Origin of the sequence: Flavobacterium sp. (assembly GCF_013823965.1) — a bacterium.
GTDB lineage: Bacteria > Bacteroidota > Bacteroidia > Flavobacteriales > Flavobacteriaceae > Flavobacterium.
Genome location: NZ_PNNA01000057.1, coordinates 1 through 40,373 on the forward strand (window position 1 = coordinate 1; position 40,373 = coordinate 40,373).

Consider the following 40,373-nt stretch of genomic DNA (forward strand, 5'->3'; position numbering starts at 1 on the left):
CCCCTTTGCCACTTGGAATAAAATCAATAAATTAGCCTCTTCAAATTTTATCTAAATCTACAAATGAAAAATACTGCGCTAACGCACATACACGAGAGTTTGGGAGCCAAAATGCTCCCGTTTGCCGGATACAATATGCCTATTTTATACGAAGGCGTGAATGCTGAACACGATGTGGTTCGCAACAGCGTGGGTGTTTTTGACGTCTCCCACATGGGCGAATTCTTGTTGACGGGACCAAATGCCTTGGCCTTGATTCAAAAAGTGACTTCAAACGATGCTTCAACATTAACCATCGGAAGAGCACAATATTCCTGTTTACCCAACAATGAAGGCGGAATTGTGGATGATTTGATTGTTTACAAAATGAAAGACGAACAGTATTTATTGGTTGTAAATGCTTCGAACATAGACAAAGACTGGGATTGGATTTCAAACCACAACGATTTGGGCGTGGAAATGAAAAACCTGTCGGATGATTATTCTCTATTGGCCATTCAAGGTCCAAAAGCCGTTGAAGCTATGCAAGCCTTGTCTTCATTGGATTTGGCCGCCATTCCATACTATCATTTTGAAGTGGGAGATTTCGCCGGAATCGAGAACGTGATTATCTCGGCAACGGGTTATACCGGATCGGGAGGTTTCGAAATTTATTGCAAAAATGACGAAGTGGAACATGTCTGGAACAAAGTTTTTGAAGCTGGAGCAGCCTTCGGAATCAAGCCAATTGGACTTGCCGCTCGTGATACCTTGCGTCTAGAAATGGGATTCTGTTTGTACGGAAACGACATCAACGACACCACTTCTCCTCTGGAAGCCGGTTTGGGTTGGATTACAAAATTCACCAAGGAATTCACCAATTCCGAGAACTTGAAAAAACAAAAAGAAGCTGGAGTTACCAAGAAATTGGTTGGTTTCGAAATGCAAGAACGCGCCGTGCCAAGACACGATTACGAAATTGTGGATGCTTCAGGCAACGTTATTGGAATAGTGACTTCGGGAACGATGTCGCCATCGATGAATGTTGGAATCGGATTGGGTTATGTAACTACCGAAAACAGTGCAATTGGCAGCGAAATTTTCATCCGAATCCGAAAAAATGACGTTCCGGCCAAGGTAGTAAAATTGCCTTTTTACAAGAAATAAGAATAGCTTTTGTACAGAAAAAAAGCAAACCGCAAATTCGCAAATTAAATAGATCAAATAGATGTAAATAATTTGTGAATTTGCGGTAATTTTATTTTAAATTGCACTTGATAAACTGCACAAATGAAGAAAATTTCACTGATACTGCTCTTGACAACATGTTCCTTATTTGGCCAGAATAGCGACAAGACTTGTGAAATACTTTCGAAAATAAATGCTTTGGTTCAAACCGAACATTACCATCCAAAACCCGTAGATGACAGTTTATCGGTTTTTGTGTTTGATACTTTTATCGATATTTTGGACGACAATCGCTATTTATTGACCAAAATAGAATACGAAAACCTCTGCAAACACAGGCTTCAACTCGACAATTACATTTTGCAGAACGATTGTTCGTTTATGAACGATTTTGTTTCCATTTATCAAATGGCATTGGAAAGAAAGAAAAAAACACTCGAGAAAATACAAAACGAAGTACTGGATTACAATGCCAAGGACACGGTTAAATTTTCAAAGAAAAATTTTCCTTTTGACCTGTTGGAGAAAGATATTGAAAAGGTTTGGAAAAAAAGAATTCGCTATGACATCCTGGAAGATGTTTCAAAACTGGGTTCCAATCTGGATTCGCTGTCACCTCATTTTACAAAACTGGAAAAAATTTCGAAAGCCAAAATATTCGAAACCTATTTATGCAAATTAAACAGTGTTTTGAACAGCCAAAAAGGATTGGGATACGATCTTCAAAACGATTTCCTGAATATTTTTTGCAGCTATTTTGACCCACACACCAACTACTTTTCATTGGACGCCAAAACCAGTTTTATGTCCGGTTTGTCCACAAGTGGCTTATCGTTGGGGCTCAACGTGACGCTAAATGAAAAGGAAGAAATCATCGTTTCTGAAATTGTTCCCGGCGGACCGGCAGACCGGACCAAAAAGTTTGAAAAAGATGACGTAATTTTAAAAGTTTCCAATAAAAAAGGAGACGAATATTTGGTTTCTTGCTCTTCGCTGGACAAAATTGGAGAATTAATTTTTTCTGATTCCAACAAGGAAATTGAATTGACCATCCAGAAAAAAAACGGAAATATTCTGGCTATTCTGCTCCAAAAACAAGTAATGAAAGCCACGACAAACTCCGTCTACAGTTTCATTGCCGAAAAGGAAACCAAAATTGGCTACATCAATATCCCCAATTTTTACGCAGATTTTGACGGTTACAGCGATCAAGGTTGTGCCGATGATGTTGCCAAAGAAATTGTAAAACTGTCCCAAGACAACATCAAAGGATTAGTAATCGACCTTCAAGATAACGGTGGCGGTTCAATGGAAGAAGCCCTTAAATTAGCTGGAATGTTCATCGATTTTGGTCCTGTTTCAGTTATGGTCAACAACAAGAAAAAACACGCAATTCTAAAAGATTACAATCGTGGCAGCTTATATTTTGGCCCAATTGTTATTTTAATCAATGGCAATTCCGCTTCGGCAAGCGAGTTTTTTGCTGGCGCGATGCAAGATTACAATAGAGCAATCATCGTTGGAAGCAAATCATTGGGCAAAGCTTCGATGCAATCCATTGTTCCTTTAGACGGGAGCCAGCAGGATTTTGTAAAACTGACACTCGAAAAATTCTACAGAATCACCGGCGACAGCAACCAGATAAAAGGAATCATTCCGGATATTGCACTTCCTGTTTTATACGACAGCATTGTTCCCAGGGAAATAAGTTATAAAACGGCATTGCCTTATGACAGAATTAATACCAAAGCAAGGTTTACCCCTTTTCAAAAAGATTATTATCCCGCATTAATAGCGCTCAGTAATTCCAGATCGAAAAACAATGTTTTGTTCAATGAGATTCTATTGACAAACCGCGAAATCAATGCACTTTACAATAATCCAAAAAAACCGCTGCCACTTGCTTTTAAGGATGTGTTCAACGATGTTCACGAAATTGATTCCCTTTTTAAAAAAGTCAAAAAAATTGCGGCAACGGAAACCAACTGCACCATTTCGAACAACACCTACGATTTAAAAAAATTGCAATTTGACACTTTCCAGCAAGAAGTCAACACTTCCAAAATGAACGGCCTGAAAACAAATCCTTACATAGAAGAAGCCGTTGCCATACTGAACGACTTCAATAATTTAAAAAAATAAACATTCGACACAAAATTGGAGAAAGCATAAAATCAATGTACCAATTGATTGATAAAAAATTTGTTAAAATAACTAATAACTGTATTTTTGCAATTCAAAATAATAATTAGAAATGGGAAGAGCGTTTGAGTTCAGAAAAGGTAGAAAAATGAAACGTTGGTCAGCAATGGCCAAAGCATTTACCAGAATTGGAAAAGATATTGTAATGGCCGTTAAGGAAGGTGGACCAAATCCTGACGCCAACTCCAGATTGAGAGCCGTAATCCAGAATTCAAAGGCAGTAAACATGCCTAAAGAAAATGTGGAACGCGCCATCAAAAAAGCAACCGATAAAGATACCGCCAACTATAAAGAGGTTTTGTTCGAAGGTTACGCTCCTCATGGAATCGCAATCTTGGTTGAAACCGCCACGGACAACAACAATAGAACTGTTGCCAATATTCGCAGTTATTTCAACAAATGCAACGGAACAATGGGAACGCAAGGTTCTGTGGAATTTATGTTTGACCACACTTGCAATTTCAGAATTCCTGCCAATGGAATTGATCCTGAAGAATTAGAACTGGAATTAATCGATTTTGGTGCCGAAGAAGTTTTTGAAGACGAAGACGGCATCTTGATTTATGCTCCTTTTGGCAGTTTTGGAACCATCCAAAAAGAATTGGAAAACAGAAAAATTGAAATCCTTTCTTCCGGTTTTGAACGTATTCCGCAAATCACGAAAAAACTAACTGAAGCTGAAATGGCCGACGTGGAAAAACTAATAGAAAAAATAGAGGAAGATGATGACGTGATGAACGTGTATCACACCATGGAAGAGTAGCTTTTAAAATTTGGCAAAAAATAGATTTGATTATTTGATTGCTACTTAGCCAAAATTGACAAATTACTAAAAATAACAGCGATAAAAAAAAGCTCATTTACCAATGTAAATGAGCTTTTTTAATTGTAATTTATTTGTACAACTTCTTGTAATATTCATCAACCATTCTTGCGGAATCAAAATACGGAACGACTTGTTTCATGCTGGTTTCTACCAAATTCCACCATTTTTTTGGACTGTCATAATACAAAGGAAGCACTTCGTTTTCAAGCATTTCAAGTAGATTATCCAAATCCATTTCGTCTTGTTGATGCGTGGTCAGGTTATGATCGACGATGGGCAACACAAAAGAATTCTGGGTTTTGTTCAAATCTTTGAATTCCCGAACCCAACCATCATTTGTCGAAAAGTTGACCGCTCCGTTCATTGCTGCCGTCATCCCTGATGTTCCCGAAGCTTCTCTGGTAACTCTTGGATTGTTCAACCAAACATCGGCGCCTTCTTTTAACTGGCGTGACAATTTCAATTCGTGTCCCGTAAGAACGGCCATATTTTTGATGTTTTTGCTGATGTTGGTCAGATTGTCAAAGTTATGAATTGCGCCATAATCCATTGGATACGGTTTTCCTGCAAATATGATTTGAACCGGTTTTTCGGTATTGGCCAGCAACTTGATAAAACGATCGTAATCACGGGTAATTAAATCCGGACGTTTGTAATCGGCAAATCGTCTTGCCCAAACGATGGTCAAAACATTGGGATCAAACAATTTTCCGGTTTGGTCAGCCACAACGTCAAAAAGTTTTGCTTTTAATCTCGTTTTTCTTTTGATTAATGCTTCCCTGTCCTTATTTTTAAAGGCTTCGTCTAACCAAGCATCAGCCCAATATTTCTTGTTTTGAGCATTGGTAACATGAATAATCGGGCAAATTCCGGGATAATCTTTCCACATATCTCGAGAAACTTCTCCGTGTAGTTTTGAAACGCCATTGGCAATATGACTCAATCGAAGTCCAACCAAAGTGTGATTGAAAGTATCGTCCCAAATTCCGGTAATTTCACGCACTTTGTCCAATGGAACTCCATCAAAGAAACTCAATGATTCCAAGAGGTAAATATTGTGTTTTTCGTTTCCGGCTTCTTCGGGTGTATGCGTTGTGAAAACCATTTTTTCCCTGATGGCTTCCACGCTTTTGAATTTGTTGTATAAATGAAAAACACAAGAAACGGCGTGCGCTTCGTTCAGGTGGTAAACATCGGGTTCATAATCCAAAGCGTCCAATAATTTGGCGCCTCCAAGACCTAAAACCATGGTTTGCGCAATTTTGGCAATTGGGTCGGAATCATACAAACGGAAAGTGGTTGATTTTGCCAAATAATCGTTTTCCGGCAAATCAGTCGAAAGAAAAAACATTGGAACGGTTCCAAAAGTCTTTGGATTCAAATAATAAGCGGTTACCCAAACATCGTGGTTGTTGATTTTTATGGTAAACTTAATATTGGTTTCTTCGAGGAAATGATAAATTTTTTCTTGAAAAAGTACGCCCATCGAAAGGTCTTCTTGTTTGTATTGGTCGTAATATCCTTTTTTCCACAATATCCCAATTCCTACAACATTTTGCTTCAAATCATACGCGCTTCTCATGTGGGAACCCGCCAAAAATCCCAAACCTCCAGAATATATTTTCAAGGATTGGTCTATGGCAAATTCCATTGAAAAGTAGACGGCGGATTTTTTGTATTTTGGGTTAAAATCGTAGGGATGTTTATATTTTTCAGGAAGTATCTTGCTCATTTTAAATTGTTTTTTGAATTGTCTATAGAACAAACTTAAGTTATTTATATAAATGAAAGACAATAAAAAAGGGAAAATCTATCCAAAAAAAGGGAGAATTTTTCAATAAATTCAACTATCACGTTATAGTAAATTCGGCTTAAAAAAAAACAAACCTTACAAGTTTTAAAATCCTGTAAGGTTTAATTTATGTCTTCATTAAAAGTTGCTATTGCAAGATCGAATCGGAAAATTTATTCCTCTTCTTTTTGTCCCATCATCATCAAAAATGATTTTAGGAACTCGTCGATATCGCCATTCATCACGCCATCCACATTACTGGTTTCATAACCGGTGCGAACGTCTTTGACTAATTTATAAGGTTGCATCACGTAATTTCGAATTTGCGAACCCCATTCAATTTTCATTTTCCCGGCTTCAATATCGGAGCGTTGTTCTTGTTGCTTTTTCAACTCAATTTCATACAATTGCGATTTCAACATTTGCATCGCTCGTTGTCTGTTGTCGTGTTGCGAACGCGTTTCCGAACATTGAATCTGGATTCCAGAAGGTTTGTGAACTAACTGAACCTTTGTTTCCACCTTGTTCACGTTTTGGCCACCGGCACCGCTGGAACGAGCTGTCGTGATTTCGATATCGGCAGGATTGATTTCGATTTCTATCGTATCATCAACCAACGGATAAACGTACACCGAGGCAAAAGACGTATGTCGCTTGGCATTGCTGTCAAAAGGAGAAATGCGCACCAATCGATGCACGCCGTTTTCCCCTTTGAGATAACCAAAAGCAAAGTCGCCTTCAATCTCGAGTGTCACTGTTTTTATTCCTGCCACATCGCCTTCCTGATAATTCAGTTCGCGTATTTTGTATCCCGATTTTTCGGCCCACATCATGTACATTCGCATCAGCATTGAAGCCCAGTCACAACTTTCCGTTCCGCCGGCTCCGGCCGTGATTTGCAAAACTGCGCTCAAACTGTCCCCTTCATCCGAAAGCATGTTCTTGAATTCGATGGCTTCAATGTGGTTTTGGGTTGTGGCATATTGCTCGTCTAATTCCTCAACGGAAAGTTCCCCTTCTTTGTGGAATTCGTAAGCCAGTTGCAACTCGTCGGTCAATTCGACAGCTTTGTTGTAATCTTCAATCCATTTTTTCTTGGAACGAAGGTTTTTTACATAGATTTCGGCTTCTTTTGGATTGTTCCAAAAATCTGGAGCCAATGTTTTTTCTTCTTCGTTGGTAATTTCGATTAGTTTGGCATCAACGTCAAAGATACCTCCTCAACGCACCAAGGCGCTCTACAATACCTTTTATTTGTTCGGTAGTTGTCATAAATTATAGTAATTTTGTGGCCACAAAAATAGAAAAATTTTACCAAGGGACAATTTTCAAATTGCCCTTTATCCCAAATATAAAAATAAATATGGAAATTAATTTAGTAAGTGATACCGTTACCAAACCTACTCAAGAAATGTTGCGAGCAATGTTTAAAGCAGAAGTTGGGGATGATGTCTACAAACAAGATCCAACCGTAATCGAATTAGAAAGTAAAGTCGCCGAAATGTTCGGGATGGAAGCCGCACTCTTTTTTCCTTCGGGAACGATGGCCAATCAAACGGCCATTAAAATGCACACACAACCTGGCGAGCAATTAATTGCCGACAAATGGGCGCACGTTTATAATTATGAAGGTGGTGGAGCGTCTTTTAACAGTGGGGTTTCCTGCTGTTTATTGAACGGAAACCGCGGAATGATTACTGCTGAACAAGTGGCCGGCTCCATCAACGATCCAGAATTTTATCACAGTCCGCTCACGAGTTTGGTATGTGTTGAAAACACGACCAACAAAGGTGGCGGAGCTTGTTATGATTTTGAAGAATTTAGAAAAATAAGAAAGGTTTGTGATGCCAATGATTTAAAATTTCATTTGGACGGCGCCAGAATTTGGAATGCTTTGGTGGCCACAAATGACAATCCAAAAGACTACGGAAAAGTGTTTCACAGCATTTCCGTTTGCTTGTCCAAAGGTTTAGGCGCACCAATTGGGTCGGTTTTATTGTCTGATAAAGCTAGTATTCACCGTGCTTTGCGAATCCGAAAAATTCTTGGCGGGGGAATGCGTCAAGTGGGCTATTTAGCGGCAGCGGGAATTTATGCATTGGACAACCATATCGAAAGATTGGCAGACGACCACAGACGTACCAGGGAATTGGGAGCTGTTTTAGAAAAAAGAAACTGGGTGGCAAAAGTAGAACCAATAGAAACGAATATCTTGATTTTCTCGGTTCAACCCACTATAAATGAAGCAGTTTTAATGGAGAAATTAAAACAAAAAGGAATATCCATAAGTTCGATGGGACACGGAAAACTGCGCATTGTAACCCATTTAGATTACCGAGAAGTGATGCATACGTATGTTTTGGAAACCTTGGAGAAATTGGTTTTGTAGTTACAGGTTTCAAGTTGCCAGAAAGGTAAAACTTGGAACCTGATATTTTTATTTAAACATTTCATCCATTCCCGGAATCATCGGCATATCCACTTTGGCAACAGCGTCTAATTCGGCTTGGTTTACTTTTGCGGCTTTTTCGATAGCTTTGTTTAGCGTTACAATCAAATAATCTTCCAATTGTTCTTTATCTTCCAATAAAGAATCGTCGATGGAGATGGATTTTAATTTTCCGTTTGCCGTGAAAGTGACTTTCAATGCGCCGTCATTGCTTTGCTCATCTATTAAAACCGAATCCAAACGTAGTTTCGTTTCTTCCATTTTTCGTTGGGTTTCTTTCAATTTACCCATCATTCCCATTAAATCCATTGTGCTAATTTTTAAATTTTAGACTGCAAAATTACGCTTTTGCCAGGTGATATTCAATTTATTTTTTTAACTAAAAATAGATTCATTCTAAGGTCACTTTGTGTTATTTTTGTAAACTACAATACAAATTTGAAAGCTTACAATATGCCCAAAATAATACAGCCACCTGTCGCTAAAATAATTCCAAAAAAAATGGAAAAATTCGGCGATGAGAGAATAGACAATTACTTTTGGCTGAATGACCGGAAAAATCCGGAAGTCATTGACTACCTGAACAAAGAGAATGCCTATTACAAAAAAATGACTGCCCACACGAAGGCTTTTCAGAAGGAATTGTTTGAAGAAATGAAGGCCAGAATCAAGGAAGATGACGAGTCGGTTCCATATTTATACAATGGGTATTACTACATTACCCGATTCGAAACCGGGAAAAATTATCCTATTTATTCCAGAAAAAAGGGAAGTCTTTCGGCCAAAGAGGAAATTATGTTCGATTGCAATAAAATGGCGAAGGGACATTCTTATTTTCAATTGGGAGGTTTGAGCATTAGCCCAGACAATAAGTTGGCCATTTTCAGTATCGATGTTGTTGGAAGAAGAATTTACAACATTCAAGTGAAAAACTTGGAAACTGGCGGCATTTTATCAGATAAAATCGAAAAAGTTTCCGGAAATGCCGTTTGGGCCAATGATAATCAGACTGTTTTTTATTCCAGTCAAGACGAAGTGACCTTGCGTTCCGACAAGATTTTCAAACATAAATTAGGGACAAAACAAACCGACGATGTTTTGGTTTATTTCGAAAAAAACGAAACCTATAATGTTGAAGTGGCCAAATCCAAGTCCAGAAAATATTTGGCCATAGAATCCGGGAGTACTTTGACCACTGAATATCGAATATTGGAAGCCGACAATCCTGATGGGAAATTTAGAGTTTTTCAGAAACGAATTCGAGGATTGGAATACAGCATCAATCATTACGGCGACAGTTTTTACATTATGACTAATGCGGACAAAGCCACGAATTTCAAGTTGATGAAAACCTTGGAAACAGCCACTTCAAAAGAAAATTGGACGGAAGTTGTTCCACATCGCGAAGACGTTTTGTTGGAAGACATCGAGATTTTCAAGGATTTCCTAGTTATTGAAGAGCGAACCAATGGCTTGAATAAAATCCGGATTATGCCTTGGAGTGGAACTGGGGAATATTATTTGCCTTTTGACAGCGAAACTTACACGGCTTACACTTCTACCAACGTGGATTTTGACACCGATATTTTGCGTTATTCATACCAATCGATGACGACTCCTTCATCGGTGATTGATTTCAACATGAAAACAAAAACCAAGGAAATCAAGAAAGAACAACAAGTTCTGGGCGGAAAATTCGACAAAAATAATTACACCGAGGAAAGAATTTGGGCCACAGCAAAAGATGGAACCAAGATTCCCATTTCGATGGTTTACAGAAAAGGACTAAATAAAAACGGTAAAAACCCGTTGTTGCTTTATGCCTACGGCTCCTACGGACATTCGATGGACGCCACCTTCTCCTCCACCCGATTGACATTGCTCGACCGAGGATTTATGTTTGCCATAGCGCACATTCGCGGAGGAGAAGATTTGGGAAGACAATGGTATGAAGACGGAAAATTGTTGAAAAAGAAAAACACCTTTACCGATTTTATTGATTGTTCCAAGCACGTAATCGAACAAAAATACACATCAGCGGAGCATTTGTATGCCGAAGGCGGTTCGGCAGGAGGATTGTTGATGGGGGTGATCGTAAATTTGGCACCGGAATTATACCACGGAATCATTGCACAAGTTCCATTTGTGGATGTAATGACGACCATGTTAGACGAAAGCATTCCGCTTACAACTGGAGAATACGACGAATGGGGCAACCCAAACGTTAAAAAATATTACAATTACATGCGATCTTATTCGCCTTATGATAATGTAAAAAAACAAAGTTATCCCAACATGTATGTTTCGACGGGGCTACACGATTCACAGGTACAGTATTGGGAACCAGCTAAATGGGTTGCTAAATTAAGACATTTAAAAACAGATAATTCCGTGTTGTTTTTAGATACAAATATGGCAGCGGGTCACGGAGGGGCATCGGGAAGATTTGAAGCCATCAAGGAATTGGCCAAAGAGTACAGTTTTTTATTAGATTTAGAAAAAATTGAAAAGTAATTAGAATATTTTTGTTAAATTTGCAGGGATTTTGGTTAAATTTAAAAGTGTCCTTGATTAACTATTTTTTTATGAAAGAAGAAATTAACGCTTATAATAATATTTTAGAATTAATAGGTAATACTCCACTTGTTAAACTAAATAAAGTTACCGAAGAATTAGATGGAAATTTTTACGCTAAAATAGAAGCCTTTAATCCCGGTCATTCCACCAAAGACAGAATTGCTTTATTCATATTAGAAGAAGCCGAAAGAAAAGGAATCCTTTCTCCTGGCGACACCATCATAGAAACGACCTCAGGAAATACCGGTTTTAGCTTGGCAATGGTAAGTATCATTAAGGGCTACAACTGTATTTTGGCAGTTACTTCAAAATCATCCAAGGACAAAATCGACATGCTTCGCAGTTTAGGAGCCAAAGTGTATGTTTGTCCAGCACATGTTTCTGCAGACGATGAACGATCTTACTACAGTGTTGCCAAACGTTTGCACGAAGAAACCAAGGGTTCCGTTTATATCAATCAGTACTTCAATCAACTCAATGTTGATGCCCATTATAAATCTACAGGACCAGAAATTTGGGAACAAACAAACGGAAAAATAACCCATCTTATCGCTTGTAGCGGAACAGGTGGAACCATTTCAGGAACCGCAAAATACTTGAAAGAGCAAAATCCAAACATTAGAATTTTAGGTGTGGATGCTTTTGGTTCCGTTTTAAAAAAATACCACGAGACTAAAGAATTTGACAATAAAGAAATTTATCCATATCGAATTGAAGGTTTAGGAAAAAACTTGATTCCATCGGCCACGGATTTTGACGTAATCGATCAATTTATGAAGGTTACCGATGAAGAAAGTGCCCACGCAACAAGAGAATTAGCCAGAAAAGAAGGTTTGTTCGTTGGTTACACTTCCGGCGCTGTGCTTCAAGCCATTAGACAATATTCCGAAGAAGGCGAATTTGACAAAAACAGTAATGTAATTGCCATTTTTCCTGATCACGGTTCCCGATACATGAGCAAAGTATTCAGCGATGACTGGATGAACGATCAAGGTTTCTTTGACAGCATTAACGAAGAAGAAGCCCAAAAAATTGAATTTATAAAATAAATTTTAAATCTAAATTTTACATAAAAAAAACTCCATTCAGACTTATCGAATGGAGTTTTTTTTTATTGATCTGGATCTACATGGCTTTCAAAACTTCCAAATTCCCCATAATTATGGTTGGGTTTTGTTTTGGATCGAGCCAGTTCACCATCAACTTCATGTAGTCTTCTTTAATGGCGACACAGCCCGCGGTAAAAGAATCAGATTTTAAAGCCAAATGAAAAAAGATGGCACTTCCTTTCCCTTTTACGACTGGTTTTGTATTGTATTCTATCACCGTGCAATATTTATAAACGTCCGTATCCAATAATAGATTTTCATACGATTTTGCATTTGTAAAACCGCTCACGTGCTTGTTGTAATCAGCTGAATTAACATCATCAATCCATTTGTCATTCTTAGTGGTTTGCTGGTTGTCCAATAATGTGTTGGTTTGTTTTTCGTAAGAAAATAATTTTCCAATTTTAAAAATTCCCGTTGGAGATTTCCCGTCACCTTCAACTTTCATTTGTGGCAAAGCAAAACCATTTTTACCAATTGCCGCTTCTATTGGACTTTGTTTTACAACCCATTTATTGTCTTTTTTTTCCAAAGCCACAAAAACAGCCGTAAAACTTTCCGGTTTTTCGTTATACACAACAAGTAATTGCCCAACATTCTCTAATTGCACTTTATTTTTTTCGGCAATTGACAATACATTTTCAATTGCACTTTTGTCCGTTTGCGCCTTTGTGTTAGTCATCGAAAACAATATTATTGTCAAGATTAAAAGTTTATTTGAAAGTTTCATATTACTTTGAGTTAGTATTTGCTGAATTTAAATTACTTTTCGTCTTCAAATATAACCAATTAATCATAAGATTAATACATTGCTTTTCACTCGATTTTAGTGACACAAAATATTAAAAACCACCATCTCCTTAATCGATTAGGAATTTTAAAACAAATTTGTTTTATTTGATTAATAAATCCCAAATTTAATACAATTCAAGAATAATGAAATCCTATTCCATCCAAGAAATTAACGAAGTTATAAAAGGCACTATTGTTGGTGAAACTTCCATAATAATCACGGCTCCAGAGCAATTAGAACTTGCCGGATCTTCTGAAATTTCATTCATTGGAAACAAAAAATACGAAAAGTTTTGGGAAACTTCCAAAGCTTGTGCTGCCATAGTCAACGAGGACATTTCCATCCAACCCGGTAAAAACAGGGTTTTCATCAAAGTGCAAAATGCTGATTTGGCCATGTCCCAAGTCTTGGAACTTTTCGCGCCGCCCACTCCATTATTTAGCATTGATATTCACCCAAAAGCAATTATCGAAAAAACGGCCGTTATAGGAAACGGAACCCGAATTGGAGCTGGAAGTTATATTGGTGCAAAAGTGAAAATTGGCGAAAACGTCACCATTTATCCCAATGTTACCATCCTAGACGAATGTACTATTGGAAAAAACACGATAATATGGTCGGGAGCGGTGGTTCGGGAACGTTGTCATATTGGCAATGACTGCATCATTCATCCCAATGCAACGATTGGCGCAGATGGTTTTGGATTTCGTCCTTGTCCGGAAAAAGGTTTAGCCAAAATTCCGCAAATTGGGAACGTGATTCTGGGCAACTGTGTCGAAATTGGCGCAAATTCATGTGTTGACAGAGGAAAATTCAGTTCCACGATCATAGACGATGGTTGCAAAATTGATAATTTAATCCAAATTGGTCATAATAGTAAACTGGGGAAATTCTGCATTATGGCAGGACAAAGCGGTTTAGCCGGTTCTGTAACTTTAGGAAACGGCGTCATCATTGGCGGAAGCGCTTCCATCACAGACCACGTGACCATTGGTAATGGATCAACTATTGGCGGAGGTTCCGGCGTGACCAAGGACGTTCCTGCCGGCGCAACCTTGTTGGGCTATCCTGCCATAGATGCCCGCGACACACTAAGACAATGGGCTATTTTAAAACGATTGGTCAACGAGTCAAAAAAATAGACGTTTAAAATAAAAACTACCGCAAATTCGCAGATTTTAAAATTATGTTTTTAGGCTGCGAATTTGCGGTAAATTATTTTCAAAAGTTTATACTAATGCAAGCTTTTTTTGCATTCAATACTAAAATTTGTTCCAATGAATTTTCGTAAATTAGCCATCTCTTTTTTTATACAAACACAATTTCACTATGGACTTGAACTTCAATAAAAACGAAGACCACAATAAACTCCTTCTTTCCGATTTGCGTCACAGATTTGCCAAAATAAAAATGGGCGGAGGAGAAAAACGCATCCAAAAATTACATTCCGAAGGAAAAATGACGGCGCGAGAACGCATTGAATATTTACTTGACAAAGGAAAATGTATTGAAATTGGAGCTTTCGTTGGCGAAGGAATGTATCAAGAATATGGCGGATGCCCTTCGGGCGGTGTTGTCGTAAAAATGGGATACATTAGAGGAAAACAATGCATTGTCGTTGCCAATGATGCGACCGTAAAAGCGGGAGCCTGGTTCCCAATTACGGCAAAGAAAAATCTCAGAGCGCAAGAAATTGCCATAGAAAATAGAATTCCAATTATTTATTTAGTCGATTCAGCTGGCGTATTTTTGCCTTTGCAAGACGAAATTTTCCCTGACAAGGAACACTTTGGACGCATATTCAGAAATAATGCCATAATGAGCAGTATGGGAATTACCCAAATTTCGGCCGTTATGGGAAGTTGCGTTGCCGGTGGCGCTTATCTTCCAATAATGAGTGACGAGGCTTTGATTGTGGACAAAACGGGAAGTATTTTCTTGGCAGGAAGTTATTTGGTCAAAGCGGCCATTGGCGAAAGCATTGACAATGAAACCCTTGGCGGAGCCACGACTCATTGCGAAATTTCGGGAGTTACAGATTATAAAGCCAAGGACGACAAAGACGCTTTGGACAAAATAAAAAATATTGTTGACAAAATTGGTGATTATGACAAAGCCGGATTCAGCCGAATTAAAGCTCTAAAACCAGCTTTGAACGAAAATGACATTTACGGCATTTTGCCAAAAGCCCGCAATGAGCAATACGATATGATGGAAATCATCAGCCGATTAGTGGATGATTCCGAGTTTGAAGCCTACAAAGAAGGCTACGGAAAAACCATAATTACCGGTTATGCCAGAATTGATGGTTGGGCTGTGGGAATTGTTGCCAATCAAAGAAAAGTGGTCAAAACAAAGACGGGTGAAATGCAATTTGGCGGCGTGATTTATTCGGATTCTGCAGACAAAGCCACCCGATTTATTGCCAATTGCAACCAGAAAAAAATTCCATTGGTTTTTATTCAAGATGTGACGGGATTTATGGTGGGTTCCAAATCAGAATTTGGCGGAATCATAAAAGACGGTGCCAAAATGGTGAATGCCGTTTCTAATTCGGTGGTACCAAAATTTACCGTAATCGTGGGAAATTCGTATGGTGCAGGAAATTATGCCATGTGCGGAAAAGCTTATGACCCAAGACTAATCGTGGCGTGGCCAAGTGCAGAACTCGCCGTTATGGGCGGAACTCAAGCCGCAAAAGTATTGGCACAAATTGAAGCTTCTTCGCTGAAAGCAAAAGGAGAAATCGTGGACGAGGCCAAGGAAAAAGAACTTTTAGAAAAAATAAAGGCGCGATACGACGAACAAGTTTCCCCTTATTATTCGGCATCACGACTTTGGACAGATGCCATCATTGATCCCTTGGACACCAGAAAATGGATTTCGATGGGAATTGAAGCGGCGAACCACTCGCCTATCGAGAAAAAATTTAATTTAGGAGTAATTCAGGTTTAAATATGAAAAAAATATTCTTGTTGGTAATCGTTTTGATTTCAATAAATATAAATGCACAGAAACTTCATGAAAACGGAAAATATGTTGATGTCAATGGCGTAAAACTATATTATGAAGTGTATGGCGAAGGTGAACCATTGTTGATGATTCATGGCAATGGAGGCTCTTTTATATGTTTTGAAAATCAAGTAGAAGAATTCTCGAAGCATTTTAAAGTTCTATTGGTTGATTGTAGGGGAAGAGGAAATTCGAGTTATAAAAAAGGTGTTGAATTGACTTTTGATCTCCAGGTTGAAGACTTTAGTTTGTTTCTTGAAAAATTAAACATCAAAAAAACAAATATTGTGGGTTGGAGCGATGGTGGAATAATAGGCTTATTACTTGCCCTAAAACATCCCGAAAAAGTGAATAAATTAGTGACATCAGGAGCCAATATATTTCCGGAAGGAGTTATTCATCTGGATGACATGAAGAAAACAGTTCTAGATTTAGAAAGTAAAAATTCAAATCACGAAAATGATTTGGCCATAGATTTAATCAATTTAGACATTAAATATCCCAATTTAAGTTTCGCTAATTTGAATGTCATACAATCCAAAAGTTTAATTATTGCCGGCGATCACGACGAAATTAAAAACGACCACACATTAAAAATATTTGAATCCATACCCAATGCACAATTAGCAATTTTGCCCAATAGTTCACATTCTGCATTGATAGAAAACGCAAGTCTTTTTAACCCAATAGTTCTAAAGTTTTTAACCGAATAATTTTAAAAAAAAGGGAGAATTTAAAAATCTCCCTTTTTTTATTGTTGCAATTTGAAATAATCTATTGTCTTACAGACTGCATACTTTCAGTTCTCATGATTTTTCCGGTGGCAGTTTCGTTGAACTTTGGAATAAACACTACTTCTTTAGGCTTTTCGAATTTGTCCAAAACAGCAAAAACGGAATCTTCAATTACCATAGGTTCGCCTTCCACGTAAAGCACCGCTTTTTGTCCAAGAGTTTCGTCGGGCTGGCCGGAAACAAAATAACGTCTTGGAATCAAGGTAGAAAGTTTGTCCTCGATGCGTTCCGGCATCAATTTCACGCCACCGCTGTTGATGATGTTGTCGTATCTTCCTTCCCAACTGAATTGGGTGTCAGAAATTAAATTAACGATGTCATTGGTAACGATTTTATCCTTGCTTATGTTTTTGGCATCAATAACCAGACATTGTCTGTCATCTTTCGAGACTTTTACGTTTGGCAAAACAGTAAACGCTTTTTCACCTATTTTTTTGGCGGCAATGTGAGTGATAGTTTCTGTCATACCGTAAGTTTCATAAATGTCCATTGGCAATTTTACCAATTCTTGCTCTAATGCTTTATGCACTTTTACACCGCCAATAATTAATTTTTTTATCTTTTTGGCTTTCAGTTTTTCCAAAGAATTTTTTGCTTGCAGCGGAACCATTGCACAAAAATCAAATTCCTCGTCAATGTTTTTTAACGGGTCTGAATTGGGCTCCACGAATTTCATGTCCAATCCTAAAATAAAAGAGCGAACAAACATCATTTTTCCTGCCACGTAATTGGTTGGCAAACAGTGCAACATGGTATCGCCCGGTTTCAAACCAAAGAAATCTCCTGTTGCCAAAGCCGAATCCAACATCGCTTGTTTTTCAATTCTGATGACTTTTGGAGTTCCCGTAGTTCCTGAAGTATTCAACTCAATATAAGACTTTTCGTCAAACCAATCCAATAAAAAGTTCCCCACGTGCTGCTCAAAAGGTTCTCCTTCTTTTATAAAACAGTAGGCAACGTAAAACATTTCTTCAAGGTTTATATGATAGCCGTTCAATTTAAAACGATTATGTATGTTTTTGTATGTGATTTTGCTCATTTAATATGTTGTTTTTGAATTATTTATAGATTTTCAATTTGGATTTTGCCAGTAAGTTTTGCTGTCCAATGATTCCAGTTGTATTTTTTAGCAAATATAAATAAGATAATCGGATAGACAATTACAATCGAAACTATCATTTCATTTAACATGTCAACAGGGTTTTCTACTCCAGAATATCTAAAAACGGCATCCGTGTGCAAAGCCGAAAAATCAGAAGTGATCAACAAGGCAGCCATCAGATTATTTCCCAAATGAAATCCCAAAGCCAATTCCAGACTTTCGTCCATTAGTGTTATTATTCCAAGAAAAAAACCGGTTCCAATATAAAACACCATGACACCATAACCCATATTGGCCACTTCTGGATTGGCGCTGTGAAATAACCCAAACATGACAGAAGTAATCAGCAAAGGAAACCATCTATTCTGGGCTATAATTCCAATTTGTTGCATTAAATATCCCCTGAACAAATATTCTTCGAAACCTATTTGAAACGGGAACAACAAGATGCTGATGAGGAACAAAACAGCAAATTTCATCGGATTAAAATTCCATAAAATAGAGGAACTGTCCATCGAATAAGAAATGGCAAAAGCAGCAATGGTCATCAAAACGATTAATCCAAAAGAGAACAGTATTTTTTTATAATCCACTTCATTTCTGGAGGTGGTTAGCGAAAGAATACTTCGTTTGTGCAACACCCGAACCAACAAAAACAACATTCCCAACAAGAGAATGAATGGTGACAGATTAATAAAAAGCGACAAATTATTCGGAATTTCGCTCATTGATTTATATACTTCATCCATTTCTTCTTTGGACATCAAAAAATACGCAATGAAGTTTGCAACAAATATTCCTGCGGTCAACAATGTGGTAATAACAACTCGCCACCAAGTATTATCGCCTTTATACGCTTGATTTATAAACATTTGATAAATTTTGATTGGTTTAAAATAAAAATAGGTTTTACTTATGTTTGCAAGCCCGAATTTAACATAATTTTCCGTTTTTATCTCTTACTTTGCAAAAAATTAAACCCTTACATAAATGATACAAATTTATCATAATTCACGTTGCGGAAAATCTAGAGAATGTCTTGCATTCCTTGAAAAATCAGGACAAGAACACGAAATCATCAAATATCTTGAGGACATTCCCACTTTTGATGAATTGAAGGAAATAATCAAAAAATTGGGAATAAAACCCATTGAATTGGTACGTCAAAAAGAGAAAATTTGGATAGAAAATTTCAAAAACAAATCCATGTCCGACGATGAAATTATTAACACCCTGATTTCGAACCCAATTCTTATCGAAAGACCCATTGTCATCAACGGGGACAAGGCAATTATTGCAAGACCTTTAGAAAAAGTAACAGCTATTCTTTAATAGGATTCTATTTGTATTTTAACAAACCTTTATGATTTTAACCTTAAACCAAAGTCTACTTTTGCAATCTTATTATTTAAAATCATTTACATCTTTACAATGAAAAAATTACAATTTGTACTGGCTTTCCTATTCCTTATCACATCTTTTTTAAGCTTTGCCCAAGGAAAACCACAAGTTTTTAAAATAAAAATCACGGGTAAGGTTATCGAAAAAGTGAGCAAACAAACACTTGAATATGCCACCATCACATTTATGAATCCAAAATCACCAAAAGCGATTGCAGGAGGAATTACAAATCCAAAAGGAGAATTTGATATTGAAATTTTCCCTGGAACTTATGATGTAAAAATAGAATTTATCTCTTTTAAACCTATCTTAATCAAAGAACGAGAATTTACCGAAAGCACTAATTTGGGACTAATCACTCTAGAGGAAGACGCCACGCAATTGAACGAAGTCGTGGTTCGTGCCGAAAAATCTTCAGTAGAAATCAAACTGGACAAAAAAGTATACAGTGTTGGCCAAGACATGATGGTAAAAGGTGGAACTGTAAGCGATGTGCTCGACAATGTTCCTTCAGTTTCTGTAGATACCGAAGGAAATGTAAGCTTAAGAGGCAGTGATAATATCCGAATTTTAATTGACGGAAGACCATCCTATGCCGTAAATATAGCCGAAGCTTTAAGACAACTTCCCGCTGATGCCATTGACAAAGTGGAAGTTATCACTAATCCATCTGCACGATATGACGCAGAAGGTGGTTCGGGATTAATCAACATCATTCTCAAAAAAGGTAAAAATCAAGGTTTTAACGGAACTTTTATCGCTTCAGGAGGTATTCCCGAAACTTATGGCATAAGTGCAAACTTGAATTATAAAACAGAAAAACTAAACTACTTTACAAACGTGGGCTACAACCACAGAACAAATGAAGGTGGCGGTAAAACCAATTCTGAATATTTCAATGAAGACGGTTCTACCAAAAAATTTTTAGACGAAGACCGCAACACCGAGAGAACCAGAGATGGTTTTAATGCAAGAGCGGGTTTTGAATGGACAGTAGCACCAAATACTTTTTGGACAAATGCCATTAATTACCAAAAAGATAATGGTGAAAACAATGATTTAATCAATTATGATAATTTTGATGCTGCCCATAATTTCACGGGGTCAACTTATCGTTTAGGGACTGGAGAATCTGGTGGCCAAAATGTTGAATATACGTCAAACTTAATCAAAAACTTCAATGACAAAGGCCATAAACTTACCGTTGATGGTTCTATATCAAGAAACACGGATGACAACCAAAGTATTATTACTGATTCTAACATTTTTAATAACACGTTAAATAATCAAGTTCAAAAGCAAGCACAATTTCAAGCTGATTATGTACTCCCAATAGGAAAAGGAAGCCAGTTTGAAGCAGGATACAAAGGGAATTTTGGTAACTTAAACAATCAATATTATGTTCTTGACGAACTAGACACAAAAATTAATAATTTATCAAATACTTTAGAATACAAAGAAAACATCAACGCACTTTATACTTCATACGGCTTTAAAGTAAATAAATTCTCTTATTTATTCGGGTTACGTTGGGAAGACACCAATATCGAAGTAAATTTATTGGAGACCAATGAATTCAATACCAAAAAGTACAACAACTTTTTTCCAAGTGCTTTTGTTAGTTATGAAATTTCAAATCAAAGCAATATTACCACCAGCTACAGCAAACGTTTATCAAGACCAAGAGGTCGTTTTATGAACCCTGCGGTAAATTATGCCAGTAATGTTAATATATTTCAAGGAAATCCTGACTTGGATCCCTCTTTAACAGATAAATTTGATTTTGGATACATCAAGCGTTGGGACAAAATAACATTCAACACCTCGGCATATTTTGAAAATACCAAAAATGTTTTCAGTTTTGTGCGATCTCCTACCGGAGACATTGTCACTCCTGATGGTGAAGTGGTTACTCCTGCCCCTGGCGAAGTAATTGAAGGCATTCCGGTTATTAAAAGTTCCCCTATCAACTTGGGAAAAGAACAAAAATTCGGTTTTGAGTTCACGTTGAATTATAACCCATTTAAAACTTGGAGATTAAACAGTAATTTCAATTTTTACAATGTAAAAACAACCGGGGAAAACAGTTATACGGATACAAAAGGTAATCTTATAGTGCAAAATCTGGATAATCAAGCCAATTCTTGGTTTACAAGAATTAGTTCAAAACTTACTTTGCCATACAAAATCGACTGGCAGCTGAACGCCACCTACAATGGAGGACAAAAAACTGCACAAGGCAAATACTTGGGGCAATTTGGTATGAACACCGCTTTCAGTAAAGATGTGCTAAAAGACAAAGCGACAATAGCGTTCAATGTCAGCGATATTTTCAACACGAGAATCATGAAATCTTACACGTATCTTGAAAACCTGACATCGTATGGCGAAATGCAGTTCCGTAAACGTCAATTCAATTTATCTTTCACCTACCGTTTTAACAAACCAAAAGGAGAAAAAGAAAAGAATCCACAACCTAGAAATGAAGACAACGGAGGAGAATTCCCAGGATAACCATACAATTCAACAGCGTTGAATTTAAACCCCATTTCTTTCCAAAAAAGACCCGTGAAACTTTAATTTCATGGGTCTTTTTGTTTAAAATATCATCGAGTAAATTAATATTGGATCAACCTGAAACACTATATTAGCTTTAAATTTACATTGTAAACCCTTCAAAATTATAATCATGACCAACATAATCGTTTTAGGAGCAGGAATGGTAGGCAGTGCGATGGCTGCAGATTTATCAAAAAAATATGCCGTAACCATAGCAGATTTGAATATCCAGCGATTGGAACACATTAAAGAAAAACACCAATCAATTGCTGTTTTACAATTGAACGTTTGCAACAAAACAAAACTTCAATCCGTTCTTGCAACTTTTGATTTCGTGGTTTGCGCAGTTCCCGGTTTTCTTGGTTTCGAAACGATAAAAACCGTAATTGAAACCGGTAAAAACGTGGTTGACATTTCCTTTTTTCCTGAAAACGCACTAGAATTGGACGCTCTTGCAAAAGCAAAAGGAGTAACGGCAATAGTCGATTGTGGCGTTGCTCCCGGAATGCACAATATTATCTTGGGCTATCACAATGAAAAACTGAAATTGACGGATTTTGAAACCTTGGTAGGCGGTTTGCCAAAAGTCAAAAAATGGCCTTTCAATTACAAAGCCCCTTTTTCACCAATAGACGTAATCGAAGAATATACGCGACCTGCGCGTTTTGTCGAAAACGGAAATATCGTGATCCGGGAAGCATTGACCGATTGCGAATTGGTGGAATTTGACAAAGTGGGAACCTTGGAATCTTTCAATTCTGATGGATTACGGTCAATCCTATTCACGATGCCCCACATCCAAAACATGAAAGAAAAAACACTTCGCTATCCCGGTCACGTCGAATATGTAAAAGTTTTGAAAGACAGCGGATTCTTTAGCGAAAAGAAAATAATGTTGAATGGAATTGAAATTTCACCACTTGATTTTACCAGCAAAATCCTTTTTGACGAATGGAAACTAGGCGAAACCGAAGAAGAATTAACCGTGATGCGTGTCACGCTTAAAGGAGAAAATGAAAATGGCGAAATCGAAGAAATTGTCTATAATTTATACGACGAGTATTGTCCCGAAACTCAAACCTCTTCAATGGCAAGAACCACGGGATACACTGCAACGGCGGTAGCCAATCTATTTCTGGAAGGATTATTTACCGAAAAAGGAGTTTTTCCACCAGAATTAATCGGAAAACATGAAATTTGCTTCAAATATATTTTGAATTATTTGAAAGACAGAAATATAAATTATGTAAAAAACACGAACAAAACAAAAAGCGTGTAAGTAGTTTTTTATATTTGTAAATCTAAAATGCCAATCTCATGAAAAACTCACAAATCCTGGTTTTGTTCCTCATTGGCGCCGTGTTCACGATTATTGGCGCACTTTTCAAAATCACGCACGAAAGCAAAGATTGGTCCAGTTTCTTCCTAATTATTGGAATGACTTTCGAAGCAGTGGCAGGAATTCTGTTGCTGGTCAAATTATTCAAAAAAACCGACAATAAAGATTCCTTTTTGAATAGTTAATCCTGACAAACCTTAAGCAAAAAGGACTTCATTCGATAGCGAATGAAGCCCTTTTTGATTAAATAGAATATTTTTTATCGTTGTTGTCTTGCCACTTCTCCGTGATGAACAATATCCAATCCAAGTTCTTGTTCCACATCGGTCACGCGAACAGGAATAAATTTATTGATAATTTTGAACAACAGCACCGTGAAAAAGAAGGCATAACTGGTGGCAAACAAGATTGCGACACATTCTTTAAACAACAACATGCCGTCACCTCCAAAGAATAATCCGTTTGGAATGGCTGAATTAATCGTGCTATTGGCAAAGAAACCCAAACAAATGGTACCAATTATACCTCCCATTCCATGCACTCCCCACACGTCAAGCGCATCATCCCAACCTTTCTTTTCCTTGTATTTTACGGCGGCAAAACATCCGCAGGCAGCAATAATACCGATAATGGCTGCCGAATAAATATCAACATATCCCGCAGCAGGAGTAATTGTGGCCAAACCTGCAACAGCTCCCGTCATTAATCCAATGAATGTTGGCTTTTTATTGCCCGTATTCCACTCAATAAATAGCCAAGTAACCGCCGCAAATGAAGCTGCTGTATCCGTATTCAAAAAAGAAGAAACCGTAATGGAATTTACCGCCAATTCACTTCCGGCATTAAATCCGTACCAGCCAAACCAAAGCAAGGCCGTTCCAATGGCGACCAATGGAATATTGTTGGGTTCATGTGTATTTTGTCGTCTTCCCACAAAATAGACGGATGCCAATGCTGCAAAACCTGCCGTCGCATGCACGGTGATTCCTCCAGCAAAGTCAAAAACGCCCCATTGAGCAAGCAATCCCCCACCCCAAACCATGTGAACGAAAGGATAGTAAACAAATATTTGCCAAAAAATAAGAAACAAAACGTAAGATTTAAAACTCACACGATTGATAAATGCGCCGGTAATCAATGCCGGAGTGATTATGGCAAACATCATTTGGTAAGCAATAAAAATGTATTCCGGAAAGCGTTTATCAGGCGAATAAAGTGTGGAAGGCTTAATTCCATGGTAAAATGCTTTATCAAAATTCCCAATTATTCCAAAAAAGTCAGTACCTGAACTCAAGTTGCCACTGAAACAAACCGAATAACCAAAAGCAAACCAAAGTACCGTTCCTATTCCCATAGAAACAAAACTTTGCATCATAATGCTCAAAATATTTTTGTTGCATCCCAATCCTCCATAAAAAAAAGCGAGTCCAGGAGTCATCAACATCACTAAACTAGTGGCGAGAATCATAAAAGTGGTCAAACCTACATCTAACATAATCGTATTTTTAATTTTGTACAAAACTAAACAAATGGGGCAATATATATTTTACAAATTTTATAAATATTGTTACGTTTAATCATTAAAAGGTAGTATAACTCATTAAACGAATCAATTAAAACAAAAGACCCCTTAAAAATTAGGGGTATAAACTAAAAATTAATACTCAATTTCGAATTTATCATCAAAGTCATAAAATTGATTTAAAATGTGGATACATTATTATTTAATTCTCAATTTTCTACCTTTGTCATTCAGAAAAGTATCAAAATGAACATCAAACTCATCGCCATCGGCAAAACCGACAATAAAAATCTGCAATCGCTGATTGACGAATATCAAAAACGCTTGTCCTTTTACATCAAGTTCGATTTGGAAATTATTCCCGATATCAAGAATGTAAAAAACTTGTCGGAAAGTCAGCAAAAAGAAAAGGAAGGCGAACTGATTTTGGCGAAAATATCGCCTACCGACCAACTCATTTTATTGGACGAAAACGGAAAAACCTTCTCGAGTGTGGGTTTTTCGGAGGAATTGCAGAAGAAAATGAACTCGGGAGTAAAAACTTTAGTTTTTGTTATTGGTGGTCCTTATGGTTTTTCGGAAACGGTTTACACCAAAGCACAAGGCAAAATATCGCTTTCGCTAATGACTTTTTCCCACCAAATGGTGCGTTTGTTTTTTATTGAACAATTGTACCGCGGATTCACGATTTTAAGAAATGAACCGTATCATCATCAGTAAAAGTGGTTAGTGTTCAGTAGCAGTTTGCAGTCATTGTGAGAAATGAAGCAATCTTATTTCTAATAAACAAACTCTTCCTTATTTTCTATTTTTAAACTTTGGATGAAAATTTCATTTTGGATATAAGTTCCATAACTCATGTTTTCATCAAAACCGAATCTAATTATTTTATACTTATCTTTAAAACTAGTTAAAAAATGTTTTAATTCTTTGCGACTTCCTGGGAAACCATCTACATAAATTTTATTTTTTTTTGAAAAAAACACAATAAAACTGGACCTTGGTTTGTCCATTCTATAATATACTTTCGTGAAGGGCAGAAACGCCATATTCTTGCCAATAGAATCCGCATACGAATAATAATTTTCAGCCAACTCATTTTTATGGGCGACTTCGCTTCGCTTTTTTTCCTGCAATTTCATCACTTCGGGAATGACCAATCGCAAGGGCAATCGTTTGTCAATATTAAGAATCCAATTGGTAGTGATGATTGAATTTTTTCGGTTCACTTCCGCCAATGTATCTTTTCCATTGGTTCTAAAAAAAATATAAATTGGCGAATGGTCCACTACATTCGAAACGATGGTGACATTGGATTTTGGCAACAAAATATCTTCTTTGTTTCCGCAGGAAAGCAAAAGAAAAACTAAAATTAAAGAACAATATTTCATTATTTGGCATTGATTTTATTGAATAAAGTAACACATTCCATCGCCTCTTTGACATCGTGAACCCGAAGAATTTTGGCTCCTTTGGTCAAGGCAATCGTGTTCAAAACCGTGGTTCCGTTCAGGGCTTCATCGGCAGAAGAATTTAAGGTTTTATAAATCATTGATTTTCTCGAAACACCAGCCAACAATGGCAATTCCAGCATTTCGAACAATTCCATTTTTTGCAAAACTTCATAATTTTGTTCCAATGTTTTGGCAAAACCGAATCCCGGATCAACAATCAAATCATTGATACCCAAACTTCTGGCTAGGGCAATTCTTTCCGAAAAATAGAACAGGATTTCCTTGACGATATTGTCGTAATTGGTCATCGTTTGCATCGTTTGGGGCGTTCCTCGCATGTGCATCATAATATAAGGAACATTATATTTTGCAATGGTTTCCAGCATTTTATCATCGAGAATTCCCGCTGAAATGTCGTTGATGATATCCGCTCCATTTTCGATGCAGGCTTTGGCAACTTCGCTTCTAAAAGTGTCGATGGAAATTAGGGTTTCCGGAAAATGTTCCAAGATTAATTGGATAATTGGAACTATTCTTTGCAGCTCTTCTACTTCCGAAACAAACTCGGCACTTGGCTTACTGGAATAGGCGCCAATATCAATAAAAGTCGCACCATCATTCAACATTTTTTCGACCCGAGAAAGTATTTCACTGTCGTTTTTATACTTTCCTCCATCAAAAAAAGAGTTGGGCGTGACGTTCAAAATCCCCATAACTTTGGGAGTTGTCAAATCGATAAGTTGTCCTTTGCAGTTTATTGTCATTTTCTAAAATAAAAATCATTAATCATCATTCTTCCATCCAATAAATATTCCTTATTTTTGAAGAAATTTTAGACAAATATACAGCATTAAATGAATAATACTTCACAAGAATACGATACCGTAATTGCAATTTGCCGCTCGCTTTTTATCAATAAAATGAAAGATTATGGCAGTGCTTGGCGCATTTTGAGATTGCCATCCTTGACAGACCAGATTTTCATCAAAGCCCAAAGAATAAGAAGTTTGCAGGAAAACGAGGTTCGAAAAGTGGACGAAGACGAAACCGGCGAATTCATTGGAATCATCAATTATTCGATTATGGCGTTGATTCAATTGGAACTGGGCATTGTCGACCAACCCGATTTAAATGTGGAAGAAGCAACCATTTTATATGATGAAAAAGTTAAAATTACCAAAGATTTGATGGAAGCCAAAAACCACGATTACGGGGAAGCTTGGCGCGAAATGCGAGTGAGTTCCTTGACGGATTTGATCTTGCAAAAACTGCTTCGCGTGAAACAAATTGAAGACAATAAAGGAAAAACCTTGGTTTCTGAAGGCATCGATGCCAATTATCAGGACATGATTAATTACGCGGTTTTTGCTTTAATATTAATGAAGAAATAAATTAAAAACCTTAATCATAGTTTAAACTTTGACAACCGTTATTTTTTAAAACGCCATAACATCATGAAAAAAATTATCACGCAATTCTCCCGACTTTTCGTCGGAATTTTATTCATTATTTCGGGTTTGATTAAACTGAATGATCCCATCGGTTTTTCGTATAAACTGGACGAATATTTCAGTGAAGCAGTTTTCAACATGCCTTTTTTTGTACCTTACACATTGGCAATAGCCCTGTTTTTGGTCATACTTGAAGTGGTTTTGGGCGTTATGTTGCTCATCGGTTACAAATCAAAATTAACGATTTGGAGTTTATTGCTTTTGGTCATCCTCTTCACGTTTCTGACTTTTTACTCGGCTTATTTTGACGTGGTAAAAGACTGTGGATGCTTTGGCGATGCCTTACATTTGACACCTTGGCAATCTTTTTCGAAAGACATTATCCTGTTGTTTTTTATCTTGATTTTAATTTACAATCAAAAATTAATCAAGCCTTTGTTTTCGAATAAAATTCAAAATATTTTGGCGTTTGCCAGTTTTGTCTTGTGTGGTTTTATGGGATATTGGGTTATCAATCATTTGCCGTTGAAAGACTTTAGACCTTATAAAGTGGGAACAAACATAAAAAAGACGATGGAAATTCCAGACAATGCACCAAAAAGCGTTGTTGAAATGGTTTTTATCTATAAAGTTAACGGCATTGACAAGGAATTTACCGAAAAAGATTTGATGTCACTTCCTGAAGGAGCCACATTTGTTGACCGAAAAGACAAGGTTATCGTGCAAGGTTACCTTCCCCCCATTCACGATTTCAAACTCGAATTGGATGGTCAAGACAACACCCAATTAATATTGTCCAAAGAAAAAACACTGCTGATTACGGCTTATGATTTGGAAAAAGCAAATCCAGCTGCGATGCAAAAACTGGATGAATTGTATAAAAAAGCAACTGCAAAGGGCTTTTATGTAGCAATGGTAACCGGCTCATCAAATGAAGTAATTGCCAATGCAAAAAAGAAATATGGAATCACCTTTGACATCCTTTTTTGTGATGCAATCGCCATAAAAACAATAGAAAGAGCCAATCCAAGCTTTGTTCTTTTGCACTATGGAACTGTCACTCAAAAAGTGCATTACAACGACATTGATGATTTAAACTTATAATCCGCCTATTTTTATGAGTAGTAGAAAAGAAAGAAAGAAAAAAAAGTTGCTACTAATTATAATTAGTTGTTTTGTCTTTGGGATAGGATATTACATTCTCAATGAAGTTTCAACGTGGTATGAAGTTCCTTTGGGAGTTACATTTCATGTCATTTTGGGATGCACCTTAATGGCCGTGTCAGGAATTTATGTCGTTTATACCATCAAAAAAGTGTTTTTCACCAAGCGAAGCAAAAGAACCAGGCACACTTATTTAGATGATAATTTAAAGAATACCAAATCAGAATAAAAAAACAAATTTTACACTACAAAAACATATTTTAATGAAAAAAATAATCCTATTATTCGTTACTTTTGCAATCGCTTCTTGTACAAATGCACAAAAAACAACATTTTCAAAAGTAGCCTTGAAAGAAACATTATTGGCAACCGATGGAAGCCAAGTCGCTTTTAAAGACATTCTAAAAAAATACAAAGGCAAAACCCTGGTAATCGAAGTCTGGGCATCTTGGTGTGGAGATTGTGTAAAAGCAATGCCAAAAGTAAAAGAGCTACAAGCCAATAATCCTGATGTTGCCTACTTGTTCATCTCGATGGACAAAACAGCCGATAAATGGAAAATCGGAATCGAAAAACACGAAATCAAAGGCAACCATTTTATGGCCAATGACCAGATGAAAGGCGTTTTTGGAAAAGCATTGGATGTAGACTGGATTCCAAGGTACATCATCGTGGACAAAACAGGAAAAATTGTGCTATACAGAGCCATTGAAACCGACTTTGAAAAGATAAATGCCACATTAAACGATTTAAAAATTAGTTGTCAATTTAAAGGACAACAGCAACCATAATAAAAAATAAAATAATAAAACACAACAAAAATGAGAAAGAAGATTGTAGCAGGGAACTGGAAAATGCACAAAAACGCAGCACAAACTGAAGATTTATTAAACGAATTAATAGCAAAAATACCTGCTGAAACTAATGCACAAGTAATTGTGGCACCAACATTTGTCAACTTGGCTTCAGCAGTTAACCAATTAAAATCCACGGCCATCAATGTGTCAGCACAAAACATGCACCAAGCCGAAAGTGGCGCTTACACTGGTGAAATATCTGCTGATATGTTGAAAAGCATTGGTATAAACACCGTAATCCTTGGACACTCGGAACGTAGAGCGATTTTTCACGAAACGGATGCCTTGATTGCCAGCAAAGTGAATACCGCATTGCAACACGACATGACTGTTATTTTTTGCTTTGGAGAAGAATTGAAAGACCGTCAATCCAAAAATCATTTCAACATCGTTGAAAACCAGTTGAAAGATGGTTTATTCCATTTAGAAGGCAAAGACTGGGAAAAAGTTGTATTGGCATACGAGCCTGTTTGGGCCATCGGAACAGGTGAAACTGCCAGTCCGGAACAAGCACAAGAAATGCACGAATTCATCAGGGAAACTGTTCGCAAAGCTTTTGGTAGCGATGTTGCCGAAGATGTTTCCATCCTTTACGGTGGTAGCGTGAAACCAGACAATGCCAAAGAAATTTTCTCTAAACCAGATGTTGACGGTGGTCTTATCGGTGGAGCGGCACTTAATGCCAACGATTTTTTGGCAATCGTGACTGCTATTTAAGAAATAAACTTACATTTTTACAAATCCCCAATTATGAAAATAGTTGGGGATTTTTTTGCCCAAAAAACAACTTCATTTTCATCGCTTTTACTGTTTTCGAAAAGAACAGAAAACACTATAAAACAAACATTTAATAATTATAAATTACTAAAATAACGACCGTTTTAATTTCTATAAAGCCAACTTTTCCGTAACTTTACGTATCGGCTTTTCCAAGCAGAAACACCTACTATCTCTTCCTTAAGCCATCTATTTAAATTCTATAAATATGGCAACCTCAAAACACATTCAGTTTTTGAACCAAATCTGTATTTCGGATATTGGCAAAGTGGGCGGAAAAAATGCCTCCCTTGGCGAAATGTACAATGAATTGAATCCAATGGGCATCAACATTCCCAATGGTTTTGCCGTTACGGCCGATGGTTATCGAATGTTCTGCAAAGCAAACCATCTCGAAAAAATCCTCGATGATTTATTACTTTCGTTGGACACAAAAGAATATTCCAATCTTTCCTCCATTGGAAAAGAAGCAAGAAATCTGGTCTTGTCTGCAACCATTCCCGAAGAAATAAAGTCCGAAATCAGTCTGGCCTACCAAGAACTTTGCAGGCAATGCCATATCAACAATCTCGACGTTGCCGTTCGCAGCAGCGCCACTTCCGAAGATTTGCCGGCGGCAAGTTTTGCGGGAAGAATGGAATCCTTCTTGAACATCAGTGGAGAAATGCAACTACTCGATGCGGTCCACCGTTGCTATGCTTCACTGTTTACGGATCGCGCCATCAAATACCGCCAAGATATGGGATTTACAGGAATGGACATTGCCATTTCAGTTGGTGTGCAACAAATGGTTCGCAGCGACAAGGCCTCATCCGGTGTGGCTTTTACCATCGACCCCGATAGTGGATTCAAAAATGCAATCGTTGTCAACGGCACTTTTGGATTGGGCGAAAACATTGTACAAGGAAGGATTACTCCCGATGAATGGATGGTTTTTAAACCCACACTTTTTAATAAAAAACGCAACCCAATCCTGAAAAGTCACTGTGGCAAAAAGGAATTTACGATGATTTATTCCGAAAAGGCAGAAAATGCATCGGCAGAAAAAACTACAATAAATATTGACACACCATTGACAGAACGAAACAAATTTTCGTTGAACCCAAATGAAGTAATAAAATTGGCGCAATGGTGCCAAAAAATCGAAGACCATTACAAAAAAGCAATGGACATCGAATGGGCAAAAGACGGATTGAACAACCAACTCTACATCGTTCAAGCACGTCCGGAAACCATCCACGGAAAAGAACGAAAACAAACCATTGAAATCTATTCCCTCAAAGAAAAAAGCACCCTTTTGACAAGCGGAATCGCTCTCGGCAACAAAATCATTTCCGGCAAAGCGCGCATCCTGAACAATCCGCAAGAAGGCCATTTATTACAGCAAGGAGAAATTCTGGTAACGGATGTCACCAACCCCGATTGGGATCCTATTCTAAAAAAAGCGGCAGCTATCATCACCAACAAAGGCGGAAGAACCAGCCATTCGGCAATTGTCGCGCGTGAACTAGGAACTATTACCGTCGTGGGATGCGGCAATGCGACTTCTGCCATAAAAAATGGACAGGAAATCACTGTTTCTTGTGCCGAAGGCAAAGATGGAAACATATACAAAGGTTTACTCAAATGGACTATAAAAGAACAAGATTTCAGCCATCTGGTTTTACCAAAAACGAATCCAATGTTCATTCTTGCCGATCCGGAAAGAGCTTTTGATTTAAGTTTTTATCCCAACAAAGGCGTGGGATTGATGCGAATGGAATTTGCCATTTCCAACACCATCAAAATCCATCCGAATGCCTTATGCGAACCCGAAAAAGTAAAAGATGAAACGACAATTTCGGCAATCAAGGAATTGACGAAAGACAATCCTGACGGCAAAATTTATTTCATCAACAAACTGGCTGAAGCAGTTGCAACAGTGGCCGCGGCTTTTTATCCAAAAGATGTCATTGTGCGGATGAGCGATTTCAAAAGCAACGAATATGCCAACTTGATTGGTGGAAAATATTTCGAACCCGAGGAAGAAAACCCAATGATTGGTTTCCGTGGGGCTTCCCGTTATTACAGTGATTTTTATCGAAAAGGTTTTGCATTGGAATGCGAAGCAATGAAAAAAGTGCGCAACGAAATGGGATTGCACAACGTGAAACTGATGATTCCTTTTTGCAGAACTGTCGAAGAAGGAAAAAAAGTAATTGCAGAAATGGCCAACAACGGATTAATTCAAGGTGAAAACGAATTGGAAATCTACGTGATGGTAGAAATCCCCAGCAACGTATTATTGGCCGACCAATTTGCCCAACTTTTCGACGGATTTTCCATAGGTTCCAATGACTTGACACAACTTACGCTTGGCTTGGACCGTGATTCAGCCTTGGTCAGCTTTTTATTCAGCGAGCAAAATCCTGCAGTGAAATCTTTAATACGAGAAACCATTCACGCTGCCAAACGCAACAACATAAAAGTGGGATTGTGCGGTCAAGCACCAAGCGACATTCCCGAATTTGCCCAGTTCTTGGTAGAGGAAGGCATCGACAGCATTTCATTTAATCCAGATGCTTTGATACAAGGAATCGAAAATATTTTGGTCGCCGAAAAGAAAAAATACAGTTCGAATATAATTTAATACAATAGCATCATGGAAAATACATTCAAAAACAAAGTAGTTCTTGTCACAGGAGGTTCCTCAGGAATTGGTAGAGCCACTGCGCTGGCATTCGCCAGAAAAGGAGCCAAAATAGTAATTGCCGATTGGGTAGAAAATCTGGAAACTATGGACATAATTGAAAATTTGGGAGGTGAAGCCATTTTTGTAAAATGTGACGTTTCCAACAGTGTCGATGTAAAAGCACTTATCGAAAAAATCATTGCCACTTTCGGTCGATTGGATTTTGCTTTTAACAATGCCGGAATCGAAGGAACATCAGCTCCAACACAAGATTGTTCCGAAGAAAATTGGGACAAAACCATTGGTATCAACCTAAAAGGGATTTGGCTTTGCATGAAATATGAAATCCCTGTCATGCTCAAAAAAGGGAAAGGCGTCATCGTCAATTGCTCTTCTGTTGCCGGATTAGTAGGATTTCAAGGCTCACCGGCTTATGTAGCTTCTAAACATGGAGTGATTGGTCTCACGAAAACCGCTGCCTTGGAAAATGCCAAACTCGGGATTAGGATAAATGCAGTTTGTCCGGGAATCATAAAAACTCCCATGATAGATCGTGCAACTGGAAACAAAAAAGAAGTAGAAACGCAATTAATGAGTATGGAACCTATTGGACGATTTGGACTGGCTGAAGAAATAGCCAATGCGGTAATTTGGCTTTGCTCAGACGAAGCTTCTTTTGTAACCGGAATCGAAATGCCTGTCGATGGTGGTTTTGTAGTCCAATAAAAGCTTTCTTTTTGAATAAAACTAGATGAACTGGCATTTACTCCCACTTTCCGAAATCACACAACTAATCAATACAAGTCCAGCAGGCATAGACACTGTTACTGCAACGGAACGATTGTGCGAATACGGAAAAAACGAGATTGAGGACAAAAAAAAGAAAACCATTTGGCATATAATGCTACATCAATTAACCGATTTTATGATTCTCATTCTAATCGCGATAGCCATTATATCGGGTTTTTTGGGAGATTTGACAGATACCTTTATCATTCTTGCCATAATCATCATCAATGCCATTGTGGGTTTTATTCAAGAATATCGCTCTGAAAAAGCGATGGAAGCCCTGAAAAATATGGCTCCCAGTTGTGCAAGAGTCATAAGGGAAGGCCATACATTAGAAATTGCCGCTACCGCGATAGTTCCTGGAGATGTCGTGTTGCTTGAAGCCGGAAATATTATTCCAGCCGATGTGCGGTTTTTTGAAACCCACCAAATGAAAGTGGATGAATCAGCCTTGACTGGAGAATCGCAGAATGTCGAAAAAAATAGCCACACGCTCCCGAAAGGCGATTATTCTCTTGGCGACCGAATCAATATGGGATTCAAAGGAACCCACGTTACCAATGGACGCGGGATTGCTTATGTCATGGCAACCGGAATGAACACTGAACTGGGGCTTATCGCCAAAATGATCCAAACCGATGAAAAAATAACTCCATTGCAAAAAAGATTAGATGCTTTTGGTAAACGCTTATCCTTTTTTGTACTCCTAATTTGTGCCATTATTTTTGTATTTGGATGGTGGCGTGGCGAGAATGCGCTGACGATGTTACTCACTTCCATTTCGTTGGCCGTTGCTGCCTTGCCCGAAGCTTTACCGGCATTGGTAACCATTGCGTTAGCTTTTGGTGCCAAACGATTAGCAAAAAACAAAGCGCTAATTCGTAAACTGCCAGCGGTTGAAACACTTGGCTCCGTCACCTATATCTGTTCCGATAAAACAGGAACGCTCACCTTGAATAAAATGACCGTACAGGAAACTTATGAAATTCCATACACAAATTCCATCTCTTCACCTCTCCAAAACAACTTCCTGCTCGAAGCAATGGCTTTGAATAACGATGTTTCTATAAACAAAAAGGGAAAATGGTTGGGCGATTCCACGGAAGTGGCTTTGACTCAATTTGCTTTCGACAAAAACAAGGAAAGAACAATTTTAGAAAAAAAACTTCCAAGAGTTGCCGAATTGCCGTTTGATTCCACTCGAAAATGCATGACAACTTTTCATCAAACCGAAAAAGGAATCATTGCCATTACCAAAGGTGCCGTGGAATTATTATTGGAAAAATTGATAGAAAACCAAAAATCACTCCTTCCCGAATTAGAATCCAAAGCCAATGCGATGGCCGAGAAAGGCTATCGCGTGATTGGCTATGCGATAAAAGAAATGGAAACTTTGCCTGAATTAGAAAATGTAGCCATAATAGAATCGGGATTGACCTTAATAGGTTTTGTGGGAATTATAGACCCACCAAGAGAAGAAGCAAAACAAGCCGTCACCGAATGCAAACAAGCTGGAACAATTCCCGTCATGATTACAGGCGACCACAAACTCACTGCAATTGCCATTGCAAAACAACTGGGGATAATTACCACCCACGAAGATTTAGTATTGGATGGTCCAGAACTTGCCGCATTATCAGGACATGAATTTGACAATATTGTCGAAAAAGTTCGCGTATATGCTCGCGTAAATCCAGAACAAAAATTAAAAATTGTCAATGCCTTGCATGATAAAGGCCAAATTGTTGCCATGACTGGCGATGGTGTAAACGATGCGCCGGCACTCAAGAATGCAGATATTGGCATCGCGATGGGAATCAATGGCACCGAAGTTTCCAAAGAGGCGTCTCACTTGATTTTGTTGGACGACAATTTTGCCACCATCGTTGTTGCCGTCAAACATGGACGAAAAGTATTTGACAATATTTTGAAATTCATCAAGTACATCATGACTGGAAACTCAGGTGAAATTTGGGCTATTTTCCTGGCTCCATTTTTTATGTTGCCCATTCCCCTATTGGCCATCCATATTCTTTGGATCAATCTCGTTACCGATGGTTTGCCAGGACTGGCGCTTGCTTCAGAACCTGCCGAGGCGAACATCATGAAAAGGCCTCCAAGAAATCCGAAGGAAAATATTTTTTCGAACGGAATGGGAAGACATATTTTATGGGTGGGTTTTTTAATGGGAATAACGACGTTAGGCATTCAATATTGGGCACTAAACAGTCAAAATTTTCATTGGCAAACGATGGCTTTCACGGTTTTGTGTTTCAGCCAAATGGGTCATGTAATGGCGATTCGTTCTGAAAGAGAATCGCTTTTTACCATTGGAGTATTTTCAAACAAGCCACTTTTAGGCGCTTTATTCCTTACCGTCATACTTCAACTAATACTCATTTATTCCTCTTTTTTTAATACTATTTTCAAAACTCAACCTCTTTCAATTTATGAATTGGCAATAACTTTTATTGTTTCAAGTGTTGTGTTTTGGGCTGTCGAAATTGAAAAATGGATAATCCGCTCAAGAAGCAAAAATTCTTCCCAAAAATTAGGTTGACACCATCAAGGCAATTGTGTCTTGTACAGCATTTTCTATAAATCCTTATTTTGTCTTTCAAAAGAGGTTGTTGAAACAAAAGTAAAAGCCTTATAATTCTGATAAATAATATTTTATCACTAACTTTATGGGCAAGTTGCGCTTAAAATTTCTTATTTTTTTGGAACGATTAGAACTATTACCATTAAAATTCAAACAAATGAAAGGATCATTCAAACTCGGAAACATTTCGGGAATCGGTCTATTTATTCATTGGACCTTTTCGCTGCTAATTCTATTCATTGTTTATGTCAATTACAAATCGGGGCAAAATTTGACACAAATTTTATGGTCCATCCTCTTTATTTTGTGCATTTTCAGTACTGTTTTAATACACGAACTGGGACACGCCTTGACTGCAAAAAAATTTGGCATAAAAACCAAGGACATCACACTTTTGCCCATTGGCGGATTGGCACGATTAGAAAGATTACCCGAAAAACCTTCTGAAGAATTAGCGGTTGCGTTTGCAGGACCTTTTGTAAATATCGTCTTGGCTTTCATAACCAGTTTGTTCATCACTTTACCCAATACTCCGGAAGAAATGATCGGCCAATTGGAAAATGGAGTCAACGCCTATAATTTCTTCCTGAATTTCTATTTGGTAAATATTGTATTGGCAATTTTCAATCTAATTCCAGCTTTTCCGATGGATGGCGGAAGAGTACTTCGAGCGTTGTTGTCGTATAAATTAGAAAGACATTATGCCACGAAAATTGCGGCACGAATTGGGCAAGTATTGGCACTGGGATTTATTTTTTTAGGTTTTTTTTCCAATCCTATTTTGATATTTATTGGATTATTTGTCTTTATGGGCGCTCAAATCGAATCCGAATATACCGAGACAAAATACATGCTCAAAGGGTATAAAGTTCGAGATGTGCTGATGAAACAATACCCAACCATCGACTACAACGAAACGCTGGAAACGGCAGTAAAATTGATGCTTGACAGTCAAAACAAACATTTCTTGGTGACTAAAAACGACATCCCGATAGGGACATTGAATCGCGAACAAATCATAGAAGCGCTGTCTAAAAAAGAGGAAGAAACGGAGTTGTCTTCCATTATTGACAAGGATTTAATCATGCTTCAAGCTGATTCTCTTTTAGAAGATGTGTTTGAATTAGTTTACAAAAACAAATCCACTTTAATGCTTGTCATAGAAAACAACCAACTCATTGGTACCTTGGACACGGAAAATCTTTTGGAGTTTATTTTAATTAAAGAGGTTAAAGCAAAAAAAGCCCATGCTGAATAATGACACTGCCATTTCCACAACAAAATTTATAGAACTGGTCCATAGCGGCGAAGATTATTTCACCCGATTGGAACGCATTATTTTGGCATCCAAATCCGAAATTCATATCCAAACGTATATTTTCGATTACGACACTGTTGGCAAAAAAATTATTGATTTACTTAAAGAAGCCGCTAGCCGAAATGTCAAAATATACATTTTACTCGACGGTTTCGGCTCGTTTTCATTCCCCAAAGAAATTCTGGATGAACTGCCACAAAACGGAATCAACATTCGTCTTTTCGCCCCTTTATTCTCGGCAAGTTCCTTTTATCTCGGCAGAAGATTGCATCACAAAGTAGTAGTTTCCGATTCAAAAACCGTATTGATTGGCGGAATCAACATAGCCGACAAATATTATGGAACCCCAAAAACGCCCGCTTGGCTTGACTATGCCATTCAAATACAAGATGCAAAAATAGGTGCATCGCTAGCTAAATTATGCTCGGATATTTATTTCAAAAAAAGACGCGTGAGCAGAAAAAAAATAGCATCTGTCGTAAATTATAATGAAGAAATTACGATTAGTGTTCTTCAAAATGATTGGCTGAAAAGGAAAAACGAAATCTATAAAGCCTACATAAAATCTATTGGAGAAGCCCAAAAAGAAATAGTTATCGTGGGAAGTTATTTTCTTCCCGGCAGAAAATTAGTTGCCACGCTGAAAAAAGCATCCCTGAATAACGTGAAAATTAAATTGATTCTATCCGGCATATCCGATATTCCAATGGCAAGACGCGCCAGTTGCCATTTATACAACAAATTACTGAGATACAACATCGAATTGTACGAATGGAAATCATCCATTTTACATGGAAAAACTGCCGTTGTGGACAATAATTGGACAACAATTGGTTCTTTTAACCTGAATAATTTGAGCTCTTTTGGAAGCATCGAAATGAATGTGGAAATCCAGTCTGCCGAATTTTCCAATAATTATCTCACGCACCTCAACCAAATTATGGGCCAGTGCGAAAAAATAACACCCAAATCCCTTGAATTAACAGATGGGTTGCCCACAAAACTCTTCAACTGGGTTTCTTATTGGATTACAAGAATAATCGAAATTATCATCACTTATCTGCCCCACAAACGATTTAGAAGATTCTACTAGCCCTAAAATAATTATGATTTCCATAACACTATTAGGAGCAAAAAAATCGTAAATTTAGGAGTGTATTAAACAACTCAAAATACTGATTATAAATACATTAAATACTTAAAAAAGGAAATTAAAACCTTTTGAAATGGAGTCAAATAAAAACAAAGTAAAAGAAGAATGGATCAAAAAGGATTTGAAGAATAAAACTCCAAAAATGGACAAAAAAACCATTTTTGTACCCCGCAAAACGGAGTTAAACTTCTAATTTTTCCTGAAAATTTCATCGACAGTGGTCGATGAGGAGTCGTGAGTCACTACTCTGTAATGGAATGCTTTTTCAAGCAACTGTGTTTAAAAGGATCTCCGCAGAGCTCCGAACCTTTTAAACCCGTGTTCTTAACTGGAGTGGGAATTTTATTTCCCGCTCCATTAATGATTTTGAAAGCCATGGATTTTACAAAATACAAAGTCGATTTTACAGCCGAAGCTTCGAAAAAAGGATTGTCTAAAAATAATGTCCAACGCTGTTTGAATTACGCTGAAGCATTGATTTCAAAAGGCATTGCGGTAATTTATAATCCTTCGCATCTTTCTGCCCTTTTGGGTTATAAAATAGAATACCTCAAAAAAGCGGCCTTACATCCCTCCTATTTCTATCGTGATTTTGAAATTGCCAAAAAAAACGGCAAGAAAAGAGCCATCTCGGAACCACTTCCGAGTTTGAAGGAAATCCAGGTCTGGATTCTCAAAGACATTCTCGAAAAAGTTCCCGTGAGTCCATTTGCCAAAGCTTACAAACCCAAAACCAGTCTTACGGAAAACCTGAAATTTCATAGAAACCAACCCAAAGTATTCACGCTAGATTTGGAGAATTTTTTCCCATCGATAAAAATAGATTTGGTCGAAAAAGTTTTTCTCGAATTAGGTTATTCGAAAATGGTGGCGAATTTATTGGCGAAACTTTGCACTCGCGATAACGCTCTACCACAAGGTGCACCAACGAGTCCGTATCTTTCCAACCTTATTTTCAAGGAAGCCGATGCCATTATTGCCGATTATTGCAAACAACAAAAAATAAGGTACACCCGTTATGCCGATGATTTGAGTTTTTCCGGTGATTTTGACGAAAATAAACTCTTCGAGAAAGTAACCAACGTTGTCGAAAAACTGGATCTTCGCATCAATAAAAGCAAAACAAGATTGATGACGCCTGACAAACGACAATCCGTTACGGGAATAGTGGTCAACAACAAGCCACAAGTCGCCTTCAAAAAACGCAACGCATTGCGACAAGCGATGTACTACATCAAGAAATTTGGTATAGACGAACACCGAGTGTACAAAGAAATCAAACAGGCCAATTATCTGGAACATTTGTTGGGAAAAATAAATTTCATTTTACAAATAAACCCCAAAGACACTGAATTTATGGAATACAAAACATTGCTTTTTGACTTAAAAAAGAAAGAGGACTTAAAAATTAGAAAACCGTTACCGTTGTTGGTATAAAAAATTCAAGAAAGCCCAATTAGAGTTTTTTTTTTCATAACTACTTGTAATTAAAT

General features: G+C 37.6%; 34 protein-coding genes. 25 read left to right on the forward strand and 9 right to left on the reverse strand.

The window, feature by feature from the left end; all coding sequences use genetic code 11:
• Positions 1-63 precede the first annotated feature (63 nt).
• From gcvT to C0430_RS06605, 3 genes are all read left to right on the forward strand, one after another.
• Positions 64-1,146, forward strand: a complete 1,083-nt coding sequence (gene gcvT / locus C0430_RS06595) for a glycine cleavage system aminomethyltransferase GcvT (protein WP_290867019.1) — start codon at positions 64-66, stop codon at positions 1,144-1,146.
• A 123-nt stretch (positions 1,147-1,269) separates the two neighbouring features.
• The gene (locus tag C0430_RS06600; protein WP_290867022.1) at positions 1,270-3,309 is read left to right on the forward strand and encodes a carboxy terminal-processing peptidase; all 2,040 of its coding nucleotides are present in this window, start codon (positions 1,270-1,272) and stop codon (positions 3,307-3,309) included.
• Between the two features lie 112 nt (positions 3,310-3,421).
• Positions 3,422-4,132 (forward strand): YebC/PmpR family DNA-binding transcriptional regulator, encoded by a 711-nt coding sequence (locus tag C0430_RS06605; protein WP_290867025.1) that lies wholly within the window; start codon positions 3,422-3,424, stop codon positions 4,130-4,132.
• A 130-nt stretch (positions 4,133-4,262) separates the two neighbouring features.
• On the opposite strand, the gene glgP is transcribed toward C0430_RS06605, so the two are convergent.
• Both glgP and prfB read right to left on the reverse strand, forming a co-directional pair.
• On the reverse strand, positions 4,263-5,927 hold the full coding sequence (gene glgP / locus C0430_RS06610; protein ID WP_290867028.1) for an alpha-glucan family phosphorylase: 1,665 nt from the start codon (positions 5,925-5,927) through the stop codon (positions 4,263-4,265).
• A 233-nt stretch (positions 5,928-6,160) separates the two neighbouring features.
• Positions 6,161-7,259 (reverse strand): peptide chain release factor 2 gene (prfB, locus tag C0430_RS06615; RefSeq protein ID WP_290867032.1). Its coding sequence is split into 2 segments (ribosomal slippage): positions 6,161-7,195 and positions 7,197-7,259, totalling 1,098 coding nucleotides; the frame shifts between segments, so codons are not numbered across the junction.
• A gap of 91 nt (positions 7,260-7,350) precedes the next feature.
• Here prfB and C0430_RS06620 point away from each other — a divergent pair.
• Positions 7,351-8,376 (forward strand): GntG family PLP-dependent aldolase, encoded by a 1,026-nt coding sequence (locus C0430_RS06620; RefSeq protein WP_290867035.1) that lies wholly within the window; start codon positions 7,351-7,353, stop codon positions 8,374-8,376.
• A 48-nt stretch (positions 8,377-8,424) separates the two neighbouring features.
• Here the strand turns inward: C0430_RS06620 and C0430_RS06625 are convergent, their stop codons facing one another.
• On the reverse strand, positions 8,425-8,745 hold the full coding sequence (locus C0430_RS06625) for a YbaB/EbfC family nucleoid-associated protein (RefSeq protein ID WP_290867038.1): 321 nt from the start codon (positions 8,743-8,745) through the stop codon (positions 8,425-8,427).
• 144 nt (positions 8,746-8,889) lie between these two features.
• Here C0430_RS06625 and C0430_RS06630 point away from each other — a divergent pair, with 144 nt between their 5' ends.
• On the forward strand, positions 8,890-10,950 hold the full coding sequence (locus C0430_RS06630) for a S9 family peptidase (RefSeq protein WP_290867041.1): 2,061 nt from the start codon (positions 8,890-8,892) through the stop codon (positions 10,948-10,950).
• A gap of 71 nt (positions 10,951-11,021) precedes the next feature.
• Positions 11,022-12,062, forward strand: coding sequence for a cysteine synthase family protein (locus C0430_RS06635; RefSeq protein WP_290867043.1), 1,041 nt, complete (start codon positions 11,022-11,024; stop codon positions 12,060-12,062).
• A gap of 76 nt (positions 12,063-12,138) precedes the next feature.
• Here C0430_RS06635 and C0430_RS06640 read toward each other — a convergent pair whose 3' ends face one another.
• The gene (locus C0430_RS06640) at positions 12,139-12,804 is read right to left on the reverse strand and encodes a L,D-transpeptidase family protein (RefSeq protein ID WP_290867046.1); all 666 of its coding nucleotides are present in this window, start codon (positions 12,802-12,804) and stop codon (positions 12,139-12,141) included.
• 254 nt (positions 12,805-13,058) lie between these two features.
• On the opposite strand from C0430_RS06640, the gene lpxD reads away from it, so the two are divergent.
• The 3 genes from lpxD (at position 13,059) to C0430_RS06655 (ending at position 16,640) form a co-directional block, all read left to right on the forward strand.
• Positions 13,059-14,057: a UDP-3-O-(3-hydroxymyristoyl)glucosamine N-acyltransferase gene (lpxD, locus tag C0430_RS06645; RefSeq protein WP_290867050.1), complete on the forward strand. Its 999-nt coding sequence runs from the start codon at positions 13,059-13,061 to the stop codon at positions 14,055-14,057.
• 187 nt (positions 14,058-14,244) lie between these two features.
• Positions 14,245-15,870: an acyl-CoA carboxylase subunit beta gene (locus tag C0430_RS06650; protein ID WP_290867053.1), complete on the forward strand. Its 1,626-nt coding sequence runs from the start codon at positions 14,245-14,247 to the stop codon at positions 15,868-15,870.
• Positions 15,871-15,872: 2 nt separating this feature from the next.
• Entirely contained in the window at positions 15,873-16,640 is a 768-nt protein-coding gene (locus C0430_RS06655; RefSeq protein ID WP_290867056.1) for an alpha/beta hydrolase, read from the forward strand.
• A 61-nt stretch (positions 16,641-16,701) separates the two neighbouring features.
• Here the strand turns inward: C0430_RS06655 and C0430_RS06660 are convergent, their stop codons facing one another.
• Entirely contained in the window at positions 16,702-17,760 is a 1,059-nt protein-coding gene (locus C0430_RS06660) for an AMP-binding protein (RefSeq protein ID WP_290867059.1), read from the reverse strand.
• A gap of 23 nt (positions 17,761-17,783) precedes the next feature.
• Positions 17,784-18,695, reverse strand: a complete 912-nt coding sequence (locus tag C0430_RS06665; RefSeq protein WP_290867062.1) for a CPBP family intramembrane glutamic endopeptidase — start codon at positions 18,693-18,695, stop codon at positions 17,784-17,786.
• Between the two features lie 118 nt (positions 18,696-18,813).
• Between C0430_RS06665 and arsC the strand changes: the two genes are divergently transcribed.
• From arsC to C0430_RS06685, 4 genes are all read left to right on the forward strand, one after another.
• A complete protein-coding gene (gene arsC, locus C0430_RS06670; RefSeq protein WP_290867065.1) occupies positions 18,814-19,155 on the forward strand; it encodes an arsenate reductase (glutaredoxin) in 342 nt (113 codons plus the stop codon).
• A 99-nt stretch (positions 19,156-19,254) separates the two neighbouring features.
• Complete coding sequence (locus tag C0430_RS06675; protein ID WP_290867068.1) at positions 19,255-21,738, forward strand: TonB-dependent receptor; 2,484 nt, start codon at positions 19,255-19,257, stop codon at positions 21,736-21,738.
• 175 nt (positions 21,739-21,913) lie between these two features.
• Entirely contained in the window at positions 21,914-23,062 is a 1,149-nt protein-coding gene (locus C0430_RS06680; protein WP_290867071.1) for a saccharopine dehydrogenase C-terminal domain-containing protein, read from the forward strand.
• A gap of 38 nt (positions 23,063-23,100) precedes the next feature.
• A complete protein-coding gene (locus tag C0430_RS06685) occupies positions 23,101-23,307 on the forward strand; it encodes a hypothetical protein (protein WP_290867074.1) in 207 nt (68 codons plus the stop codon).
• Positions 23,308-23,381: 74 nt separating this feature from the next.
• On the opposite strand, the gene C0430_RS06690 is transcribed toward C0430_RS06685, so the two are convergent.
• A complete protein-coding gene (locus tag C0430_RS06690) occupies positions 23,382-24,617 on the reverse strand; it encodes an ammonium transporter (RefSeq protein ID WP_290867077.1) in 1,236 nt (411 codons plus the stop codon).
• 273 nt (positions 24,618-24,890) lie between these two features.
• Between C0430_RS06690 and rlmH the strand changes: the two genes are divergently transcribed.
• Entirely contained in the window at positions 24,891-25,364 is a 474-nt protein-coding gene (gene rlmH, locus C0430_RS06695) for a 23S rRNA (pseudouridine(1915)-N(3))-methyltransferase RlmH (RefSeq protein WP_290867080.1), read from the forward strand.
• Between the two features lie 59 nt (positions 25,365-25,423).
• Here rlmH and C0430_RS06700 read toward each other — a convergent pair whose 3' ends face one another.
• Positions 25,424-26,035: a hypothetical protein gene (locus C0430_RS06700; protein ID WP_290867083.1), complete on the reverse strand. Its 612-nt coding sequence runs from the start codon at positions 26,033-26,035 to the stop codon at positions 25,424-25,426.
• Positions 26,035-26,862 carry a dihydropteroate synthase gene (folP, locus tag C0430_RS06705; RefSeq protein WP_290867086.1) on the reverse strand — a complete coding sequence of 276 codons (828 nt, stop codon included), beginning with the start codon at positions 26,860-26,862 and terminating at the stop codon, positions 26,035-26,037. The genes C0430_RS06700 and folP overlap by 1 nt, the downstream gene beginning before the upstream one ends.
• 90 nt (positions 26,863-26,952) lie before the next feature.
• On the opposite strand from folP, the gene C0430_RS06710 reads away from it, so the two are divergent.
• The 11 genes from C0430_RS06710 (at position 26,953) to C0430_RS06760 (ending at position 40,317) form a co-directional block, all read left to right on the forward strand.
• Positions 26,953-27,489: a DUF1599 domain-containing protein gene (locus C0430_RS06710; protein ID WP_290867089.1), complete on the forward strand. Its 537-nt coding sequence runs from the start codon at positions 26,953-26,955 to the stop codon at positions 27,487-27,489.
• 63 nt (positions 27,490-27,552) lie between these two features.
• Entirely contained in the window at positions 27,553-28,653 is a 1,101-nt protein-coding gene (locus tag C0430_RS06715; protein WP_290867092.1) for a BT_3928 family protein, read from the forward strand.
• A gap of 13 nt (positions 28,654-28,666) precedes the next feature.
• The gene (locus tag C0430_RS06720) at positions 28,667-28,942 is read left to right on the forward strand and encodes a hypothetical protein (protein WP_290867095.1); all 276 of its coding nucleotides are present in this window, start codon (positions 28,667-28,669) and stop codon (positions 28,940-28,942) included.
• Positions 28,943-28,976: 34 nt separating this feature from the next.
• On the forward strand, positions 28,977-29,504 hold the full coding sequence (locus tag C0430_RS06725; RefSeq protein ID WP_290867098.1) for a TlpA disulfide reductase family protein: 528 nt from the start codon (positions 28,977-28,979) through the stop codon (positions 29,502-29,504).
• Positions 29,505-29,534: 30 nt separating this feature from the next.
• Positions 29,535-30,287, forward strand: a complete 753-nt coding sequence (gene tpiA / locus C0430_RS06730) for a triose-phosphate isomerase (protein WP_290867101.1) — start codon at positions 29,535-29,537, stop codon at positions 30,285-30,287.
• A 268-nt stretch (positions 30,288-30,555) separates the two neighbouring features.
• Positions 30,556-32,976 (forward strand): phosphoenolpyruvate synthase, encoded by a 2,421-nt coding sequence (ppsA, locus tag C0430_RS06735; protein ID WP_290867104.1) that lies wholly within the window; start codon positions 30,556-30,558, stop codon positions 32,974-32,976.
• A 12-nt stretch (positions 32,977-32,988) separates the two neighbouring features.
• A complete protein-coding gene (locus tag C0430_RS06740) occupies positions 32,989-33,744 on the forward strand; it encodes an SDR family oxidoreductase (protein ID WP_290867108.1) in 756 nt (251 codons plus the stop codon).
• Positions 33,745-33,769: 25 nt separating this feature from the next.
• Positions 33,770-36,367 (forward strand): cation-translocating P-type ATPase, encoded by a 2,598-nt coding sequence (locus C0430_RS06745; protein WP_290867111.1) that lies wholly within the window; start codon positions 33,770-33,772, stop codon positions 36,365-36,367.
• 199 nt (positions 36,368-36,566) lie between these two features.
• Complete coding sequence (locus C0430_RS06750) at positions 36,567-37,667, forward strand: site-2 protease family protein (RefSeq protein ID WP_290867113.1); 1,101 nt, start codon at positions 36,567-36,569, stop codon at positions 37,665-37,667.
• Positions 37,657-38,820: a phospholipase D-like domain-containing protein gene (locus C0430_RS06755; protein ID WP_290867116.1), complete on the forward strand. Its 1,164-nt coding sequence runs from the start codon at positions 37,657-37,659 to the stop codon at positions 38,818-38,820. Before C0430_RS06750 ends, C0430_RS06755 begins: the two co-directional genes overlap by 11 nt.
• A gap of 378 nt (positions 38,821-39,198) precedes the next feature.
• Positions 39,199-40,317, forward strand: a complete 1,119-nt coding sequence (locus C0430_RS06760) for a retron St85 family RNA-directed DNA polymerase (RefSeq protein ID WP_290867120.1) — start codon at positions 39,199-39,201, stop codon at positions 40,315-40,317.
• The last annotated feature ends 56 nt before the right edge of the window (positions 40,318-40,373 follow it).

Coding starts and splice junctions, on each gene's coding strand:
- C0430_RS06725 (WP_290867098.1), top strand. CDS start 28,977: ATGAAAAAAATAATCCTATTATTCGTTACTTTTGCAATCGCTTCTTGT.
- C0430_RS06720 (WP_290867095.1), top strand. CDS start 28,667: ATGAGTAGTAGAAAAGAAAGAAAGAAAAAAAAGTTGCTACTAATTATA.
- C0430_RS06655 (WP_290867056.1), top strand. CDS start 15,873: ATGAAAAAAATATTCTTGTTGGTAATCGTTTTGATTTCAATAAATATA.
- C0430_RS06690 (WP_290867077.1), bottom strand. CDS start 24,617: ATGTTAGATGTAGGTTTGACCACTTTTATGATTCTCGCCACTAGTTTA.
- C0430_RS06740 (WP_290867108.1), top strand. CDS start 32,989: ATGGAAAATACATTCAAAAACAAAGTAGTTCTTGTCACAGGAGGTTCC.
- glgP (WP_290867028.1), bottom strand. CDS start 5,927: ATGAGCAAGATACTTCCTGAAAAATATAAACATCCCTACGATTTTAAC.
- tpiA (WP_290867101.1), top strand. CDS start 29,535: ATGAGAAAGAAGATTGTAGCAGGGAACTGGAAAATGCACAAAAACGCA.
- ppsA (WP_290867104.1), top strand. CDS start 30,556: ATGGCAACCTCAAAACACATTCAGTTTTTGAACCAAATCTGTATTTCG.
- C0430_RS06640 (WP_290867046.1), bottom strand. CDS start 12,804: ATGACTAACACAAAGGCGCAAACGGACAAAAGTGCAATTGAAAATGTA.
- C0430_RS06715 (WP_290867092.1), top strand. CDS start 27,553: ATGAAAAAAATTATCACGCAATTCTCCCGACTTTTCGTCGGAATTTTA.
- folP (WP_290867086.1), bottom strand. CDS start 26,862: ATGACAATAAACTGCAAAGGACAACTTATCGATTTGACAACTCCCAAA.
- C0430_RS06625 (WP_290867038.1), bottom strand. CDS start 8,745: ATGGATTTAATGGGAATGATGGGTAAATTGAAAGAAACCCAACGAAAA.
- C0430_RS06710 (WP_290867089.1), top strand. CDS start 26,953: ATGAATAATACTTCACAAGAATACGATACCGTAATTGCAATTTGCCGC.
- C0430_RS06620 (WP_290867035.1), top strand. CDS start 7,351: ATGGAAATTAATTTAGTAAGTGATACCGTTACCAAACCTACTCAAGAA.
- lpxD (WP_290867050.1), top strand. CDS start 13,059: ATGAAATCCTATTCCATCCAAGAAATTAACGAAGTTATAAAAGGCACT.
- C0430_RS06635 (WP_290867043.1), top strand. CDS start 11,022: ATGAAAGAAGAAATTAACGCTTATAATAATATTTTAGAATTAATAGGT.
- gcvT (WP_290867019.1), top strand. CDS start 64: ATGAAAAATACTGCGCTAACGCACATACACGAGAGTTTGGGAGCCAAA.
- C0430_RS06680 (WP_290867071.1), top strand. CDS start 21,914: ATGACCAACATAATCGTTTTAGGAGCAGGAATGGTAGGCAGTGCGATG.
- rlmH (WP_290867080.1), top strand. CDS start 24,891: ATGAACATCAAACTCATCGCCATCGGCAAAACCGACAATAAAAATCTG.
- C0430_RS06630 (WP_290867041.1), top strand. CDS start 8,890: ATGCCCAAAATAATACAGCCACCTGTCGCTAAAATAATTCCAAAAAAA.
- C0430_RS06650 (WP_290867053.1), top strand. CDS start 14,245: ATGGACTTGAACTTCAATAAAAACGAAGACCACAATAAACTCCTTCTT.
- C0430_RS06675 (WP_290867068.1), top strand. CDS start 19,255: ATGAAAAAATTACAATTTGTACTGGCTTTCCTATTCCTTATCACATCT.
- arsC (WP_290867065.1), top strand. CDS start 18,814: ATGATACAAATTTATCATAATTCACGTTGCGGAAAATCTAGAGAATGT.
- C0430_RS06745 (WP_290867111.1), top strand. CDS start 33,770: ATGAACTGGCATTTACTCCCACTTTCCGAAATCACACAACTAATCAAT.
- C0430_RS06700 (WP_290867083.1), bottom strand. CDS start 26,035: ATGAAATATTGTTCTTTAATTTTAGTTTTTCTTTTGCTTTCCTGCGGA.
- C0430_RS06685 (WP_290867074.1), top strand. CDS start 23,101: ATGAAAAACTCACAAATCCTGGTTTTGTTCCTCATTGGCGCCGTGTTC.
- C0430_RS06750 (WP_290867113.1), top strand. CDS start 36,567: ATGAAAGGATCATTCAAACTCGGAAACATTTCGGGAATCGGTCTATTT.
- C0430_RS06755 (WP_290867116.1), top strand. CDS start 37,657: ATGCTGAATAATGACACTGCCATTTCCACAACAAAATTTATAGAACTG.
- C0430_RS06605 (WP_290867025.1), top strand. CDS start 3,422: ATGGGAAGAGCGTTTGAGTTCAGAAAAGGTAGAAAAATGAAACGTTGG.
- C0430_RS06600 (WP_290867022.1), top strand. CDS start 1,270: ATGAAGAAAATTTCACTGATACTGCTCTTGACAACATGTTCCTTATTT.
- C0430_RS06660 (WP_290867059.1), bottom strand. CDS start 17,760: ATGAGCAAAATCACATACAAAAACATACATAATCGTTTTAAATTGAAC.
- C0430_RS06665 (WP_290867062.1), bottom strand. CDS start 18,695: ATGTTTATAAATCAAGCGTATAAAGGCGATAATACTTGGTGGCGAGTT.